This is a genomic window from Luteimonas sp. MC1750 (assembly GCF_016615955.1).
Lineage (GTDB): Bacteria > Pseudomonadota > Gammaproteobacteria > Xanthomonadales > Xanthomonadaceae > Luteimonas.
In genome coordinates this window covers 2,095,369-2,149,929 of the sequence record NZ_CP067113.1, presented here as the reverse complement: position 1 = coordinate 2,149,929, position 54,561 = coordinate 2,095,369, and the positions used below count along the sequence as shown (strand labels likewise).

The following is a 54,561-nucleotide window of genomic DNA, read 5'->3' as shown; positions in this document are numbered from 1 at the left end:
GCAGGCGCTCGCGTTCGCCGCCCTGGTTGGTGCGCGACATCGCCTGCATGCGTTCGAACATCCGCGCCATGGCCGCGGTGTCGTAGCCGCTGCGCGACAGCGTGCGCATGCCGAGGCGGTCGGCTTCGGATTCGTTCGAGCGGGTGTAGTCGATCTGCCGCTGGACGGCCAGGCCCTGCACGCTGGCGATCGCCGCCATGCCGGCATCACCCGCCGAGCTGCTGCCCGACTGGGATGCCACGGCCACCGCGCCCAGCATGGCCAGCAGCAGCGGGACGCTGTCGCGCTGCGCCCGCTCCACGCCGCGCAGCACATGGGCCTGGGTCACGTGCGCGACCTCGTGCGCCAGCACGCCGGCGACCTCGTCCTCGCTCTCCGCCGCCAGCACCAGGCCGGCATTGGTGCCGATATAGCCGCCCAGGGTGGCGAAGGCGTTGATCGAGCGGTCCTTCATCATGAAGAAGGTGAAGGGCTGGGCAGGCTGGTCGCTGGCCGCCGCCAGACGGTTGCCCAGTCCGCGCAGCCAGCTGTCGACCAGCGGATCGTCCAGCACGTAGTCGTAGTGGCGAAGCTGCGCCAGCAGCATCTGCCCGTATTCCTCCTGCTGGGCAGGGGCCAGCAGCGTATGGGCCGAGGAGCCGATGTCGGGCAGGCGCTGCTGCGCGACCGACGGCGCGGACGCGAGGACGAGGACCAGGGCGATGGCGGCGGGAAGCAGGCGCATGCGGAGGCGGAAGGTCCTGTCGAGGGTGGAGGACAGCATGGGGGCGGGCCCGTCCGGCGGAGTGAATAGCCCGTTAATCCATGCGGCCGCGACGCTGCGGGCCAGCAGCCTGCGCTGGATTTCACGCCCGGGGGCCGCACAATCAGACCATCGCAGCCCCCGCAAGTTTCCGGAGACCGACTTGAACGACCCAGCTTCCCCCCAGATCACCCTGTACACCAGCGCCGTGTGCGGCTACTGCGTCGCGGCCAAGAACTTCCTGCGCAGCAAGGGCCTGGAATGGTCGGAGGTGCGCGTGGACCTCGACCCCGCCGAGCGCCAGCGCATGGTCAGCCTGGCTGGCCGTACGTCGGTCCCGCAGATTTTCGTCGGCGACCACCACGTCGGCGGCTACGACGACATGATGGCCCTGCACCGCGCGGGCGGCTTCGAGCCGCTGCTGGGCAAGGGCGCATGAGCGGCGGCGACGCGGACCGGGTCCGCGCCTTCGGTGAATTCCGCGAGCGCATGAACGAGCGCATCCTGGCCGAGCCCAACCAGGTGGTGCGGCGGTTCTTCGCGCTCGACACCCAGGCCTACCAGGCCGGCGTGCTCGACGTGGCGACCAAGGAACTGCTGGGGCTGGTGGCCTCGCTGGTCCTGCGCTGCGACGACTGCATCAGCTACCACGTGGCCAAGTGCCGCGATGCCGGGATCGGCCGCGACGCGATGTTCGAAGCGTTCTCGATCGGCCTGGTGGTGGGCGGCAGCATCGTGATCCCGCATCTGCGCCGCGCGGTCGATTTCCTCGACCAGCTGGAGGCCGGAGCCGATGCGCCGGCGGAGCATTCGCACGACTGATCGCCGGGGCGGACGCCGTCGAGGCGCCCGCCACGGTGGCGCTGCCGGTTGGTCCGATGGGGGTGCTCCGGCCGGAAGACGACGACGTGCGCCGCGCCCGCGTGCCGCCGCAGCCGGCAGGACGGGCCTGCGTTTGGCATAATCGGGCGATGCATTCCGTCCCAGACGCCCCGCCTCGTGCCCGGCGTCCCCCCAGCATGGACCTCTACACAATGACCCAGACAATCACGGTCATCCGCGGCGATGGCATCGGCCCGGAGATCATGGACGCCACCCTGCACGTGCTCGATGCGATGAAGCTCGGGCTCGCGTACGAGGAGGCCGACGCGGGCCTGGTGGCGCTCGAGAAGCACGGCGAGCTGCTGCCGCAGGCGACCCTGGACTCCATCGCCCGCAACCGCGTCGCGCTCAAGAGCCCGCTGACCACGCCCGTGGGCGGTGGCTTCTCGTCGATCAACGTGCAGCTGCGCCGGCACTTCGACCTGTACGCCAACGTGCGGCCGGCGACCTCGTTCCCGAACACCCGCTCGCGCTTCCCCGAGGGCGTGGACATCATCACCGTGCGCGAGAACACCGAGGGCGCCTACACCGCCGAAGGCCAGGAAACCGCGCCGGACGGCAGCTGGGCGGTCTCGATCACCCGCAACACCCGCAAGGGCTCCGAGCGCATCGTGCGCTACGCCTTCGAGCTGGCGCGCCGCGTCGGCCGCAAGAAGGTGACGGTGGTGCACAAGGCCAACATCCTGAAGTCGACCTCGGGCATCTTCCTCAACGCCGCGCGCGACGTGGCCAAGGAATACCCCGACATCGAGTGCAACGAGATGATCGTCGACAACTGCTGCATGCAGCTGGTGATGCGTCCCGAGCAGTTCGACGTCATCGTGACCACCAACCTGTTCGGCGACATCATCTCCGACCTCTGCGCCGGCCTGATCGGCGGCTTGGGCCTGATCCCCGGCGCCAACATCGGTCACGACGCGGCGATCTTCGAGGCGGTGCACGGCTCGGCACCTGACATCGCCGGAAAGGGCATCGCCAACCCCTGCGCGCTGCTGCTGGGTGCGGCGCAGATGCTCGACCACATCGGCATGGCCGACCGCGCGGCGCAGCTGCGCGCGGCGATCGTGGCGACGCTGGAAGCCAAGGATTCGCTGACCCCGGACCTGGGTGGCAGCGGCACGACCATGTCCTTCGCGCAGGCGATTGCGAGCCGCGTGGCGGTCTGAGCAACGCGCCAGCCAGCTGGTTCTCGCAGCCGCACTTGGGCGGAGACAGCCGGGAGTCGTTATGGCATCGCGGCTGTAGCCACTCCTGCAGGGAGAGGGCACGGGACTTGATGAAACGGGCGCTTCGGCGCCCGTTTCGTTTCTGGAACACCATCGTCCCGGGCGGCGCCTCGACACGGCCCGGCCGAGGCCCCCACAATCGCCAATCCTTTCATGCGGATAGAGCGATGGAAACCCGCCCCAGCGCGCTCGCGCTGACGCCGCTGCTGCTGTTCCTCGCACTGTTCTTCGGCAGTGGGCTCTATTTCACGTTGCAGGGCGAAGAGATGGGCTTTTACCAGCTGCGTGCACCGGTCGCGATCCTGCCGGCGCTGGCGCTGGCCGCCTGGATCGCCCACCGCCGCGGAGTGAAGCCGGGCGAAACCCTGCTCCGCGGCATGGGCGACCCGAACATCATGACGATGTGCCTGATCTTCCTGCTGGCCGGCGCCTTCGCCTATGTCTCGCAGGCGATCGGCGCGGTGGATGCGGTGGTGTCGCTCGGCATCGGCGCCGTGCCGGCGGGCCTGCTGCTGCCTGGGCTGTTCGTGGTGGCGGCGCTGATCTCGCTGGCCATCGGCACCTCGATGGGCACGATCGCGGCCGTGGTGCCGATCGCGCTGGGCGTGGCCGACGCGTCCGGCCTCGACCGCGCGCTGGTGCTCGGCGCGGTGATCGGTGGGGCGATGTTCGGCGACAACCTGTCGGTGATCTCGGATACCACGATCGCCGCCACCCGCAGCCAGGGCGCCGAGATGCGCGACAAGTTCCGCGAGAACTTCCGCATCGCCCTGCCTGCTGCGCTGCTGACCATCGCGTTGCTGGCCTTCCTGGGCGACCCGGCGCCGGTGACGACCGACGAACCGGTCTCCGCCTGGCTGGTCCTGCCCTACGTGCTGGTGCTGGTCCTGGCCCTGAGCGGGCTGGACGTCATCCTGGTGCTGGGTATCGGGCTGGCGCTCGCGGGGATCTTCGGCCTCCTGCTGGCGCCCGGCTATGACCTGGCGCATCTCGCCGGTGACATCTGGACCGGCTTCGAGGGCATGACCGAAATCCTGCTGCTGTCGCTGCTGATCGGCGGGGTGGGCGCGCTCATGAAGGCCGCGGGTGGGCTGGAGTGGCTGGCACGCGTGATCGCGCGCTTTGCACGCGGACACGCCGGCCGCCGGACCGGCGAGTTCAGCATCGCTGCGCTTTCGGCGACGGCGGACGTGTTCACGGCCAACAACACGGTGGCCATCCTGGTCAGCGGCGACGTCGCGCGCGACATCGCCCGGCGCCACGGCATCAGCCCCCGCCGGGCCGCCAGCGTCCTCGACATCTTCGCCTGCGTGCCCCAGGGGATCCTGCCCTACGGCGCGCAGATCCTGCTTGCCGCCGGCCTGGCCTCGGTCTCTCCGCTGGCCCTGTCCGGCACGGTGTTCTATTGCTGGATCCTGGCCGTGGTGGCCATGGCGTTCATGGCCTGGCCCCGCCGGCAACTTTCGGCCCGGGCGAACATGGAGGACCGGGGGCCGGCGTAGCTGCCAACAGCAGAAGCCTTGCCACGGATTTGCGCGGATCAGAGCGGATTCACGCGGATAAGGCAGGAGCAGGAGTCGGCCTGTCGCGGCATCACGCGCCCGCCTTTTCCCAAAGCTTTGCTCTATCCGCGTGAATCCGCTTTGATCCGCGCAGATCCGTGGCAAACGCTGTTCCACCATGGCTCCAAGGCGCCCAGGAAGAAGGGCGCCCATCGGGCGCCCTTCGGGAATCAAGCTTCGGCGAAGAGGGCTCAGTTGCGCGACTGGAGCTTGGCCAGCAGGCGCAGGAACTCGATGTACAGCCACACCAGGGTGACCATCAGGCCGAACGCGCCGTACCACTCCATGTACTTCGGCGCGCCCTGCTCGGCACCGGTCTCGATGAAGTCGAAGTCCAGCACCAGGTTCAGCGCCGCGATCACGATGACGAACAGGCTGAAGCCGATGCCGACGATGCCGTTGTCGTGGATCATCGGGATGTTGATCCCGAACAGCCCCAGCACGATGGTCGCGAGATAGACCAGCGCGATGCCGCCGGTGGCCGCGACCACGCCCAGCTTGAAGTTCTCGGTGGCCTTGATCCAGCCCGAGCGGTAGGCGAAGAGCAGCGCGAACAGGGTGCCGAACGTCAGCATCACCGCCTGCATGACGATGCCTTCGTACAGGTGGCTGTAGAGCGCCGAGATCGCGCCCAGGAAGAAGCCTTCCACCAGGGCGTACATCGGCGCGGTGACCGGCGCCCATTCCTTCTTGAACACCGTGACCAGGGCCAGGATGAAGCCGCCGATCGCGCCGCCCCACACATAGATGGAGAAGCCGGGTGCGAGCTCGCCGGCGGCGGTGAAGGCCTGGCTCCAGGCGAAGGCCGCGGTCAGCACGGTGAGCAACAGCAGGAAGGCGGTCTTGTTGACCGTGCCGTTGATCGTCATGGCCCCGGCGTCACGCGACACCACGGTGCCGCTGCCGAGGTCGAGAAACGTGGAGTCGGACAGGACCGGATTGCCGCTGCGCATGGATTCCCCCAGGGGTTCAGTGAACATTGCCAGGGGCGAGGATACACGGCGCCGCGCGGCGGACGCGTCGGGGTGGTGCGAAAGGGGGGACTCGAACCCCCACGCCTTGCGGCACTGGTACCTAAAACCAGGGCGTCTACCAATTCCGCCACTTTCGCGCTGGCCCGCAGCCGTCCCGCGGACAAAAAAACGCCCGGCAGGGCCGGGCGCTTCGGGTTTGGTGGGCCGTCAAGGATTCGAACCTTGGACCTATTGATTAAGAGTCAACTGCTCTACCAACTGAGCTAACGGCCCCGAGCGGGAAATCCTACCAAACCGATGGCCGGTCGATCAACACTTGACCGCCATGCGGGGGGAAACTGGGGTGGAAGACGGGATTTGAACCCGCGACCCCCGGAATCACAATCCGGTGCTCTAACCAACTGAGCTACATCCACCATTGGAACCTGCCGACATCGCCGGCTGGCCGGCCATTGTAGCGCGGTCACGCGGAAAAGTGCCACGTGTGCGGACCGGCATGGCGCGCCCGGCAGGACTCGAACCTGCAACCACCGGCTTAGAAGGCCGGTGCTCTATCCGGTTGAGCTACGGGCGCGGAGTGGTCGGGGTAGAGGGATTCGAACCCCCGACATCCTGCTCCCAAAGCAGGCGCGCTACCAGACTGCGCTATACCCCGACGGATGCGGCGCGGGCCCGCAGGCAGGCCGTCCGCAGGGCATTGTCGGGAGCGCCCCGGGAGGTGTCAACGCGCGGTGCTGGCGGCATCCGCCGGATTCCGCCAAAATATCCCGTTCCGTCGCCGGACGCGGGCACAGCCCGGCAGGCCGGCCAACCAGACAATCAATGCCCGCGGCCATCGCCGCGGCGGCAGGAGTGGGTATGCAAGTTTCAGTCGAGACCGTCGGCAACCTCGGGCGCAGGATGACCATCAACCTGCCGGCCGACCGCCTGCAGGACCAGGTGGGCGGCCGCCTGCGCGAAATCGCCCGCACCGCGCGCATCAAGGGCTTCCGCCCCGGCAAGGTGCCCGCGAAGGTGATCGAGCAGCGCTTCGGCCAGCAGGTGCGCAGCGAAGTGCGCGACGGCCTGCTGCGCGAGGGCTTCGATGGCGCCCTGCGCGACAACGCGCTGCGCATCGCCGGCCAGCCGAAGATCGAGCCGGCCGAGGGCGACGACCTGGCCTACGTGGCGACGTTCGAGGTGGTGCCGGACTTCGGCGACCTCGACGTCTCGGGCCTGAAGGTCGAGCGCGCGGTGGCCGAGGTCACCGAGGAAGACATCGACCGCATGATCGAGAACCTGCGCCAGCAGCGCCGCAGCTGGTCGGCGGTCAACCGCCCGGCCAAGGAAGGCGACGCGGTCGACATCGAAACCTGGTCCGAGGTCGAGGACGCGCGCCTGCCGGCCGAAGGCGTCGAGCGCGGCGTCTCGGTGATCGGCTCGGGCGCGATGCTTCCCGACATCGAACAGGCGCTGGTCGGCATGTCCACCGGCGACGAGAAGGACATCGAGGTGGCGTTCCCGGCCGAGTGGCGGGTGCCCGAGCTCGCCGGCAAGACCGCCCGGGTGCACCTGAAGGCCGAGCAGGTGTCCGAGGCGATGCTGCCCGAGGCCGACGCGGCGTTCATCCGCAGCTTCGGCGTCAAGAGCGGCGAGATGGAGCAGTTCCGCTCGGATATCCGCACCAACCTCGAGCGCGAACTGAAGGGCGCGCTGATGAACCGCCTGCGCCGCGCCGTCGGCGAGCAGCTGGTCGAGGCCTTCGCCTCGGTCGAGCTGCCGCCGAACCTGGTGGAGCAGGAGGCCCATGCGCTGGTCGCGCAGGTGGCCGAGCAGGCCCGCCGCCAGGGCCGCCCGTCGCAGCCCCCGGCCGACGCGCACCAGAACTTCATCGAGCCTGCGCGCAAGCGCGTGCTGGTCGGCCTGCTGGTCGGCGAGGTCGCGCGCAAGCACCAGCTGGTGCTCGACCGCAAGCGCCTGGACGAGACCCTGCGCCTGATCGCCTCGACCTACGAAGAGCCGCAGCAGGTCATTGACTTGTACCGGAACGATCCCCAGCTTATGGGTGGACTGCAGAACCGGGTGATGGAGGAGCAGGTGATCGACTGGATCGCCGAGCGCGCCGAACACACCGACCAGCAGCTGACCTTCCAGGAGGCGATCGCGCCGCAGGCGTGACGCGTCCGCTGACACAGGATTGACATGAGCATCCAGACCCGGGCCCTGAACCTCGTTCCGATGGTGGTCGAACAGACCAGCCGCGGCGAGCGCGCGTACGACATCTACTCGCGCCTGCTGAAGGAGCGGGTGATCTTCCTCGTGGGCCCGATCGACGACCACGTGGCCAACGTCATCGTGGCGCAGATGCTCTTCCTCGAGGCCGAGAACCCCGAGAAGGACATCAACCTGTACATCAACTCGCCGGGCGGAATCGTCACGGCGGGCATGGCGATCTACGACACCATGCAGTTCATCAAGCCCGACGTGAGCACGATCTGCGTCGGCCAGGCGGCCAGCATGGGCGCGCTGCTGCTCGCCTCCGGCGCGGCCGGCAAGCGCTACGCACTGCCGAACTCGCGGGTGATGATCCACCAGCCCCTGGGCGGCTTCCAGGGCCAGGCCACGGACATCGAGATCCACGCCCGTGAGATCCTGTCGATGAAGCAGAACCTGAACGCGATCCTGGCCCGCCACACCGGCCAGTCGATCGAAACCGTCGCGCACGACACCGAGCGCGACAACTTCAAGAGCGCCGAGGCCGCGCGTGAATACGGCCTGGTGGACCAGGTGCTCGAGCGCCGCCCGGAAGACTCGATCCAGCCCGCCTGACCGGCTGGCCGACCGGCCACACCACGCCGCGGTCCGTCCGCGGCGGCCCGGGCCCCGCCGCGCTTGCGGCAAGGGGCCCGGGTGCTATTCTCGACCCGACACTCCGATACACCGATTGGCGAAGGCATGACCGAAGACAGACAGGGCCGTTCCGGCGACAGCAGCAAGATCCTCTACTGCTCGTTCTGCGGGAAGAGCCAGCATGAGGTCCGCAAGCTGATCGCGGGCCCGAGCGTGTTCATCTGCGATGAATGCGTCGAGCTGTGCAACGACATCATCCGCGAGGAACTCGAGGAGAAGGCGCAGAGTGCGCGCAGCTCGCTGCCCAAGCCGAAGGAGATCCTCGAGGTCCTCGACCAGTACGTGATCGGGCAGCAGCGGGCGAAGAAGACGCTCGCGGTGGCGGTGTACAACCACTACAAGCGCATCGAGAGCCGGCAGAAGAACGACGAGGTCGAGCTGGCCAAGTCGAACATCCTGCTCGTGGGCCCGACCGGCTCCGGCAAGACGCTCCTGGCCGAGACCCTGGCGCGCATGTTGAACGTGCCGTTCACCATGGCCGATGCCACGACGCTGACCGAAGCCGGCTATGTCGGCGAGGACGTCGAAAACATCATCCAGAAGCTGCTGCAGAAGTGCGATTACGACGTCGAGAAGGCGCAGCAGGGCATCGTCTACATCGACGAGATCGACAAGATCTCGCGCAAGAGCGAGAACCCGTCGATCACCCGCGATGTCTCGGGCGAGGGCGTGCAGCAGGCGCTGCTGAAGCTCATCGAAGGCACGGTCGCCAGCGTCCCGCCGCAGGGCGGTCGCAAGCACCCGCAGCAGGAATTCCTGCAGGTTGATACGCGCAATATCCTGTTCATCGTCGGTGGCGCGTTCGCCGGCCTGGACAAGATCATCCAGGCCCGGTCCACCGAGGCCGGCGGCATCGGCTTCGGCGCCAAGCTCAAGAGCTCCGAGCGCAAGGCCGAAGTCGGCAAGGTGCTGGCCGAGGTCGAGCCCGAGGACCTGATCAAGTTCGGCCTGATCCCCGAGTTCGTCGGCCGCCTGCCGGTGGTCGCGACGCTCGAGGAGCTCGACGAGGCCGCGCTGGTCAAGATCCTGTCGGAGCCGAAGAACGCCATCACCAAGCAGTTCCGCAAGCTGTTCGAGATGGAGGGCGTGGAACTGGAGTTCCGGCCCGACGCGCTTGCCGCCATCGCGCGCAAGGCGCTCAAGCGCAAGACCGGCGCCCGTGGCCTGCGCACCATCGTCGAATCGGTGCTGCTGGACACGATGTACGACCTGCCGTCGCAGGAAAACGTGAGCAAGGTCGTGGTCGACGAGTCGGTGATCGAGCACAAGTCCGATCCCTATCTCATCTACGAGACGCCTGCCGCTCCGCCGGCCAAGGCCGCATCCGGAGACTGATCCGTCCCGGGCCTGCACCCGCTCGATCCTGTAGGAGCGGCTACAGCCGCGATCGCGGAAAGTCGCGCTCGCGGACGAGTGGTAGATCCCCGACGAGCCGTGGATCCCGGATCGCGATCGCGGCTGTAGCCGCTCCTGCAGGGATTCCCGCGGGCGAATTCCGCCTGCCTCCAGACTGAACGCCAGCTTCCCCGCGACCTGTCCGGGCGACACTCGGCAGTGCTTGCAAGGACCACCGTCGGGCCCCATAACGGGACGCATGCGGCAACCAGCCGCCCGCCATCCCAGGAGTCCCGATGAGCACCTCCCAGCCCACCACCATCGACCTGCCGGTCCTGCCGTTGCGCGACGTCGTGGTGTTCCCGCACATGGTCATCCCGCTGTTCGTGGGTCGCGACAAGTCGATCCGCGCGCTCGACCTGGCGATGGAGGGTGACAAGCGGGTCCTGCTGGTGGCACAGAAATCCGCCGAGACCGACGATCCGGGTGCCGACGACCTGCACCCGGTGGGCACGCTCGCCCAGGTGCTGCAGCTGCTGAAGCTTCCCGACGGCACGATCAAGGTGCTGGTGGAGGGCGTCGCGCGCGCGACCGTCGACACCGTGCGCGAGGTCGACGGCACGCTCTCGGGCACGGGCACGGTGGTGGAGCCGGTCGACGACCGCGAGGCGCGCGAGATCGAGGCGATCGCCCGCTCGCTGATGGGCCTGTTCGAGCAGTACGTGAAGACCAACCGCAAGCTGCCGCCCGAGCTGCTGCAGACGCTCGCCGGCATCGACGAACCCTCGCGCCTGGCCGACACCGTCGCCGCGCACCTGGGCGTGCGCCTGGGCGAGAAGCAGAAGCTGCTGGAGACCTTCGGCACCGCCGAGCGCCTCGAGATGCTGGTCGGCCTGGTCGACGGCGAGATCGACGTGCAGCAGATGGAAAAGCGCATCCGCGGCCGCGTGAAGTCGCAGATGGAGAAGTCGCAGCGCGAGTACTACCTCAACGAGCAGATGAAGGCGATCCAGAAGGAACTGGGCGACATGGACGACGCGCCCAACGACCTGGAGGAGCTGGCGCGCAGGATCGCCGCGGCCGGCATGCCCAAGCCTGTCGAGACCAAGGCGAAGTCCGAGCTCAACAAGCTCAAGCAGATGTCGCCGATGGCGGCCGAGGCCGCGGTGGTGCGCAACTACCTGGACTGGCTGCTCGGCGTGCCGTGGAAGAAGCGCAGCAAGGTGCGCAAGGACCTGAAGGTCGCGCAGGACGTGCTCGACGCCGACCACTACGGACTGGAGAAGGTGAAGGACCGCATCCTCGAATACCTCGCGGTGCAGTCGCGCGTGTCCAAGATGAAGGGGCCGATCCTGTGTCTGGTGGGGCCGCCCGGCGTGGGCAAGACCTCGCTCGGCCAGTCGATCGCCAAGGCGACCAACCGCAAGTTCGTGCGCATGTCGCTGGGCGGCGTGCGCGACGAGGCCGAGATCCGCGGGCATCGCCGTACCTACGTCGGCTCGATGCCCGGGCGCATCGTGCAGAACCTCAACAAGGCCGGCGCGAAGAACCCGCTGTTCGTGCTCGACGAGATCGACAAGATGTCGATGGACTTCCGCGGCGACCCGTCCTCGGCGCTGCTCGAAGTGCTCGATCCCGAGCAGAACAACGCGTTCAACGACCACTACCTCGAGGTCGACCTCGACCTGTCGGAAGTGATGTTCGTGGCGACCTCGAACTCGCTCAACATCCCCGGTCCGCTGCTCGACCGCATGGAAGTGATCCGCATCCCCGGTTACACCGAGGAGGAGAAGATCAAGATCGCCATGCGCTACCTGCTGCCGAAGCAGATCAAGGCCAACGGCCTGCGCGAGGGCGAGCTCAAGGTGGCCGAGGAGGCGATCCAGGACATCGTGCGCTACTACACGCGCGAATCCGGCGTGCGCAGCCTCGAACGCGAAATCGCCAAGATCTGCCGCAAGGTGGTGAAGGAGGTCGCGCTGGCCGGCCCGCAGAAGAAGAAGCCGCGCGCGCTCAGCGTGAACTCCAAGAACCTGGACAAGTACCTGGGCGTGCAGCGCTACGACTTCGGCCGCGCCGAGCAGGACAACGAGATCGGCCTGGTGACCGGCCTGGCCTGGACCGAGGTCGGCGGCGACCTGCTGCAGATCGAATCGACGCTGGTCCCGGGCAAGGGCCAGCTGACGCTGACCGGCCAACTGGGCAACGTCATGAAGGAGTCGGCGTCCGCGGCGTTGTCGGTGGTGCGCGCGCGCGCCGAGCGCTTCGGCCTGGAGCTCGACTTCCTGCAGAAGCATGACGTGCACGTCCATGTACCCGACGGCGCGACGCCCAAGGACGGTCCGAGCGCGGGCATCGCCATGGCGACCTCGCTGGTGTCGACGCTGACCAAGGTGCCGGTGCGCGCGGACGTGGCGATGACCGGCGAGATCACTCTGCGTGGCAAGGTGACCGCCATCGGCGGGCTGAAGGAGAAGCTGCTCGCGGCGCTCCGTGGCGGCATCACCACCGTCATCATCCCGGAGGAAAACCGCAAGGATCTTGCCGATATCCCGAAGAACGTCACCGATGGCATGAAGATCGTGCCGGTCAAGTGGATCGACGAAGTGCTCGATCTCGCGCTGGAACGCCCGCTGCCGCCGGTCAAGCAACCCGGCGCGGTGGTCGCGCAGACCACGCGCGCAACCCGCAAGCCGTCGTCGCGCGCGGCGGTCAAGCACTGACGGAGCGCACGTTTTTCTTGCGTGGGTGCGGGCGCGCTGGTATAAAGTCGCGCTCGCATCGACGGCCGCTGGCCGCACGCGAACCCGGAGCCGCCGGCGGTCAACACCGCCCGCACGCCCGCCACCACACGAGCGGCCTTGTGCTGCGCAGGAGCACCGAATAGATGAACAAGAATGATCTGGTCCAGGCCGTTGCCGACGAGGCCAACCTGTCCAAGGCCGATGCCGCGCGCGCTGTCGACGCGGTGCTGTCGTCGGTGGGCACGGCGCTGAAGCAGGGCGACACCGTGGCCCTGGTGGGCTTCGGTACCTTCCAGGTCAAGGAGCGCGCCGCGCGCACGGGCCGCAATCCGCGTACCGGTGAAGAGATTGCGATCGCCGCTTCGAAAAATCCTGTCTTCAAGGCTGGCAAAGCGCTGAAGGATGCAGTAAACTAAGCGGCCCGCATGGGTGCTTAGCTCAGCGGTAGAGCGTCTCCCTTACACGGAGAGGGTCGGGGGTTCGATCCCCTCAGCACCCACCAGGGTCTGACGTTCGCAACAGGTTCGACGACGCGGAGTGGTAGTTCAGTTGGTTAGAATGCTGGCCTGTCACGCCGGAGGTCGCGGGTTCGAGTCCCGTCCACTCCGCCAGTCACACCAGGAAGGCGCCCGAAAGGGCGCCTTTCTTCTTTTCCGCGCCGCGGGGCCGTAGCGCCCGGCCATGCGCTAGACTGCGCGGCTACGTCCAACGCGCGCCCTGACATGCTGCAAGCACTTCGAGACAAGACCTCCGGCTGGATCGCCATCGCGATCGTCATCATGCTGGCGATCCCGTTCGCCTTCTTCGGCATGGAGCAGTACCTGTTCCAGAACTCCGCGAACTACGCGGCGAAGGTCGAATCCCCGCCGTCGTGGTGGCGTTCGGCGCCGGACGTCTGGCCGGTGCGCAAGGCGGTGTGGGTGTCGCGCGAAGTGACGCCGGAGGAGTTCCGCCAGGAATTCGAGATGGCGCGCCAGCAGGCGCGCGCGACCCAGGGCGAGGCATTCGACGCGCGCGCGTTCGAGCAGGTGGACAGCAAGCTGGCCGTGCTCGACCAGCTGATCGACCGCGCCGTGCTCGGCCTCGCCGCCGAGCGCGCGGGCGTCGCCGTGGGCGACGACCAGGTGCGGGACGTGCTGCAGGCGATGCCCGAATTCCAGGTCGAGGGCCGCTTCGATCCGCAGCGCTACCAGATGCTGCTGCAGTCGCGGGTGCCGGCGCAGACGCCGCGCCAGCACCAGGACGAGCTCCGCGCGCGCCTGCAGATGGTGCTGCTGCCGAGCCGCGTCGCCGCGACCGCATTCGCCAGCGAGGGCCAGGTCACCCGCATCATGGAGCTGCTTGGCCAGCAGCGCGATGCTTCGGTCGCGCTGCTCCCGGCGCCCGCAGCCGACACCGCCGCGGTCTCCGCGACCGAGCTGCAGGCCTGGTACGACGCACACCGCGGCGAATACCGCGCGCCCGAGCAGGTCTCGATCGAGTACGTCGAGATCAGCCCCGGGGACGTGCCCGCGGCCCAGCCGGCCGACGAGGCGACCCTGCGCACCCGCTACGAGCAGGAGAAGGCGCGCTTCGTCGAGCCCGAGCAGCGCCTGGTCTCGCACATCCTGGTGCGCGTGCCCGAGGGCGCCGACGCCGCCGCGCGCGACGCGGCCAAGGCGCGCGCGGATGCGATCGCCGCCAAGGCGCGCGCCGAGGGCGCCGACTTCGCCGCGATCGCCGAGCAGGAATCCGACGACGAAGGCTCGAAGGCCGCCGGTGGCGACCTCGGCTGGCTGGAGCGCGGCATCATGGGCGAGAGCTTCGATGCCGCGGTGGCGGCCGTCGAGCCCGGCGTGCCGAGCGCGCCCGTGCTGACCGATTTCGGCTGGCACGTGCTGCTGGTGCGCGAGGTGCGCGAAGGCCAGGAAGTGTCGTTCGAGGACGCCCGCGAGCAGCTCGCCGCCACCCAGGCGGTCAGCGACGGCGAGCGCGCCTTCAACGAGCTGATCGGCCGCCTGGTGGACCAGGTCTACCGCAATCCCAGCTCGCTGGGTCCGGCCGCGCGCGAGGCGGGCCTTCCGGTGCAGAAGGCCGGACCGTTCATCCGTGGCGGCGGGGAAGGCATCGCCGCGAACCCGCTGGTGCAGCGCGCCGCGTTCTCCGACGCGCTGGTGCAGGACGGCACGGTCAGCGACCCCATCGAGCTGGGCACCAACCACAGCGTGCTGATCCGGGTCACCGCGCACGATCCGGAGCGCGAGCGCCCGTTGGCCGACGTCCGCGACGAGGTGGTGGCCGCGGTGCGCGCCGACCGCGCACGCAAGGCCGTGCTGGCCCAGGCGGATGCCGCGGTGGCGGAGGTGTCGGCTGGCAAGCCGCTGTCCGAGGTGGCCGCTGCGCAGGGCTGGATGCACATGCCGATGCCGGGTACGCCGCGCGGCATGCCGATGCCGTCGGCCGAAGCCAACGAGGCCATCTTCGCCGCGCCGATCCCGGCGGACGGCAAGGTCTCGGCCGGCCGGGTCCTGCAGGAGGACGGCAGCGTGGTCGTCTATGCGGTGGAAAAGGTCACGCCGGGCGACGTCGCCTCGGCCAGCGCCGAAGAACGCACGATGCTGCAGGCCCAGCTCGCGCGCATGGCGGGCGACGAGGATGCCATGGCGCTGATGCGGGCGCTGCGCCAGCGCATGCGCGTCACCACCGTGGAAGCGCGCCTCTAAGGCCCGCGGCGCCGCGCTGCCGCTCCCTGCGCGCGGCTTCCCACACCGCACAAACGAAGAAGCCCGGCACTGCCGGGCTTCTTCGTTCCAGGCCATCCGCAACGCCGCAGGGCGCGGCGGCGCGGTGGCCGGGTTCACTCCGCGGCGGCGTCGCCCGCAGGCTCTTCCAGGCCGGTCATGCTGACGATGTTGTAGCCCGCATCGACGTAGGTGACCTCGCCGGTGATGCCCGACGCCAGGTCCGAGCACAGGAAGGCGGCCACGTTGCCGACGTCCTCGATGCTGACCGTGCGGCGCAGGGGCGCATGCGATTCGACGTGGCCGAGGATCTTGCGGAAGCCGCCGATGCCCGCTGCGGCCAGGGTCTTGATCGGGCCTGCGGAGATCGCGTTGACGCGGGTGCCTTCGGGGCCGAGGTTGTAGGCCAGGTAGCGCATCGTCGCCTCGAGGCTGGCCTTGGCCACGCCCATGACGTTGTAGCTGGGGAGGGTGCGCACGGCGCCGAGGTAGCTCAGGGTCAGCACGGCGCCGTTGCGGCCCTGCATCGCCGGGCGCGCGCCCTTGGCCAGCGCGGCCAGCGAGTAGGCGGAAATGTCCTGCGCGATCGAGAAGGCGTCGCGCGTCAGGCCGTCCAGGAACTGCCCGGCGATCGCCTCGCGCGGGGCGAAGGCGATGGCGTGGATCAGGATGTCGAAGCCGTCCGGCCAGTGCTTGCCGAGGTCGGCGAACAGGGCATCGATCTGCGCGTCGTCGGTGACGTCCAGCGGGAAGACCGGGCCGCCGCCCAGGCGCGCCGCAACGTCCTCGACGCGCGACTTGAGCTTCTCGTTCTGGTAGGTGAAGGCCAGCTCCGCACCTTCGCGGTGCATGGCCTCGGCAATGCCGTTGGCGATGGAGCGCTGGCTGGCGATGCCGGTGATGAGTGCGCGCTTGCCCTGCAGGAATCCCATGGTGTGTTCGACCCGGTGGAGTGGGCCGGCTAGTTTGCCACGCCGGCTGCCGCCGGGGTCGCGGCGGCGGCGCGGGGCACCAGGATCTTCCGGCCGGGCGGCGCGCCGGTCGACAGCGCCGGATTGAGCCGGCGCAGGCGGGCCGGATCCAGGCCGTTGCGCCTGGCATAGCCGTCGAGGCCCGCGGGCTCATTGTCCAGGTCGACCGCCACCAGGCGCGCCACCGGGCGATCGAGCGACTCCGTCCACGCCGCGTCGCGACCGGCTTCGACCATCAGGCAGGACAGCGCATGCAGCTTGCGGACATAGGAGCGCGTGATGCCGGCGAGGCTTTCGAGGCCTTCGGGATCGGCGTCGGCCGCGCGCTGGCCGTGGCGGCGCAGGGCGCCGAGCACGCGGTACTCGCCGGCGTTGAACGCCATCACCGCCAGTCGCCAGTCGCCGGCGAACATGCCATGCAGGGTCTTCAGGTAGCGCACGGCCGCGCGCGTGGCGTCGACCGGCGACAGGCGGCCGTCGTAGCCGCTGCGCACCGGGATGTCGTGGTTGCGCGCGGTCACCGCGATGAACTGCCACAGGCCGGCCGGACCACTGCCGCTGCGCGCGCCGGGCCGGTAGCCGCTTTCGACGAAGGGAATGAGCGCGTACTCGGTCGGCAAGTGCGCCGCGCGCAGCGCCTCGACCACGTAACCGAAGAGCGGCAGCACTTCGCCCTCGGTGGACACCAGCTGGTCGGGGACGTGGGCGAAATGCTGGCGCCAGCGGGGACTCGCGTCCTCGCAGGCCGGCTGGGCCAGGCCCTCGACGAAGCGCTGGTAGATCGCGACTCCGCTGGTCGCCGGCAGCGCCGCGGGCACGGCCGCCGCGTTGCCGGTGGGCGGAGGGGCGACAGGCGTGCCTTCAGAAGCTTCCGGGCCCGGAGGCGGCGGGTCCAGGGCCGCCCTGGCCTCCGCCACCACCTTGCCGGCCGCTGCATCGCCAGCCGCGGCATCGCCCGCGACCGCATCGCCAGCCGCGACCGGTCCCGCGGTCAGCGCCAGCAACAGCGCCGCCGCGGCGAGGGCGCCCCCCCTCATGCGCGGAATCCGTCCTTCCAGCGCCGCAGCGCGGCGAACGCATCGACGCGGCCCAGCGCGTCATGGCCGGCCCAGGCGGCGATCGACGCGCGCACGGCGGGTGCGTCCACGCGCAGGAACGGGTTGCAGGCGCGCTCGTCGGCGAGCGTGACGGGAAGCGTGGGCAGGGAGTTCTGGCGCAAGGCAGCCACCTCTTCGCTGCGGCGCTCGAGCGCCGGATTGTCGGGGTCGGCCGCCCGCGCAAAGGCGGCGTTCGACTGCGTGTACTCGTGCCCGCAGCACACCAGGGTGTCTCCGGGAAGCGCCGCCAGCCGGTCGAGCGAGGCCAGCATCTGCGCCGGCGTACCCTCGAACAGCCGGCCGCAACCGAGACTGAACAGCGTGTCGCCGCAAAACAAGAGCCCATGGCCCTGGAATGCGATGTGGCTCACGGTATGGCCGGGGACCGGCAGCACTTCGAAGTCATGCCCGGCCACGTCGATGCGGTCGCCGCCAGACACCCGGCGCGAGGCGAACGGGATGCGCGGGTCTTCCGGCGCGATCACCTCGAGCCCGGGCCAGCGCGCCCGCAGCGCGGCCACGCCGCCGATGTGGTCGTCGTGGTGATGGGTGAGCAGCACGGCGTCGGGCTGCCAGTCACCGGCTTCCGCCGCCTCGAGCACCGGCGCGGCGTCGCCTGGATCCACCAGCACGCAGCCCCGGCCGGGGACGGCGGGCAGCAGCCAGATGTAGTTGTCGGCGAAGGCCGGGATCGGAACCGGAGTCATGTGCAGGGCGCGTGGGCCGGAGCTGGCGTCTAGAATGGCGACCATGCCCCTCCGTTCCCGACCCGGTCAACCCGACGCCGCCCAGGCCTGGTTCGCCTCCAGCGAAGGCGCGGCGCTGCTCGACAGCGAACGCTCCGCCATCGTCGGCGCGCTGGCCGAGCGCCCGGCGCAGCACTGGCTGTGGCTGGCGCCGCTGCCGCCCGAGCGCCCCGAAGGGGGGCGCGGACTCGCGCTGTACCCGCGCGGCGAGCGCTTCGGGGGCGACGTGGCCTGCAGCCTGCCGCTGCCCTTGCCCAGCGGGACCTTCGGGACCGTCGTGCTGCAGCACGTGGCGGCGCCCGGCGCGCCCGGCAGCGCGCTGCTGGAAGAGGTCGAGCGCCTGCTCCTGCCCGGCGGCCGGGTCCTGCTGTTCGCGCTGAACCCGCTGTCGCCCTACCGCTGGCGCTGGCGCGGTCACGGCCTTCGCGCCGCCGAGCCCCTGTCCTGGCGGCGCCTGCTGCGCCGTGCCGGCCTTGAACCCGGTGCGGTGTCCGAGGGCATGGGGCCGCTCTGGGAGCCGGTGGTCGAGGCGCGCCGCCGCGAGGGTGCTGGCCTGCGCGCGGCCTACCTGCTGCGCGCGGACAAGCGCAGCCTGCCGCTGACCCCGATCCGTCCGCGCCGGCTGCTGCCGGTGGCCCGGGGGGCCGCCACGGCATGAAGGCGATCGAGGTGCACACCGACGGGGCCTGCCTGGGCAATCCCGGCCCCGGCGGCTGGGCCGCGCTGCTGCGCTACGGCGCCCGCGAGCGGGAGCTGGTCGGCGGCGAGGCCGAGACCACCAACAACCGCATGGAGCTCATGGCGGCGATCGTCGCCCTGGAAACCCTGACCGAGGACTGCGAAGTCACCCTGCACACCGACTCGCAGTACGTCCGCAAGGGCATCACCGAATGGATGCGCAACTGGGTCCGCCGCGGCTGGAAGACCGCCGGCGGCGACCCGGTGAAGAACCGTGACCTCTGGGAGCGCCTGCACGCCGCCACCGCCCGCCATGCCATCGACTGGCGCTGGGTGAAGGGGCACTCGGGCGATCCGGACAACGAGCGCGTCGATGTCCTGGCGCGCAATGAGGCCATCCGCTTCCGCGCCGTCGCGCGTTGAACCGACCCGACAACCAGAGGCAAGCCGACCCACCGATGCGCCAGATCGTCCTCGACACCGAAACCACCGGCCTGGAATGGCGCAAGGGCAACCGCGTCGTGGAGATCGGCTGCGTCGAGCTGGTGGAACGCCGTCCCACCGGCCGCACCTGGCACCACTACGTCTACCCGGATCGCGAGTTCGAACCTGGCGCACAGGAGGTGACCGGGCTGACCCTCGACTTCCTGGCCGACAAGCCGCGGTTCGCGGCCATCGCCGACGAGTTCCTGGCCTTCATCGCCGGTGCCGAACTGGTCATCCACAACGCGGCGTTCGACGTCGGCTTCCTCGACCACGAGCTGTCGCTGCTGGACGGCGGCCGCACCATCGGCGGGTGCGCCTCGGTGCTCGACTCGCTCGAGCTGGCGCGCCAGCGCTTCCCGGGGCAGCGCAACTCGCTGGACGCCCTTTGCCGGCGGCTGGGCGTGGACAACGCCCATCGCCAGCTGCACGGCGCGCTGCTCGACGCCCAGCTGCTGGCCGAGGTCTACCTCGCGCTGACCGCGGGCCAGACCGAGCTCGGCCTGGCCGGGCCGTCGCCGGCGGACCAGGCGGTGGTGCGCCTCGACCTGCCGCGCGCGGGAGCGCTGGCTCCCCGCCCGCGGGTCGCGGTGCTGGAGGACGAAGTGGCGGCGCATCTTGCACGCGTCGCGGCGATCCGCGGCCGCGCCGGGCTGGCGCTGTGGGATGAACCCGAAGAGGCGACGCGGGCGGCCGAGATCGCCTGAGGCGGATGTCGCGCAGGCGCGGGCCGGTGTGCGTCCCCGGCCGTTCGCCGCAGTCGGCGCCGACAGCCGTCAGTGGCGCCGGACCAGTACCACGGTCACGTTGTCGGAGCCGCCGCCATCGAGGGCCGCGGCCACCAGCCCGTCCACGCATTCCTGTGCGCTGCATTCGCCGTGCGCCAGCACGCGTGCGATCGCGCGGTCGTCCACTTCCTCGGTGAGGCCGTCGCTGCACAGCAGCAGCTGCATGCCGGGGGCAAGCTCGCCGGACATGGTCTCGACGTTGAGCGCCTGCGGTTCCGTCACGCCCAAGGCCTGGGTGACCACGTTGCGCTGCGGATGGCTGCGCGCCTGGTCGATGCTGATCGCGCCCTGGGTGATCAACTCCTGCACGTAGCTGTGGTCCTGGGACAGCTGGGCCAGCTTGCCGTCGCGCCAGAGGTAGACGCGGCTGTCGCCGACCCAGGCGACCTCGAAGCGGCTTCCGTTCACCCGCGCGGCCACCACCGTGGTGCCCATCGGCAGCGCGTCCTGGCGGCGACGCGAGGCCGTGATGATCTCCTCGTCGGCGATGCGGATGGCCTGCGACAGCGGCGTGCCCTGCCGGGTCTCGCGCACGATCGCCTCGCGCGCGAGCGCGCTGGCCACTTCGCCATATTCATGGCCCCCCATGCCGTCGGCGACCAGCCACAGCCCCAGTTCGCTGTCACCGTAGTAGGTGTCTTCGTTGAGCTCGCGGCGCAGGCCGACGTGCGTGAGATGGCCGAATTCGATCATGCGCAGGCCGCGTCGGTTCCCGGGAGGGCTGGATGGGAGAACGGCGGCGGCAGTCGATGGAGGTCAGCTGGCATGCAGTACGAGGGCGCGGCGGCGTCGGGGATGATGATGGTATACGCGGAGTGGAGGTGGTGTGGGAGTGGACGATGGTGCAGGGCTGTCGCTGGGCAGGGAAACCGCAGCCCGGAATGTCCAGGGGGGATTGCGCCGGGGGGGATGGCCCGGCCTGCGGCCGGGCGCCCTACGGCGCTTCGCGCCTTCGGGTCGAACCGGATGGTTGAATCAAACTCCCCCCTCTCCGCCAGATACGCAAAAACCCCCTTTCGGGGGCTTTTGCGTATCTGGCGGAGAGGGGGGGATTCGAACCCCCGAGGCGCTATAAACGCCTGCCTGATTTCGAGTCAGGTACATTCAACCGCTCTGCCACCTCTCCGGGGTGTCCCGACCACGAGGGCCGGGGGCGCAATGATACGGGCGGCGGGCGGCCGCGACAAGGCGAGGCGCTACACTGGCCGGCCCTCCGACGCCCCGGCGGTCCCCGATGTCCGAAATCACCGTCCCCGTCTCCTTCGGCGAGCTGCTGGACAAGATCTCGATCCTGCAGATCAAGTCCGAACGGATGAGCGACGAGGCCAAGCTGGCCAATGTCCGCCGCGAGCTGTCGGCGCTGGAGAAGGCCTGGATGGCGCATCCGGCCGCCGGCGGCGACATCGTGCGCCTGCGCGCGGAGCTCAAGGCGGTCAACGAGCGGTTGTGGGACATCGAGGACGAGGTGCGGCTGAAGGAGCGCGCGCAGGCCTTCGACCAGGCCTTCGTCGAGCTGGCGCGCAGCGTCTACCTGCAGAACGACGAGCGGGCGCGGATCAAGAAGGCGATCAACCTCGCCCTGGGCTCAGGCTACGTCGAGGAAAAGTCCTACCAGGACTACGCGGGCGGACCCGCGGGCTGACCTGGCGTCGCTCGGCGCGGGTGGTCGGCCCGGTAGCGTTCGAACGCGCCGATCGCATCGTCCACGCTGATCAGGTCCATCACGCCTTCGCGCTCGATCTTCGTGCCCCAACGCAGCGCCGCGGCCGGCTGGCGCAGGTAGAGGCGCGCGGCCTCGTCGTAGCGGTCGACGCAGTAGCGGCGGTCGGAGTAGGGACCGCTGCGGGCCGGATCGGTGGCCGCATACAGGCCGAGCACCTTGGTGCCCATGGCATTGGCGATGTGCGTCGGACCGGAATCCGGCGTCATCACCAGGTCGGCGCGTGCCAGCAGCGCCGGCAGCTGTTTCAGCGTGTCCTTGCCCACCAGGTCGAGCAGCGGGACGCCCGCCTGCGCGAGGATGGCGTCGGCGGTGTCCCGCTCCAGCCCGCTGCGCCCACCGCACAGCACCACGCGCCAGCCCTGCGCGGCGGCGTGCGCGGCGACGGCGGCGTTGCGCTCGGCGCTCCAGTTGCGCAGCGGATGGCTGGAGCAGGGCGATACCACCAGCGTCGGGCGGCCGTCGTCTGGCCACTGGGCGCGCGCCCACGCGTGGGCGTCGTCGGGCACGGGGAGGTTCCACTCGATCTGCTCCTGGCGCAGCCCCAGCGGGCGGGCGAAGGCGCCCAGCACGTCCAGCACGTGCCCGCCGGTGTCGGCCGGGATCCGCTCGTTGACGAACAGTCCGTGCAGTTCCTTCGAGCGTGCGCGGTCGTAGCCGATGCGGCGCGGCGCCCGCACCGCGCGCGATAGCACGTTGGCGCGCAGCGCGAGCTGCATCAGCAGGAGCGCGTCGAACCTGCGGCCGGCGAGCTCGCGACGCAGGCCGCGCATGCCCTCGCGGCCGGTCTTCTTGTCGTAGACCACGAAGTCGACGCCGGGCAGTCCGTCGAGCAGGCGCTGCTCGCCCTTGCCGATGATCCAGGTCAGCGCGACCTCCGGCCATGCGCGCTGGAGCGTGCGCACCAGTGGCAGCACATGGGTCACGTCCCCCAGCGCGGACAGGCGCAGCAGGCAGATCGAGCGCGGGGGAGCGGAATGGGGCTGCGGCAAGCTTGCTAGACTCCGGGGGATGGCAGTGTTCGACGCCACCGAGACCCTGACGCCGTTCCGCGCCGGACCCGAGGGGCGCGGCTCGGGCTCGATTCTGTTCGACCAGACGCAGCTGCGGCAAGCGGATCCGCGCTGGTTCGATCCCGCGGCCTGGGGCCCGCGTGCCGTGGCCGTGTCGGGCAGCGGGCGCGGCGGCGCCTGGTTCATCGACGACACCAGCAACGGCCCCACCGTGCTGCGCCAGTACCTGCGCGGTGGCGCGGTGGCGTCGCTCAGCCGCGACCGGCACCTGTGGCGCGGCGCGCACCGCGTGCGCAGCTTCGTCGAGTTCCGGCTGCTGCGCGAGCTGCTCCGGCGCGGGCTGCCCGTGCCGCAGCCGATCGCCGCGTCGTACGTGCGCGAAGGCATGACCTATCGCGCCGCGATCCTGATGGAGCGGCTGGTGGGCGTGCGCTCGCTGGCCTACCTTGCGGCAGGTGATCCCGCCACCGTGCCCTGGGCGGAGACCGGGACGCTGATCGCACGCTTCCATCGCGAAGGGCTGGACCATGCCGACCTCAACGCGCACAACATCCTCTACGACGATGCCGGCAAGGGCTGGCTGATCGACTTCGACCGCGGCCGCCTGCACATCCCCGAAACCGCCTGGCGCGAAGGCAACCTCGCCCGGCTGCAGCGCTCGCTGCTCAAGCTGCGCGGCGCGCGCAGCGAGGCCGACGTGCGCGCGGACTTCGCGCGGCTGCGCGCCGGCTACGACGCGCGTTGGGAAAAGGGCTTCTGAGCATGGGATGGACGCTGCGCTTCCAGGGCGTGGGCAGCGCGTCGGCGGTGGCGCTGGGCTCGCCGATGGCGACCATCGAGCGCAACGGTGCGCCGTGGCTCGCGATCGACTGCGGCGCCGAGGGCCTCACGGCCTATCTCGCCCACTACGGCGCGCCGCCACCGGCGATGTTCGTCACCCACGTGCACCTGGACCATGTCGCCGGGTTCGAGCGGCTGTTCGTCGCCAACTATTTCGACCCCGGGCGTCGCGGGAGGATGCCGCTGTACGTCCCGGTCGACGTGCTGCCGCTGCTGCATCGCCGCGTGGCGGCCTACCCCAACGCGCTGGCCGAGGGCGGCGCGAACTTCTGGGATGCCTTCCGCGTGGTGCCGGTGGGCGATGCGTTCTGGCATGACGGCCTGCGCCTGGAGGTCTTCGAATCGCGCCACCACTGGCCGCGCACCGCGTTCGGCCTGCGCCTGCGCGGCAGCCTGGCCTGGACCGGCGACACGCGGCCGATCCCCGAAGTGCTGGCCGGGGCGGCGGGCGAGGGCGAACTGGTGGCGCACGACTGCGGGCTTGCGGGCAATCCCTCGCACACCGGCATCGACGACCTCGAGCGCGAGTACCCGCCCGAGCTGCTGTCGCGCTGCGTGCTCTACCACTACGCCAGCGAGGCCGACGGCGACGCGCTGCGCGCACGCGGCCACCGCGTGGCCCGGCCGGGCGAGGCGTTCACGCTGGCCCAACCCCGTCCGCACCCCGCGCTTGCACCCTGAGCGCGATGCGCTGGGCTGTCGCCAGACAGGCGGTGGCCCCGCCGACTGACCTCGGCACCCGCGTCGATCGATACCGTTGCTGCCTTCCGGCCCTGGCGGAGTTTTCGACCTAGCGTCGCGAGGGGCCGACGGGGCCACCATGGACTTGGAACATGCTGCGCGCCGCAAGCGGTGGCAGGCGCAGGATTGTAGCCGCTGCACTGGCGCGCCGCCATCGCGGTGCGCCGTTCAGTCGAGGCCGTCCCAGGCGGCCGGGGTGATTCCTTCGAGCGCCTCGAGTGCCGGCCGGCCGAACAGGTAGCCCTGGAACAGCGGCACGCCAAGCGCGCGCAGGGCGCGGTATTGGCCGGCGGTTTCCACGCCCTCGGCGATGACCGTCGAGCCCACCGCAGCGGCCATCTGCATCACCCCGCCGATGATCGCCTGGCGTGCCGGACTGGTCTCGACGCCGCGCACCAGCCCGATGTCGAGCTTCAGCACGTCCGGCTGGAAATCCGCCAGCAGATTCAGGCCGGCGTAACCCGCGCCGAAGTCGTCGATCGCCGTCAGGAAGCCGCGATCGCGATAGTCGCGGAAGATCCGGGTCAGGTGCCGGTGGTCGCGGACCTGCTCGGACTCGGCGGTCTCGAACAGCAGGCGCTCGGTGGGAAACCCGCAGCGCTGCGCCGCGGCCAGCGTCAGGCGGATGCAGGTGGCGGGCTCGTACACGGCATTGGGAAAGAAGTTGATCGACAGCCGCTGGCCGAGGCCGAGGCGCGCGGCGGTCTCGATCGCCTTGACCCGGCAGGTCTGGTCGAAGCGGTACAGCTGTTCCGGCAGCACCCGCGCGATCACCTGGGCTGCACTGGCGCCATCCGCGCCACGCACCAGCGCCTCGTAGCCGAACACGGAGCGGTCGCGGGCATCGACGATCGGCTGGAAGGCCATGCGGACTTCGAAGTCCAGGCGCTGGTCGCCGGTGCAACTGGCACAGGGGTGGGGCGATGAGACGTCGCCGAAGAAGCGTTCGAGGTACATGCGGGCGAGCCGTTCGTGACAAGGGGAGCGGAGGCGACGATGGCACATGGGCCGGTGGCGGGCGCGCGAATGCGTGCCATCGCGCGACAGGTTCCGGCGAGGGCAGGTTGTTCGCGGGGAGGTGCAGGGGGATGGCCCGGCCTGCGGCCGGGCGCCCTACGGCGCTGCGCGCCTCCGGGTCGAACCGGATGGTTGAATCAAAGTCCCCTCTCTCCGCCAGATACAAAAAACGCCCCGTGCGGGGCGCTTTTTGTATCTGGCGGAGAGAGGGGGATTCGAACCCCCGAAGCGCGGTTTAGACGCTTACACACTTTCCAGGCGTGCTCCTTCAACCACTCGGACACCTCTCCGCACCTGACCCGGGCGTCACGCCTGCCTTGGCATGGCCGCACGGGGTCGGCAATTCTAGCCCTGCGGGGGCCGGGTCGACAAGGAATGCGTGCGGGCCCGCGGCGCGGGTCCGGCCGGCGTGGCACGCGTGGCAGAATGGCCCCATGTCCTACCTCGTCCTCGCCCGCAAGTGGCGCCCGAAGCGGTTCGCCGAGCTGGTGGGCCAGGAACACGTGGTCCGCGCGCTGGTCAATGCGCTCGATTCCGGCCGTGTGCATCACGCCTTCCTGTTCACCGGCACCCGCGGCGTGGGCAAGACCACGATCGCGCGGATCTTCGCCAAGAGCCTCAACTGCGAGCGCGGCGCGTCCAGCGATCCCTGCGGCGAGTGCGAGACCTGCCAGGCGATCGACGCCGGCCGCTACATCGACCTGCTGGAGATCGACGCCGCGTCCAACACCGGCGTCGACAACGTCCGCGACCTGATCGACAACGCCCAGTACATGCCCTCGCGCGGCCGCTACAAGGTCTACCTGATCGACGAAGTGCACATGCTGTCGAAGGCGGCGTTCAACGCGCTGCTGAAGACGCTCGAGGAGCCGCCGGAGCACGTCAAGTTCCTGTTCGCGACCACCGATCCGCAGAAGCTGCTGGTGACGGTGCTGTCGCGCTGCCTGCAGTTCAACCTGAAGCGGCTCGAGGAAGAGCAGATCCGCGGCCAGATCGCCAGGATCCTTGTCGCCGAGGGCATCGAGGCCGAGCCCGGCGCGGTGCGCCAGCTGGCCAGGGCCGCCGACGGCAGCATGCGCGACGGCCTGTCGCTCCTCGACCAGGCGATCGCCTACAGCGGCGCCGACGCCGGAGCCGCGCTGACCGATGATGCGGTCGCCACGATGCTCGGATCGGTGGACCGCACCCAGGTGGCCGGGCTGCTGTCCGCGCTGTCGCAGGACGACGGCGCAGGGCTCATGGCGACCATCGAGGTGCTGGCCGGGTTTTCGCCCGACTGGGGCGGGGTGCTCGACGCGCTGGCCGAAGCCCTGCACCGCATCCAGGTGCGGCAGCTGGTTCCCGGCAGCGAGGTCGAGGCCGACGGTGTCGACCTCGACGCGCTGGCATCCTTGCTGCGTCCCGAGCTGGTGCAGCTCTGGTACCAGATGGCGGTGTCGGGCCGTCGCGACATCGGTCTCGCGCCGAGCGCGCGGGTGGGTTTCGAAATGAGCCTGCTGCGGATGCTGGCCTTCCGTCCCGGCGAGGGCGGTGGCAGCGCGGCCCCGGCTGGCGGCGGCTCGGCGACGGGAACTGCCGGCACCGGTGGAGGCACGGGTGCGGGTCGGTCCGCGGCGGCGGCTGCGCGTGCCGCGCTGGAAGGCGGGGCACCGGCTCGCGCTGGCACGCCGGTGCGCGCTGCCGCGTCCCCCGCGTCGCCGCTGCCGCCCGAGCCGCAGACCGAGCCGCCGATGCATCAACCCGAGCCGGCGCCGAACCCGGGCCCGCGGCGCACGCCGCCGGTTTCGCCGCCCGCAACGCACGCAGCGCCGTTCGACGACCCGCCGCCCTGGCCGGAGGAAGCTCCGGAGCGGGCCGAGCCGCCCCGGGCGCCGCCGCCGCGTGCCACATCCGGCAGCCCGGCGGCGGTTCCGGCGCGGGCGCCCGCGCCGCCTGTGCCGGCGACGCCTGCGCCTGTGATCCCGCCCGCACCGCCCGCACCGCCCGCATCTCCGGCCAGCGCCTCCACGCAACACGCGCCCGCGTCCCCGGCCAGCACGGCGTCAATATCGATGCAGGTCGATGCGGACACCTGGCCCGACCTGGTCGCCGGACTCGACCTCCGCGGCCCCGTGCGCGAGCTGGCGGCGAACTCGGCCTTCGTCGCCCTCGACGGCGACGCGCTGCGCCTGTCACTGCCGGAATCCGACGACCACCTGCGCGCGCCGTTCCTGGTGCAGCAGCTGGCCTCGGCGCTCGGCACGCGCTGGGGCGCGCCGCCGCAGATCCGCTTCGAAGCCGGCGCGCCGGTCGGTGACACCCTGCATGCGCGCACCGGGCGCGAGCGCGACCAGCGCCAGGGCGCCGCCGAGGCCGCCTTCCACAACGATCCGCACGTGCGCCGCCTGATGGAGCAGGGCGCGCGCGTGGTGCCGGATTCGATACGACCGATCCAGGAACAGGAGCACTGACATGCGTGGAAACATCGCCCAGTTGATGCAGCAGGCGCAGAAGATGCAGGAAAACCTGCAGAAGGCGCAGGCCGAACTGGCCAACCTCGAAGTCACCGGCAGCTCCGGCGGCGGCATGGTCAGCATCACCCTCAGCGGGACCAAGGAATGCCGCAAGGTGCGCATCGACCCGAGCGTGCTGACGGATCCGGAGATGGCCGAGGACCTGATCGCGGCCGCCTTCAACGACGCCAGCAACAAGGTCGACGCCGAGTCGCAGGCGCGGATGGGCGCGGCCACCGCCGGCATGCCGATCCCGCCCGGCATGAAGATGCCGTTCTGACCCTGAATCGCCCGGACAGCCGCGCCGCATGAGCGTTCCCCTCCTCGAACAGCTGGTCGAGGCCTTCCGGGTGCTGCCCGGCGTCGGCCAGAAGACCGCGCAGCGCATGGCCTACCACGTGCTCGAACGCGGGCGCGAGGGCGGCCGCCGACTGGCCGACGTGCTGGGCGAGGCGATGGAGAAGATCGGCCACTGCGAGCGCTGCCGCGACTTCAGCGAGACGCCGCTGTGCCCGACCTGCGCCAGCGCCTCGCGCGACGGACAGTTGCTGTGCGCGGTGGAATCGCCGGCCGACCGCCTGGCGATCGAGCAGGCGACCGGCTACCGCGGCCTGTACTTCGTGCTGCAGGGGCGGCTGAGCCCGCTCGATGGCATCGGCCCGCGCGAGCTGGGACTCAACCTGCTGGCCGAGCGCCTGGCCCAGGGCGAGGTGCAGGAACTGATCATCGCCACCAACCCGACGGTCGAGGGCGAGGCCACCGCGCACTACCTCGCGCAGCTGGCCCGCCAGCACGGCGTGCGACCGAGCCGGCCCGCGCACGGCCTGCCGCTGGGCGGCGAGCTGGAATACGTCGACCGCGGCACGCTGTCGCACGCCTTCGGCAGCCGCGGCGAGATGGCCTGAGGCACTCCGCGTCGCGCCGCATCGCGCGGTGCGTCGCGCTAGCATTGGCCGCACCTCCACTGCGGGTGCGACAGCGATGACGACCATCTTCCACCGGATCATCCGGCGCGAAATCCCTGCCGACATCGTCTACGAGGACGAGCACCTGATCGCCTTCCGCGACATCGCGCCGCAGGCGCCGGTGCACGTGCTGTTCGTGCCCAAGGTCGACGTCGCCACGCTCAACGACCTGCAGGCTGGGCAGGCGGACGTCGTCGGCCGCCTGGCGCTGGCGGCGGCCGCGTATGCGAAGCGGGAAGGCTTCGCCGAGGACGGCTACCGCATCGTCATGAACTGCAACGACGACGGCGGGCAGACGGTGTTCCAGATCCACCTGCACCTGTTGGCGGGAGCGCCGCTCGGGCGCTTCGGTACCGCTGCAGAGGGCGGTTGACGCCTACCAGTAGCCCCACCACGGCCAGGGTGCCGGACGCGTGATCAGGTTGCGCTCGCGCTTGGGCCACAGGTAGACGATGTCGGCGGCGACCAGCGGGAAGCGGTAGCTGTAGCCGCCGATGCTCCGGCTTTCGTGTCCCGCCAGGCGCCCGGTGAAGGTGACTTCGCGGTTGACCTCGAAGATCGCCGGGTCGTAGAAGCCGGCGCGGCAGGCGATGAAGCGCCCGCCGGTGTCATCGCTGGCCCAGTAGGGCCGGCCGTAGTGGTCCAGGCGCGTGGACACCATCTCGAAGCAGGTGCTGTCGGCGCGCGGTTCGACCTGCACGATGCGGCCGCCCCAGCGCACTGGACTGCCGGTGGCCTCGTTTCGGCCGCCTCACGCGGGGTCAGCGTGGTGTATTCGCCCTGCAGCGGCTTCGGCTGCGAGGCGCAGGCGCCGAGCAGTGCGACGGCCGCGAGGGCGAGGAGGGGAATGCGCATGGGGATCTCCGATCGGGTCCGGGCCTGGGCCGGCATCAGGGGCGGTGGGCGCGCAGGTCGCGCAGCAGCCCGCGCGCCTCGTCCTGCGCGGGAGCGTAGCGCCAATCGCTGAAGCGCGCGCTGAGGGCGAGCAGTGGCGCCGAAGCCGGTCGCAGTGCCACGACGCGTGCCGCCCAGTCGGTCGCGGTCTCGTGGCGTTGCCTGGCCAGTCCCAGGCGCGTATAGCGCGCGCCCAGCCGGTGCCAGGCGCGCAGCACGGGATCGCGCTCGCGCTCGCCGCGGGCGACCATCCAGAGCATCCCCGCCAGGGCGAGCCCTGCGACCAGCGCGAACAGCAGGACCAGCTGGCGGCTGCCCAGGTCGCCGCCGCCCAGCGCCTGCAGCATGCGCTGCTGGCGTTCGGCGTCGAAGCCAAGGACGAGGTCGTTCCAGCCGCGCCGCATCCAGTCGCCCATGTCGAACATCGGCGCGAGCGCCTGCAGCCCGCCGGGGCTGCGCGATGCGCGGTCGGCGACGGTGTCGTAGATCCGTTCCGGCGCAACGGCCGCGGTGGGATCCACGCGCACCCACCCGCGTCCCGGCAGCCACACCTCGGCCCAGGCGTGTGCGTCCGAGTTGCGCACGATCCAGTAGTCGCCGAAGGGATTGCGATAGCCGCCGACATAGCCGGTCACCACCCGCGAGGGAATGCCCGCGCCGCGCATCAGCACCACGAAGGCCGAGCTGAAGTGCTCGCAGAAGCCCTGCTGCTGCTCGAACAGGAACTCGTCGACGGCGTGGCGCCCGAGCAGCGGGGTGGACAAGGTGTAGCCGAACTCCGCGCGGATCCACTCCAGCGCGCGATTGGCGATCGCCGCATCGGCCTGCGCACCCTCGCCGGCTTCGGCCCGCCATTGCCGGGCCAGGGCCACGGTGCGCGGGTTGAAGCCATCGGGCAGGCGCAGCGCGGCCTGGCGCAGCATCGGCCGCAGCCCGACATCGAAGGCCGTGGGCGCGGCGGAGCTCATCCGCCAGCGCGTGACCGAGGTCAGCGGGCGGCGGGTGGACAGGGTGTGGTCGTAGCCCTGGCGCACGCCGTCGGGCACGTCCAGCGGCAGCTCGAGGGCGACCAGCATGCGCCGCTCGGTGGGTTCCACCTCGAGCTCGTAGCTGTAGCGCCGCGGACCATGTTCGACCGTCGCCGCGGGCAGCGCGCTGAACCAGCGTGAGCCGCTCCATTCCCGGCCGTCGTAGTCCCAGAGCACCGGCCCGCGCCAGTACATCTCCGAGGTCGGCGGCGCGGCGCCGTCGAAGGTGACGCGCAGCGCCGGACGGTCGTCGACCAGCATGTCGACCCAGTCCCCCGGACGCATCGTGTCGGACAGGCCGGTGCGGGTGATGGTGCGCTCCGGCACGCCCCACAGCGGCGTGGCCATGCGCGGGAACAGCCAGAAGGCGGCCAAGGCGAGCGGCAGGCCGATCGCAAGCATCGCGCCGACGCGGCGCAGCCGTTCGCGCGGGCGCAGCGCGACGGTCTCGCCGCTCTCCAGCTCGGCCAGGCGCAGCATCGCCGCCAGCGCGAGCACGGCCGCGCCCAGGCCCAGCACCAGGCTGACCGGCCCCTGGTCGAGCAGGAAGGTGGCGAACGGCGCGAACAGCGCGAAGCCCAGCAGGCTGCGGGCATCGCGCAGGGTGGCCAGCTCCATGGGCTTGAGCGCGAGCATCGCCGCCAGCAGGGCGCAGCCGGTGTCGCGCCCGAGCGAGAATCGCGCATTGACCAGCACCACGGCGATCAGCGCCAGCGACAGCACCAGGCGCAGCGGCGCGGGCAGGCGCCGCCACCAGGACAGGGCGCCCACGGCCGCCGACACCACGGCCAGCCCGACCGCCAGCGGCCCCGGCAGCTGCAGCAGCAGCGGCAGCAGGCAGGCGGCCGCCGCAGCCAGGGTCCAGGCGCGGGCCTGCGGATCGAGCGCAGGGCCGGGGCGGCGCGGCTCAGCCATGGGTCGTCCGCGCGTCGGAGCCGTCGCCCGGCAGCAGCGCCAGCGCGCGCAGGCAGGCATGGCGATGCGCCGGGCCGCTGCCGGGACCGATCGCCTGCCCGGGCAGGCGCAGCAGCGAGCGCCGTCCCTCGCGTTCCGCCTCGTCCACCCAGCGCGCAATGCGCCGGATGCGGTCCTCGTATGCGAGCGCCAGCGTCGACCAGTCCAGCACCACGTCCGCGCCCTGCGGCTGTTCGTACTCGCGGACCAGCAGCGCGCCGTGGCGCGCCGACGGCTTCCATGCGATTGCGCGGCGCGAATCCCCGCGGCGATAGGCGCGCAGGTGGTGCAGGTCGTCACCGGCCGGGTGCAGCCGCGCCTGCGCGGCGTCGCCGGCACCCAGCGGCAGCGGCGGGCCATCGGTCTCGGGGCGCGGATAGACCAGCAGCGGCTCGGACGGCCAGGCATAGGCCCAGGCCCGCGCGATGCCCAGGGGGCGCGTGGTCGAGACGGTGATGCGTCCCGGATGCAGCCAGCCGCGGCGCCGGGTGGGCAGCGCCAGCCGGGCCTCGCCGGCACCGTCGGCCAGCGAGGCCACGGTGCTGGACTCGCCCAGCTGCAGGCGCAGTCCGCGCCGCGTGCGCCCCGAGTCCGCGCGCAGGTGCACGCGCAGCGACATCGGCGCGCCGGCGGGCACCGGCTCGGCGTCGACCACCGTGACCGCCAGGCCCGACAGCTGCAGGTGCGCGGCGAACAGGCTGGTGTTGCCGGCGCCGGCCAGCAGCAGGGCCAGCAGCAGGGCCGGGTTGTTGTTGTAGTTCAGCGCGCCAACCAGCATCACCGCCAGCAGCGCGACGAAGAAGGCGCCGAAGGCGGTCGGCAGGACGTAGATCCGGCGGCGGTGGAAGACCACCGGCAGCGCCTCCGGTCCGCGCGGACGCGCCAGCGCCTGAAGGCCTGCACGGACGCCGGACAGCCGCAGCCCGGATAGCCGCAGGCCGGACAGCCGCGCTCCCGCCACGCTCAGTCGACCGCGACGGCGTGCAGGATCGCCTTCGCCAGGCCCGCTGCGTCGCCGGCGTCGGCATCGCCCACCAGCCGGTGCGCGGCCACGGCGGCGAACAGCGCCTGGATGTCGTCCGGGAGCACGTGGCCCCGGCCCAGCAGCAGCGCATGCGCGCGCGCCGCGCGCAGCAGGGCGATGCCGGCGCGCGGCGACAGGCCCACGCGCACGCCGGCGTGATGGCGGCTGCGTTCGAGCAGCGCCTGCACGTAGCGCACCAGCGCATCGCTGGCATGCACCGCCAGCACCGCCTCGCGCAGACGCAGCACCTGGTCGGCACCCAGCACCGGCAGGGCCTGCGCGATCAGGTCGCGGCGGTCCGCGCCCGCCAGCAGCGCGCGCTCGGCCTCGGGGTCGGGGTAGCCGAGCTGCAGCCGCAGCAGGAAGCGGTCCAGCTGGGAGTCGGGCAGGGGATAGGTGCCGGCGAGGTCGACCGGGTTCTGCGTGGCGATAACGAAGAACGGCCGCGGCAGGGCATGCGTGGTGCCGTCGACGGTGACCTGGTGCTCGGCCATGGCCTCGAGCAGGGCGCTCTGGGTGCGCGGCGGCGCGCGGTTGATCTCGTCGGCCAGCAGCACGTGGGCGAACACGGGGCCCGGGTGGAAGCTGAAGCCGCCACCCTGCGCGTCGTACACCGACACGCCGACGATGTCCGAGGGCAGGAGGTCGGAGGTGAACTGCACGCGCTGGAAGCCCAGCCCCAGCGTCGCGGCCAGCGCATGCGCCAGCGTGGTCTTGCCCAGTCCGGGCAGGTCCTCGATCAGCAGGTGGCCGTCGGAAAGCAGGGCGGTGAAGGCGAAGCGGACCGCGTGCGCCTTGCCCAGTACCAGTGAATTCACCTGCGCCTGCGCATCATGCAGGGCGCCGCGCAGGGTGTCGGGTAGCATGTCCGGATTTGCGGACTGGGCTGTCATGCCGGGCTCCGTGTGGCTCTTTCGAAGTGTAGCGAGGTCGTTGCAGGATGCGGGAAAAGATCGACGCGCGTGCGGCATTCGTCGCACTGTGGTGTGCACTGCTGCTGTTGAAGGCGGTGGTCGCCGCGCGCCTGCCGCTGTTCGTCGACGAAGCCTTCTACTGGCAGGAAAGCCGCCACCTGGCGTGGGCCTACTCCGATCTTCCGGGGCTGACCGCCTGGCTGATCCGGCTCGGCACCACGGTCTTCGGCGAAGGCACGCTCGCGCTGCGCATGCCCTTCCTGCTGCTGGCGTCGCTGGCGCCGTGGCTGGTGGTGCGGATCACCGCGCGCGAGTTCGGCGAGCGTCTGGGCTGGCTCGCGGGCATCGCCACGCTGCTGCTGCCGCTGTCGGGGACGCTGGGGCTGATGGCGCTTCCGGACACCGCGATGGTGCTGGCGACCCTGCTGTGCCTCGATGCCGGCGCGCGGCTGCTGCGGGGCGTGGGCTACGGCGCGGCGCTGCAGCTCGCGCTTGGCCTGGCCATCGGCGCGCTCAGCCACTACCGCTTCGCCGCGGTGATCGGCGTGGGTGCGCTGGCGCTGCTGGCGCTGCCGCAGGGACGCCAGGCGCTGCGCGACCCGCGGCTGTGGATCGCGGTCGCCTTCGGCCTCGCGGCCTGGACGCCGCTGCTGGCCTGGAACTTCGAGAACGCCGAGGCCGGCCTGCGGTTCCAGCTGGTCGACCGTCATCCCTGGGCCTGGCAGGCCGACGGCTTCTGGTTCATCGCCATCCAGGCGCTGCTGGCTACGCCGCTGCTGTTCGTGGCCCTGCTGTGGTCGGGCTGGCGGGGCGCCCGCGACGCGCGCGATCCCGTGCGCTACATCGCCCTGTGCGGCGGCCTCGTGGTGCTGGGCTTCTTCGTGCTGGGCTTCTTCGCCGACACCGAGCGGGTGAGCTTCCACTGGCCGCTGCCGGGGATGGTGGCGCTGCTGCCGCTGCTGCCGGCCCTGCTGCTGCGCTGGCCGCGCTGGCTGCGCGTGCTCACCTGGGCGAGCGCCGGCGTCGGCCTGGCGGCGGTACTCGGCTATTACGCCCTGGTCTCGGTGCCCGAGCTGCGCGCGCGCACCGCTGCGCTGAAGTGGTATCCGTCGAACTTCGCCGGCTGGGACGTGCTCGCCGACGGCGTGCGCGAGGTGCGCGCCGGCATGCCCGAAGGCACGCGGCTCGTGGCCGACAACTTCAAGGTCGGCGCGGAGCTCGGCTTTGCGCTGGACGACGCCGGGATCGAAGTACTCGAGCATCCGGTCAACCGCCAGCACGGCCGCGCGCCGCAGCTGCGCCTGTGGGACCTGGAAGCGACCGGCGCCGTCGATCGCGGGGGTCCCGTGCTGCTGGTGATCGCCGCCAGCGAGATCGAATACAAGCATCTGCTGCTGCGCTACCACGCGCTGTGCCGCCGCTTCGGACCCTTGCCGCCGCCGCGGGTGTTGAACGTCGACCACGGGCGCACGCGCTTCCTGCTGTTCGCCATCGAGGGCGCGGCCCGGGACCCCGGCGCGGCGTGCACCCTGCCGGCCCTGGCCTGGATCGACCGTCCGGCGTCGGGCGAGGGCGTCGGGCCGGTGTTCGGCGTCAGGGGCTGGGCCTTCAAGGACGGCGTGGGCGTGGAGCGCGTCGAGGTCCTGCTCGATGGCGAGGTGGTCGCCGAGGCCGACTACGGCATCCCGAGCCCGGGGGTCGCGCATTTCTGGAAGATCTCGACCGATCCGGGGCATCCACGGGTCGGTTTCTCGGCGGAGGTGGAGCTGCCGGCGGACAGCGGCGGCACGCACTGGCTGGGCCTGCGCCTGCATGGGCGCGACGGCAGCGTCGAGGACTGGTCGGAGCAGCGGATCGAAGTGGCCGCGCCTGCGCGCTGAGGCCTCAGGGCAGGGCGAGGCCCGACCGGCGCAGCAGGCCTGCGGTCGCGATCAGTGGCAGGCCGACCAGGGCCGTCGGATCGGTGGTCTCGATCGCCTCGAACAGCGCGATGCCCAAGCCCTCGCACTTGAAGCTGCCGGCGCAGTCGAAGGGCCGTTCGAGGTCGACGTAACGCTCGATCTCCCCACGCTCCAGGCGGCGGAAGCGCACCAGGGTGGTGTCGGCCGCGCTGAAGACGTCCCCGCCCACGGCCACCGCCACCGCGGTGCGGAAGGCCACGCTGCGCCCGGACATCGCCAGCAGCTGCGCGATCGCCGCCTCGTGCCCCCCCGGCTTGCCGAGCGGCGTGCCATCAAGGTCCGCGACCTGGTCGGACCCGATCACGCGCGCGGCCGGGTGCAGGCGGGCCACGGCGGCGGCCTTGGCTTCGGCCAGCCGGAGGGCCAGGGCCAGCGGCGGCTCGCCGGGGCGCGGGCTTTCGTCGACCTCGGGACGGACGGTCTCGAAGGGCAGGCGCAGCCGCGCCAGCAGCTCGCGACGGTAGGGCGAGGTCGAGGCCAGGACCAGGCCGGGCGCGGGGTTCACGACAGCGGTGCCCGCGCGCGCTCGATCCGGCCGAGCTGCTGCTCGATCCGCCCGCGCGCCTGGTCGATCGAGGCGCGCACCGCCTCCAGCTGGATGGCGGAGGCCGCGGCGCCATGCTGCTGCAGCCACAGGCGCTGGCGGAGCATTTCCTGCATGGCGTCGCGCACCGGATCGGCGCCTTCGCCGGCCACGGCCTCGATCTCGCTGCGCGCGGTGCGCAGGCGGGCCTCCAGCGCGTCGGCCGCGTCGAGCACGCCGGCCATCGCCTGGCGGTGCCGCGCGTGTCCGCCGCGACGGCGTAGAATCAGCCAGGCCACCAGGGCCGCGGCGGTTGCGATCAGCAGCAGGATCGGGGTCAAGCGGGACGCCTCGTGAACGGGCCCGCAGTCTGCCGCCGAAGCGCCGCGGGTGGCAAATTGCCCGCCGCGGCAAGGGTTTGGCCGGCGGGGCCGGGTTTGACACCGGGCGGTCCGAGGCATAACATTCCGCGGCTTATGTCCGCAGACGTGCCCGAAGTACTCGACGCCTGGCGCATGGTTTCAGCCCGTCGCGAGTTCGCCGGCCGGCTGCCGCTGTCCGCCCTGTCGCGCCTGCGCGACGTGCTGGTCGACGGGGAGGGCGACGTGGCGTTCACGCTGTCCTTCGACCGCGACGCGCTGCGGGTGCCCTATGTGGAACTGGGGATCGAGGCGCAGCTGCCGCTGCTCTGCCAGCGCACGCTGCAGCGCTTCGTGTTTCCGGTCAGCGTGGTGCAGCGGCTGGGATTGCTGCGTGCCGGGGAAGAGGAGGCCGAGGTTGCCGAGGCCGCGCTGCCGGAGGGCTATGAAGCCCTCGAGGTGGGCGAGGACGGTGCCATCCGCCCCCTGGACCTGGTGGAAGATGAGCTGATCCTGGCGGTGCCGGTGGTTCCGGTGTCGCCGGGCTCGGAAAGCGTCGAGCGCGACTGGCCGGTCACCGCCGACGAGGAGGCGCAGGCCAACCCGTTCGCGGCACTGGCGGCGCTGAAGAAGAAAACCGATTGACCTGATCGTCCCGATCACCCGAATTCGTTGCTGGAGCAATCCCATGGCTGTTCAGAAGTCCCGCGTCTCCCCCTCCCGCCGCGGCATGCGTCGCGCCCACGATGCGCTGTGCGCCAAGCAGCTGTCGACCGACCCGACCTCGGGCGAGACCCACATCCGCCACCACATGACCGCCGACGGCTTCTACCGTGGCCGCCAGGTCATCGTGCCGAAGACCCGCGTCGTCGAAGAAGACTGATCCGCGCGCCCGCCCTTCGGCGGGCGATGTCCTGGCCGCCGCGCCCGTGCGCGGTACGGCCACTGGCGCCATGATGGGCGCCCTGCACACGCGAGGTCCGTCAGCGAAATGAGCGAGTCTTCCGCACCGCGCGTCTATGCGCGCATTGCCGGAACCGGCAGCTACCTGCCGGCCAAGGTCCTGACCAACGCCGACCTGGCCGAGTTCGTCGACACCTCCGACGAGTGGATCGCGTCGCGCACCGGCATCCGCCAGCGCCACGTGGCCGCCGAAGGCGAGACCACCGGTGACCTCGGCCTGCGCGCCGCGCTGCGTGCGCTCGAAGCCGCTGGCACCGATGCCTCCGAGATCGAGCTCATCGTGGTCGGCACGACCACGCCCGACCTGGTGTTCCCGTCCACCGCCTGCCTGATCCAGGCGCGGCTGGGCATCGCCGGCTGCCCGGCGTTCGACGTCAACGCCGCGTGCTCGGGCTTCATCTACGCGCTCAGCGTGGCCGAGAAGTTCATCGCCTCGGGTTCGGTGAAGACGGCGCTGGTGATCGGCTCCGAGACCCTTACGCGCATGGTCGACTGGAGCGAGCGCACCACCTGCGTGCTGTTCGGCGACGGCGCCGGCGCGGTGGTCCTCAAGGCCGATACCGAAACCGGCATCCTCAGCACCCACCTGCACGCCGACGGCGCGAAGAAGGAACTGCTGTGGAACCCGGTCGGCGTGTCGGTCGGCTTCAAGGAAGGCGAGAAGAACGCTGGCGTGCGCATCAACATGGCCGGCAGCGACGTCTTCAAGCACGCGGTCAAGGCGCTGGATTCGATCGTCGAGGAGACGCTCGAGGCCAACGGCATCGACCGCCACGAGATCGACTGGCTGATCCCGCACCAGGCCAACCTGCGCATCATCGAAGCCACGGCCAAGCGCCTGGACATGCCGATGGACCGCGTCATCGTCACCGTCGACCGCCACGGCAACACCTCGTCGGGCTCGGTGCCGCTGGCGCTGGACGAAGCGGTGCGCTCGGGCAAGGTCGAGCGCGGCCAGCTGCTGCTGCTGGAAGCCTTCGGCGGCGGCTTCACCTGGGGCTCGGCGCTGCTGCGCTACTGAGTCACCCCCACCGCACCACGCAAGGGCCGCGCACGTCGCGGCCCTTTGCGTTCATTCGTGGCAAACGCGTTGTCCTGCTGCCTGGTCCAGCGCGTCATCCCTGGCGAAGCGCCTCAATACGGGCGGGTACAGACGAAGCCGCGGGTTCGCGCTTATCATCGCCCGGCTTTTTTCGATTGGACGTGCGCGTGACCGTTCCCAACCTCGCATTCGTGTTCCCCGGACAGGGCTCGCAGTCGCAGGGCATGCTGGCCGACCTGGCCGATGCGCATGCCGTGGTCCGCGAGACCTTCGCTGAGGCGTCGGACGGCGCCGGCGTCGATCTCTGGGCGCTGTCGCAGGACGCGGCCGACGGACGCCTCGACCGCACCGAATTCACCCAGCCGGCACTGCTCGCCGCGGGCGTGGCGACGTGGAGGGCGTGGCAGGCCGCCGGCGGTGCGATGCCGGCGCTGCTGGCCGGGCACAGCCTGGGCGAGTATTCCGCGCTGGTCGCGGCCGGTGCGTTGCCGCTGGTCGATGGCGCGCGACTGGTGCGCCTGCGCGGACAGCTGATGCAGGACGCCGCACCCGCGGGCACCGGTGCGATGGCCGCGGTCATCGGTGCCGAGGATGCACTGGTGCGCGAGACCTGCACCGAAGCCTCCGCCGAAGACGTGGTGGTTCCGGCCAACTTCAATTCGCCCGGCCAGATCGTGATCGGCGGCCACGCCGCGGCGGTCGATCGCGCACTCGAGCTGCTGGCGGGTAAGGGCGTGCGCAAGGTGGTCAAGCTGGCAGTGAGCGTGCCCTCGCATACGCCGCTGATGCGCGAAGCCGCCAATCGCCTGTCGGAAGCGATGTCCGGCCTGGCCTGGAGCAGGCCGTCGCTGCCGGTGGTGCAGAACGTCGATGCCGAAGTGCACGACGGCGTGCACGCGATCCGCGACGCGCTGGTGCGCCAGCTCTACCTGCCGGTGCAGTGGACCGGCTGCATGCAGGCGCTCGCCGCGCGCGGCGCCTCGCGCATCGCCGAATGCGGCCCCGGCAAGGTCCTCACCGGCCTGGCGAAGCGCATCGACAAAACCCTCGACGCCCGCGCCCTCGGCACCGCCGCCGACTTCGACGCCACCTTGGCGGAATGGAAGAGCTGATTTTTTGCCGCGTAGATCCGTGGCAAAGCTTTTGAACTGACACAGGCAAAAACGAAATGACCCACGAACTGAAAGGCGAGATCGCGCTGGTGACCGGCGCCAGCCGTGGCATCGGTGCCGCCATTGCCGACGAACTGGCCGCGCGCGGCGCGACGGTCGTCGGCACCGCGACCAGCGAGGCCGGCGCGAAGGCGGTCGGTGACCGGCTTGCCGCGCAGGGCGGCCATGGACGCGTGCTCGATGTCTCCGAACCCGGCGCGATCGAGGCGCTGATCGAGGCGATCGGCACCGACATCGGCGCGATCTCGATCCTGGTCAACAACGCCGGCATCACCCGCGACAACCTGCTGATGCGGATGAAGGACGCGGACTGGCAGGCGATCCTCGACACCAACCTGACCAGCGTCTATCGCAGCAGCAAGGCGGTGATGCGCGGGATGATGAAGGCCCGCCGCGGCCGCATCATCAACATCGCATCGGTCGTCGGCGTGACCGGCAACGCCGGCCAGGCGAACTACGCGGCGGCCAAGGCCGGCGTCATCGCCTTCTCCAAGTCGCTGGCGAAGGAGATCGGCAGCCGCGGCGTGACCGTCAACGTGGTCGCGCCGGGCTTCATCGCCACCGACATGACCCGTGACCTCCCCGAAGACGCCAAGGCGGCGATGGCGCAGCAGATCGCGCTCGGCCGCCTGGGCGAGTCCACCGACATCGCCCGCGCCGTCGCCTTCCTGGCCGGCCCGGACGCCGGCTACATCACCGGCGAGACCCTGCACGTCAACGGCGGCATGTACATGCCGTGATGCACCCGGGCGCCAAGCCCTTGAATCGAAAGGGGGCGGGCGGGCCATACCAGCCCCGGCCGAATCCCTTACACTACCCACCGCAACAGCCTCCACCGGAGCCAACAACCAATGAGCAGCATCGAAGAGCGCGTCAAGAAGATCGTCGTCGAACAACTGGGCGTCAAGGAAGACGAGGTCAGCGCAAGCGCCTCCTTCGTCGACGACCTGGGTGCGGATTCCCTCGACACCGTCGAGCTGGTGATGGCCCTCGAAGAAGAGTTCGAGTGCGAGATCCCCGACGAGGAAGCCGAGAAGATCACTTCGGTGCAGCAGGCGATCGACTACATCAAGGCCCACGTCAAGGCCTGATCGCAGCCGGCGCGGAAGCGCCGCATCGAATGTACAACCCGGGGCCGCTGATGCGGCCTCGGGCGTTTCCGGCGCGCCACATCGGCGCGCACCGCACAGCACGCACAACCGTCCGGAGTTCCCATGTCCAAGCGTCGCGTCGTCATCACCGGCCTCGGCATCCTGTCGCCTCTCGGCAATGACCTGGCCTCGTCCTGGCAGGGCATCGTGGACGGCCGTTCGGGCATCGGCCCGATCACCAATTTCGACGCGTCGGCGTTCGCCACCCGCATCGCCGGCGAGGTCAAGGGCTTCGATCCCGCGCAGTGGATCCCGGCCAAGGACGTCAAGAAGATGGACCCCTTCGTCCATTACGGCGTCGCCGCCTCGATGATGGCGCTGCAGGACGCGGGGCTCGACGTCGCCGCCGACCCCGAGCGCATCGGCGTGGCCATCGGCGCCGGCATCGGCGGCCTGAAGGGCATCGAGGAAACCTCGATCAAGTACCACGAGAGCGGCCCGCGCAAGATCTCGCCGTTCTACGTGCCGAGCACCATCATCAACATGATCGCCGGACAGGTCTCGATGATGACCGGCGCCAAGGGCCCGAACATCGCCGCGGTCACCGCCTGCACCACGGCCACCCACAACATCGGCCTGGCGATGCGCATGATCCAGTACGGCGACGCCGACGCGATGATCGCCGGCGGCGCCGAGTTCGCGACCACCCCGACGTCGCTGGGCGGCTTCTGCGCGATGAAGGCACTGTCGACCCGCAACGACGACCCGCAGCGCGCCTCGCGCCCCTGGGACGAGGGCCGCGACGGCTTCGTCATGGGCGATGGCGCCGGCATCCTCGTCGTCGAGGAGTACGAGCGCGCGAAGGCGCGTGGTGCGCGTATCTACGCCGAGCTCGCCGGCTTCGGCATGAGCGGCGACGCCTACCACATGACTGCGCCGAGCGAAAACGGCGAGGGCGGCGCGCGCTGCATGGTGGCCGCGATCCGCGACGCCGGCATGGACCCGTCCGAGATCGGCTACATCAACGCGCACGGCACTTCGACCCCGGCCGGCGACCTCGCCGAAACCATGGGCATCAAGAGCGTGCTCGGCGCGCATGCGCGCAAGGTGATGGTCAGCTCGACCAAGTCGATGACCGGCCACCTGCTGGGCGCGGCGGGCGGCGTCGAGGCGGTGTTCTCGGCGATGGCGCTGCACACCGGCGTCATCCCGCCGACGATCAACCTCGACAATCCGTCCGAGGGCTGCGACCTCGACTACGTGCCGCACAGCGCGCGCGAAGCGCAGGTCGATGTCGCGATGTCGAACTCGTTCGGCTTCGGCGGCACCAACGGCAGCCTGGTCTTCCGCCGCGTCTGATCCACGGCGCCGCCCCGCGGGGCGGCGAGGCCCGCACATGACCCACGTCCGCGCGCTCGCGCCCGGCTTCGACCTGCTCGCGCTGCAGCAGCGGGCGCCCGCGCGCTATCCGCTGCTGCTCGAATCGGTGGCTTCGGGCACGGCGCACGGGCGCTGGGACATGCTGCTGGCCGCCGATGGCCGCCGGCTGGTGCTGGGCCGCGACGGGCGCACGCGACGTGAGGGCGCGAGTGCCGGCGTGGATGCCCCCGCGCCGCACGATGCCACCGCGATCGACGACGACTTCCTGCGCGCGCTCGACGCGGAATGGCAGGCTGTCCGCCGGCCGGCCGCGGTGTCGCCGTGGCCCTTCCGCGGCGGCTGGGCACTGCTGCTGGGCTACGAGCTGGTCGCGCAGGTGGAGCCCGTGCTGCGGCTGCCCATGCCGCCCGGCGCGCTGCCGGTCGCCGTGGCGTGCCGCTGTCCGGCCGCGGTCCTGCGCGACCGCGCGAGCGGCGGGATGGTCGCGGTGGCCGAGGCGGGCGCGGAGGCGCTGCTCGAAGCGCTGCTCGCCGACATCGCCGACATCGAGGACATCGCCGACAGCGCCGACACCGGCGGCATGGCGGATATCGCGGTCAGCGATGACAGCGCCGCCAGCGCCATGTCCTGGCCGAACCTGCGCGAATGCGCCGAAGCCCCAGGCGACGCCTATCTCGCCGCCGCCGCCCGCGCGCTGGACTACATCCGCGCCGGCGACGTCTTCCAGGTGAACCTGTCGCGCGGCTGGGAAGTCCGCTTCGACGCGCCGCTGCCGCCCGCCGCTCTGTACGCACGCCTGCGCCGCGCCAACCCGGCGCCGTTCGCCGGACTCTTCGACCTCGGCGACGCCGGCGCGGTGGTCAGCGCCTCGCCTGAGCGGCTGGTCTCGGTGCGTGGCGACCTGGTCGAGACGCGCCCCATCGCCGGCACCCGTCCGCGACTGCCGGGCGAAGACGACGCCGGGCGCATCCGCGAACTGATCGGCCATGCCAAGGAGCGCGCCGAGCACGTGATGCTGGTCGACCTCGAGCGCAACGACCTCGGACGGGTCTGCCGCGGGGGGAGCGTCGAGGTCGACGAGCTGATGGTGGTCGAGAGCTATGCGCACGTGCACCACATCGTCAGCAACGTGCGCGGCCGCCTGCGCGAGGACGCGACGCCGGGCGCGGTGCTGCGCGCGGTATTCCCCGGCGGCACGATCACCGGCGCGCCCAAGGTGCGCTGCATGGAGATCATCGCCGAGCTGGAAGGGGTCGGGCGCGGCGCCTACACCGGTGCGATGGGTTGGCTCGACCGCAGCGGCGACCTCGACCTCAACATCCTCATCCGCAGCGCGGAGGTGGCCGGCGACACGCTGCGCTTCCGCACCGGCGCGGGGATCGTGGCCGATTCCGACCCGGCGGCCGAACTCGACGAGACGCGCGCCAAGGCCCGCGGCATGCTGCAGGCGATCGGAGCCTGACCGGCGCCGCGGCGGGCACGGTATCCTTCGGCGCATGCACCTGATTCCCGGTTCCAACCGCGCGCGGCGCGCGCCATGAGGGCGCTCAAGCGGATCGTCCTCGCCCTGTTCCTGCTCTCGGCGCTGGCCGCCGGCGCCGCCGGCTGGTGGGCCTGGAGCGGGTACCAGCGCTTCGCCAATGCGCCGCTGCCGGGCGTGGAGGCCGGTGACAGCCTGGTGGTGGAGCGCGGCGACACGCTGCGCAGCGTGGTGACCCGCCTGCGCGCCCAGGGCATCGACGCCGGCCGTGACCTCGAGTGGCGGCTGCTGGCGCGCCAGCTCGGCACCGGGGGCCGCATCCAGGTCGGCGAGTACGCGCTCGAGCCCGGCCTCACGGCGAGCCAGCTGCTGCAGCACATGCGCGACGGCAAGGTCGTGCGCCACCACTTCACCATCGTCGAAGGCTGGAACATCCGCGAGCTGCGCGCCGCGCTCGCACGCGCGACGCCGCTGGTCCAGACCCTGCACGAGGTCGACGACGCTGCGCTGATGGCGATGCTCGGCCGCGAGGGCCTGCATCCGGAGGGCCGCTTCCTGCCCGAGACCTACGCCTACGACCGCGGCGACACCGACGTCGACCTGCTGCGCCGCGCCGCCGGCGATCTCGACCGCGCGCTGGCCGCCGCCTGGGAGGCGCGCGCGGACGACCTGCCGATCGACACCGCGGAGGAGGCCCTGGTGCTGGCCTCGATCGTGGAGAAGGAGACCGGCATCGCCGAGGAGCGGCCGCTGATCGCCGGCGTCTTCACCCGCCGCCTGCGCATCGGCATGCGCCTGCAGACCGACCCGACGGTGATCTACGGCATGGGCAGCGCCTACGCCGGCAACATCCGCCGCAGCGACCTCACCACCGATACGCCCTACAACACCTATACCCGCGATGGTCTGCCGCCGACGCCGATCGCGATGGCCGGCGTCGACGCGCTGCGCGCCGCGACCCGCCCCGACGAGGGCGAGGCGCTGTACTTCGTGGCGGTCGGCGACGGCAGCGGACGGCACGTCTTCTCGCCCTCGCTGGACGCGCACAACGCCGCCGTGCGCCAGTACGTGCAGCGCTATCGCGAACGGCACGGGCCGCGATGAGCGCACTGCCCCTGCATCCGCGCTTCGTGTCGCTGGAAGGCGGCGAGGGCGCCGGGAAGACCACGGTGCTGGCTGCGCTGCGCGCGGCGCTCGAGGCGGCCGGCGACGAAGCGGCCGGCAGCGAGATCGTCGTCACCCGCGAGCCCGGCGGCACGCCGCTGGCCGAGAAGATCCGCGCGCTGCTGCTGCATCCGGGCGAGGAGGCGCTGGCGGCCGAGACCGAGCTGATGCTGATGTTCGCCGCGCGCGCCCAGCATGTGCGGGCGACGATCCTGCCCGCGCTCGAGCGCGGCGCGTGGGTGCTGTGCGACCGCTTCACCGATTCCAGCTACGCCTACCAGGGCGGCGGGCGCGGGCTCGACGCGGCCTTCATCGACGTCCTGGAGCAGCGCGTGGTCGGCCTGCGACCTGGCCTCACCCTCCTGCTCGACCTCGACGTCGCCCAGGGACGCGCGCGCATCGAAAGCCGCGATCCGCATCCCGACCGCATCGAGCGCGAGCGCGGGGCGTTCTTCGAACGCGTGCGCCAGGCCTTCCTCGCCCGCGCGGCCGCCGAGCCGCGGCGTTTCCGCGTCATCGACGCGTCGCGCACCGTCGACGAAGTGGTCGCCGAGGCGGTCGCCCGGCTCCGGGCCTTCGCGGGGGCGGCATGAGCCTCGACATCACCCTGGCGCCCTGGCAGCAGCGCATGCACGACCACGCGGCCGCCGCGATCGACGGCGGCCGCATGGGCCACGCGCTGCTGTTCTGCGGCCCGCCGATGCTGGGCAAGCGCCTGGTCGCCGAACGCCTGGCGCAGCGCGTGCTGTGCCTGTCGACGGATCCCGCCGCGCGCCCCTGCGGCCAGTGCCGCGCCTGCGTGCTGTACCACTCGCGATCGCAGAAGGATCCCGTCGAGCAGCGTCCCGATGGTTCGCCCTCGCATCCCTGGGGCCACCCCGGGCACCCCGACGCGATCTTCGTCGGCCATGCCTGGCGCATGACGCCGTCGCCGCCGCGCCAGCTCACCGTCGTGCCGGTCGACCAGGTACGCGAACTGTCGACGCGCCTGTCGACCACGCCGCAGTACGGCAGCGCCAAGGTGGCGATCATCGATCCGGCCGACGACATGAACGACGCCGCCGCCAACGCGCTGCTGAAGACGCTGGAGGAGCCGGTGCCGGGCCGCTACCTGTGGCTGCTGAGCGCCAACCCCGCGCGGCTGCCGGCGACGATCCGCAGCCGCTGCCAGCGCCTCGAGTTCCGGCTGCCGCCCGCGGACGAGGCGGTCGCCTGGCTGCGCGGGCAGGGCCACGCCGATGCGCCTGCCGCCGAGGCGCTGGCCGCCGCGCGCGGCCACCCCGGCCTCGCCGATGCCTGGCTGCGCGACGGTGGCATGGCGCTGCGCCGCGAGGTGGCCGGCGACATGGCGCGGCTGGCCGCGCACACGGCCTCGCCGCTGGAGGTCGCCAAGGCCTGGAGCGGCGACGAACAGGCCTTGCAGCGCCTGCGGCATGCCGCCGACGTGGCCCGCGACGCGGCCGCCGGCTTGACCGATCCGATGCGAATCCGGAAGCTGGCGACCTGGTTCGACAGCGCCAACCGCACGCGAGAGCTGCTCCGCAGCACGATCCGCGCCGACCTCGCGCTGGTGGACCTGCTGCTCGCATGGCGCGACGCGGCGGGCGACACGACACGGGGAGTCACGCGATGAGTGCAACAGGCGGCGGCGCACGGCAGGGCATCCTGTCGCTGGCGGTCAAGGACAAGGCCCAGCTGTATGCGGCCTACATGCCCTACCTGAAGCACGGCGGCATCTTCGTGCCGACCACCCGGCGCTACTTCATCGGCGACGAGGTCTTCGTCCTGCTCACGCTGCCCGAGTCGAGCGAGCGCCTGCCGGCCGCCGGCAAGGTGGTCTGGGTGACCCCGCCCGGTGCCCAGGGCAACCGCACCGCCGGCATCGGCGTGCAGTTCGCTGACACGGCCGAGGGCGAAAACGTGAAGGGAAAGATCGAGACCCTGCTCGCCGGCTCGCTGAACGCGGACAAGGCCACGCACACGATGTAGCCCGGGCGGTGCTTCGCCTGTCCGGAGTGCCGCCGGTGGCGCGTTGACGCGGATACCCCCCGTCACCGGAGACCGCCATGGCCTCTCCGCGCAGCTTCGCCCCGTCCTCACTCGCCTTCCTGCTCGCCCTGGCCTGTGCCGGCTGCCGGCAGGCGCCTCCCGCCACCGTCGAGCCGGTGGTCTCCCCGCCTGAAATGGCCCTCGTCGGCGCGGTGCTGCTGGACGGCCTGGGCGACTACAGCTTCCCCGTCACCAGCCGGCACCCGGCGGTGCAGCGCTGGTTCGACCAGGGACTCGCGCTCACCTACGGCTTCAACCACGACGCCGCCGAGCGCGCCTTCCTCAGGGCCACCGAGCTCGATCCCGACTGCGCGATGTGCTGGTGGGGCGCGGCGCTGGTGCTGGGGCCGCACGTGAACGCCGCCATGGATCCTGCCGACAACACCGATGCCTGGCTGCGCCTGCAGCGGGCCATCGCGCTGGCCCCGAAAGCGGGTGCGCGCGAGCAGGCCTTCATCACCGCGCTGTCGGCCCGCTATGCGGCCCAGCCGCCGGAGGATCGCCGTCCGCTGGACGAAGCCTATGCCGCGGCCACCCGGGTGATGGCGGAGCGGCGGCCGGACGATCCGGACGCCGCGGTGCTCCACGCCGAAGCGCTGATGGACCTGCAGCCCTGGGACTACTACGACGCGAACCTGCAGCCCAAGGGCCATACCGCCGAAGTGGTGAAGCGGCTGGAAGGCGTGATGGCGCGCCAGCCGGAGCACGCCGGCGCGCTGCACCTGTACGTGCACGCGGTGGAGGCGTCGGCCCATCCAGAGCGCGGTGCCGCGGCCGCCGACCGGCTGCGCACGCTGGTGCCCGGCTCGGGACACCTGGTGCACATGCCGGCGCATATCTATGCGCGCGTCGGGCGCTGGCACGACGCGGTGCTCGCCAACCAGCGCGCGATCGAGGCCGACGACGCCTATCTCGCGCTCTGCCGCGGCAACGTCCAGGGCGTCTATCCGCTGGGCTACGTCCCGCACAACCACCACTTCCTCTGGTTCGCGGCGAGCATGGAGGGCAACAGCGCGCTGGCCGCCGAAGCGGCCCGGCACACCGCCGAGCGCACCGCGCTGCCGGAGCTCATGCGCCAGCCGGGTTTCGCCGGCCTGCAGCACTACTGGATGACGCCGTGGTTCGCGCGCGTGCGCTTCGGTCGCTGGGACGAGATCGCGGCCGGGCCGAACCCGGCGCCGGACCTGCCCTATGTGACCGCGATCTGGACCTGGGCCCAGGGCGTGGCCGCGGTCCGGCAGTCACGCATGGACGACGCCGGCCGCTACCTGGCGGCGCTGCGCCCGCTGGCCGCCGATCCGGCAATGGATGCGCTCACCGTCTGGGACCGCTATCCGCTCACCCACGCGGTGCGCATCGCCGAGCGCTCGCTGACCGCGGAGATCGCATCCGCGCGCGGCGACCACGCCGCGGCCATTGGCGCGCTGCGCGAGGCCGCGGCCATCGAGGACGCGATTCCCTACGACGAACCCCCGGGCTGGCACGCACCGGTGCGCCACTCGCTGGGCGCCGTGCTGCTCGCGGCGGGACGGCCGGCCGAGGCCGAGGCGGTGTACCGCGAAGAGCTGCGGCGCAATCCCGACAACGGCTGGTCACTGTTCGGGCTGGCGCAGAGCCTGCGCGCGCAGCGCCGGCAGGACGGCGTGGCGGACGTCGAACGCCAGCTCGCGCAGGCGTGGCGGCACGCGGACGTCCGCCTGACGGCGTCGCGATTCTAGCGGCCGCTCAGCGCCGGAGCGCCGGGGAGTCCCAGCCCGGGCGCGGCGCGAAGCGGTCGCCGTGCACGGCCTGCAGCGCCTTGAGCCGCAGCAGCACCGCTTCCACGCCGGTCTCGCGCACGTACTGGATCGGGCCGCCGCGGAAGGGCGCGAAGCCGGTGCCGAAGATCACGCCGGCGTCCAGCAGGTCGCCATCGGCCACCACGCCCTCGTGAAGCGCCGCCACCGCTTCGTTGACCAGCGGCAGGATCAGGCGGTCCTCGAGGTCGGCCGGCGCCGTGTAGTCCTTGGGCACCTCGGGCTTCTTCGGCTTGCCGTCTTCCCACGTGTAGAGGCCCTGGCCGTCCTTCTTGCCGCGACGCCCCGCTTCGGGCGGCGTCGACAGCGATGCCGGGATCGGCAGGCCGAGGAAGGGCGCGAGCTCCGCGCCGACGCCGGCCGCGACGTCCAGGCCGACGGTGTCGATCAGCTCGATCGGCCCCATCGGCATGCCGAACTTCACCGCGGCGCGATCGATCACCGCGCCCGGGATGCCCTCCGAGTACGCGGTGGAGGCCTCGAGCATGTAGGGGAACAGCAGGCGGTTGACGAGGAAGCCGGGCGTGCCCGCGACCGGCACCGGCAGCTTGTCGATCGCCTTGCAGAACGCCGCCAGGCGGTGCTCGGTGTCCGGGTCCATGCCGTCATGGCGCACGATCTCGACCAGCGGCATCAGCGCCACCGGATTGAAGTAGTGCAGGCCGGCGAACTGCGCGGGGCGCGCCAGGCCGGTGCGCAGGTCGTCGAGCGGGATCGAGGAGGTGTTGGTGGTGAGGAGCGCGCCGGCCTTGAGCTGCGGCTCCACGCCCGCGTACAGCGAACGCTTGGCCTGTGGCTGCTCGATGATCGCCTCGATCACCAGGTCGGCCTCGGCCACGCCCGCGCCGGCGAGGTCGGACTTCAGCCGCGCGACCACTTCGGGACGCTTCGCATCGACCTTGACCTTCTTCGCGAACAGCTCCTGCGCGCGCGCCATGGCCGTGTCGATATAGGCCTGCTCGCGGTCCTGCAGGGTGACCTCGAAGCCCTTCAGCGCCGACCAGGCGGCGATGTCCCCGCCCATGACGCCTGCGCCGACCACGTGCACGCGCTGGATGCCGCCCGCCGCCGGCTTGCCGCCGGCGCTCCCGGGTGCGGCCGCGCCGAGCCCCTTCAGGCGCTCCTGCAGGAAGAACACGCGCGTCAGGTTGCGCGCGGTCGGGGTGCCGGCCAGCTTCACCACCGACTTGCGCTCGGCGGCCAGGCGGGCCTGGATGCCACCGCCGGTGCGGCGCCAGGTCTCGATCAGCGCGTAGGGCGCCGGATAGTGTTCCCGCCGGGCCTTGCGCGCGACCTGCTTGACCAGCATCGGTGCCAGCAGCTGGCGCGCAAGCCAGGTGTTCGTCGCCCAGCCCATGAAGCGCTGCCGGACGGGCCGCTCGACGCCCTTGAGGGCGACATCCACCGCCGCGTCGAGCAGGCCCGCCGGCTCGGCCACGCGGTCGACCAGGCCGATCGCCTTCGCGGCCGACGCCGACAGGGTGCGGCCAGTCAGCATCATGTCCATGGCCGCGGGCGTGCCGACCAGGCGAGGCAGGCGCACGCTGCCGCCCCAGCCCGGATAGATGCCCAGCTTCACCTCGGGCAGGCCGATGCGCGTGGAGGGATCGGAGCTGGCGACGCGGTAGCGGCAGGCCAGCGCGATCTCGGTGCCGCCGCCCATGCAGAAGCCGTGGATGGCCGCGACGGTCGGGCAGGGCAGCTCGGCCAGCCGCTGGAACACCTGCTGGCCGCGGCGGATGGAATCGCCGATCGTGCCGCGGGCGTCGAACTCGGCGAACTCGCGGATGTCGGCCCCGGCGATGAAGCCCTTGGCCTTGCCCGAGCGCAGCACCAGCGCCCTGGGCGGGTCGAGGGCCAGGCGCTCGAGCAGGGTGTCGAGTTCGACCAGGACGTCCTGGGCAAAGGTGTTGACCGACTCCCCGCCGCGGTCGAACGTCAGCAGGACGACGCCGTCAGGGCGCTGCTCGGCGTGCCAGTGGCTGAAGCGCAGACCATCGAGTCCAGCAATCATGCGGAACCATCCGTAAGGGTATGGGAACTGCCTATGATCCAGAGTCCCTTTCACCGGCGTCAAATCGCGACGCGGAGGGGGCGGCGGCTTGCGGGCGGCTGAACCCGGCCCCAGATCATCGTGCAGGGTGGAACTTTCCGCCTGCGTGAAGGTCATATCCGGTCCCAGGGCCGGTTCCCAGGAGAGTGCCGGCCCATGGCCGAGATCGACAGCAGTCCGCCAGATCAGGAACTCGTGCGCCGCGTGCAGGCGGGCGACATGGCCGCCTTCGACCTACTGGTGCGCAAGTACCAGCACCGCGTGGCGGCGCTGGTCGGCCGCTACGTCCGGGACTGGAGCGAATGCCAGGACGTCGCGCAGGAGACCTTCATCCGTGCCTACCGCGCGATCGGCAGCTTCCGCGGCGACGCCCAGTTCTACACCTGGCTGCACCGGATCGCGGTCAACACCGCGAAGAACCACCTGGTGGCGGGCAACCGCCGTCCGCCGACCGACGATATCGATCCGGACGATGCCGAGCACTTCGACGTCGCCACCGGCCTGCGCGACCACGACACGCCCGAGCGCGAGCTGATGCGCCAGCAGATGGAACAAACGGTGCTGCGCGCGGTCCAAGCCCTGCCCGAGGAGCTGCGCACGGCCATCACCCTGCGCGAGGTCGAAGGGCTGAGCTACGAGGACATCGCCACGCGCATGGACTGTCCGATCGGGACCGTCCGCTCCCGGATCTTCCGGGCCCGCGAGGCGATCGACCTGGAACTCAAGCCGCTGATGGAACCCGAGTCCGCGCCCGAACGCGCGGCGCGATGAGGACGAGATGAGCCACCACAACGACGACATCGACATCGAATTCCCGCAGGTCGCGCCCGACCGGCTGTACGCCCACAACCGCCGGCAGCTGTCGGCGATGCTGGACGGCGAACTGTCCCCCGACCAGGCGCGCTTCATGCTGCGCCGGCTGCAGCACGACACCGAGCTCGCCGCGTGCTGGGAGCGCTGGCAGGTCTGCGGCGACGTGCTGCGCGGGCGCGGCCACGCGCTGCTGCCGGCGGACTTCTCCAGGCGGGTGGCCGATGCGATCGCCACGCCGGCAGGCGACAGCGGCGCGGCGACCGCGGCCGCGGCGGCCCGGGTGCAGCGCCGCGGGCATCGGCTGCTGCGCTGGGGTGGTGGCGCGCTGGCCGCTTCGGTGGCCCTCGTGTCGCTGTTCATGGCGCGGCAGATCCCGGATCCGCAGGGGCCGGAGATCGTCGAAGCCGCCGCCGCGGCGCGTCCGGCCCCCGACCAGGTGGATGCGACCCGCCTTGCCGAGGTCGCGGAGACGGTGGTGACGCCGGCATCCCCGACCCGGGCGCCTGCGGAGGCCATTGACGCGGCCGCGCTGCTGGCGGCAACGGCGCCGGCGGTGGTGGCAGTCGCCGAGGTGCCGCGCCGTGCGACCGGACGCGCCAGCACGCGCAGCCAGGTCCAGCGCGCGGCACTGCGGCGCGGCCAGGGCGCCGATCCGCCGGCACGCACCGCGGTGGCCGCGGCTCCCCCGTTGGCACCGCCGATGTCCGCGAGCCAGGCCCCCGTCCTCTCGGCCAGCCTGCCCGTGCTGGCCGCAGGGTCGTCCGCGCATGTCACGCCGGAGGGCGAGGCGCTGTTCGGCGGACCGGCCGCGGAGGCGCGGCCCTGGCCGCGCGCGGTGCTGCCGGGCCTGTCGCGTGGCCAGCCGTTCGCCGCCGGCTACGGCCTGCCGCAGGCCGAGGCATTCGCCCCGTTCCAGCCGCGCCTGGGCGTCGACCGTGCGTCGCCCGCCCGCCCGGCGATGCCGCCGTCCGGAGCGGTAGGCACCGGGGCGGAAGAGGCGGATCCCGCCGCCGGCCCGCTGCCGGGCGGGACCGACTGACAGCTCCGCGGCTGGCCATGCCCTCCGCGCCTCGGCGTTCCAGCCGCGTGCGAGCCGCCTGCGAACGCCATCCCAGAAACCGAACATCGAGGTTACCGAGTTGATGAAATCCCCCGTCTTCGCCGTCGCCCTCGTGGCCCTCACCGCGGCCGGCACCGCCGCCGTGGTGCTGCCCGCCGCCACCGCCCAGTCCTCGCAGGGACAGGCCACCAGCGCCGCGCCCGCGGTCCCGCTGGTCACCGGACTTCCCGATTTCACCCGCCTGGTCGACCGCGTCGCCCCGGCCGTGGTGAACATCGAGGTCACCGTCGGTCCGCGCGGCAACCGCCAGGCGCAGCAGCAACTGCCCGACGACATGCCGGAGTTCTTCCGCCGCTTCTTCGGCCCGGGCTCACCGTTCCCGGGCACGCCGCAGGACCCGGGCGGCCGCGGCGGCCTGTCCATGGGCAGCGGGTTCCTGGTTTCGGCCGACGGCTACGTGATCACCAACCACCACGTGGTCGACGGTGCCACCGCGGTGCGGGTCACGCTGCCTGACCGCCGCGGCTTCGATGCGGACGTGGTGGGCAGCGACGAGCAGTCCGACGTCGCCGTGCTCAAGATCGACGCCAGCGGCCTGCCATTTCTGCGCGCCGGCCGGGCCAATGACGTGAAGCCGGGCCAGTGGGCGGTCGCGATCGGCTCGCCCTTCGGCCTCGACCAGTCGGTCACCGCCGGCATCGTCAGCGCCGTGGGTCGTGCCAACCAGTATGCGAACCAGCGCTACGTGCCTTTCATCCAGACCGACGTCGCGATCAACCGCGGCAACTCCGGTGGCCCGCTGCTCAACACCAGCGGCGAGGTGATCGGCATCAACTCGCAGATCTTCTCGAACTCCGGCGGCTACATGGGCGTGAGCTTCGCGATCCCGATCGACGTGGTGATGAACGTCGCCGACCAGCTCAAGGCCACCGGCCAGGTGCGCCGCGGGCAGATGGGCGTGCAGGTGCAGGAGATCCGTGCCGATGCCGCCCAGGGTCTCGGCCTGCCCGACACCCGCGGGGCCCTGGTGGCCGACGTGGTGGCGGGCGGCGCGGCGGCCAAGGCCGGCATCGAGCGCGGTGACGTGATCCGCGAGGTCGACGGCGTGGCCATCAGCCAGTCCAGCGACCTGCCGCCGATGATCGGCGCCAAGGCGCCGGGCAGCCGGGTCGCGGTGAAGATCTGGCGCGAGGGCCGGACCCGCGACGTCACGGTCACGCTGAGCGAGCTGGACGAGGGCCTGGCGGCCGGTCCGCGCGCCCCGTCCACCGGCGCGCCGGCGGCCAGGTCGAGCAATCCCCTGGGTGTGGTCGGCAGCGAGCTCAGCGCCGAGCAGCGCCGCCGCCTCGACCTCAAGCCGGATGAAGGGGTGGCGGTGGCCCGCGTCGAGGGCCTGGCGGCGCGCAGCGCCGGCATCCAGCCGGGTGACGTGATCCTGCAGGTCGGCCGCGCCAACGTGGCGACCCCCGCCGAGCTCGACCGCGAACTCGGCAAGGCCAAGGCCGGCGAGACCGTGATGTTGCTGGTGCGCAACCGCAGCGGCGGCACGCAGTTCATCGCGGTCACGCCGCGCGACGAGTCGAAGTAGGGGACGAGGGGCCGGGCAACCGGCCCCTATCCTTCCAGACTGCCCTGTAGGAGCGGCTACAGCCGCGATCGGTCATCGCCAGTGCCGCCTTTGCGAGGGAGAAGCTGCTCCGTTGTGATCCGCGCGGCCCGTCCCGCGCACAGGGGGTGTGCTCCCCCGTCCTGTCCGCGTCCTGCTCCCAAGGCCGGCCGCCGGCCATCCATGGCCGGCTGTCCGCACACCCCCTGTGCGCGGGACGGGCTGTGACGATTTCCGGCTTCGGGAGCGGAGGTCAAGGGCCGCGTCGACCGCAACAGCGACAGCAGCAGCGACAGCAGCAGCGACAGCCGGCGGTCGGAATTGGGAGCAGGAAGCGGACTTTCTGGCTGTCCGAACACCCCCTGCGTCCACGCCAGGCGGCGCGCGCGCCCGTTACGGCCGGACGCGTCCGCTTGGCAAGCCTGCCAACGAAGTCCGCCCGGACAGCACGACACTATTCCTGGCGAGCCGGGAGCTGGCGATCATTGAGGGCCCGGCCCCGCGCTGTGCGACAATGTTCCGTTCGACTCAACCCGGCCGGAATCCGGCCCACGACTGCCGCCCATGCCCCCCGAATCGATGCGGAACATCCGCAACTTCTCCATCATCG

The 54,561-nt window shown here is 71.3% G+C and carries 53 protein-coding genes, 9 tRNA genes and 1 other RNA gene (2 of these 63 cut by a window edge); 40 read left to right on the top strand and 23 right to left on the bottom strand.

All coding sequences use genetic code 11. The features are described from left to right. Window positions 1–724: the 5' end (the start) of a M48 family metalloprotease gene (locus JGR68_RS10065; RefSeq protein WP_199360800.1), read on the bottom strand. The gene continues 866 nt to the left of window position 1, outside the view; only the first 724 of its 1,590 coding nucleotides appear in the window; the start codon lies at window positions 722–724; its stop codon lies beyond the left edge, outside the window. 181 nt (window positions 725–905) lie between these two features. Between JGR68_RS10065 and grxC the strand changes: the two genes are divergently transcribed. The 4 genes from grxC to JGR68_RS10045 all read left to right on the top strand — a co-directional run bounded on the left by grxC (window position 906) and on the right by JGR68_RS10045 (window position 4,352). Next, complete coding sequence (grxC, locus tag JGR68_RS10060) at window positions 906–1,181, top strand: glutaredoxin 3 (protein WP_234446493.1); 276 nt, start codon at window positions 906–908, stop codon at window positions 1,179–1,181. Continuing rightward, complete coding sequence (locus JGR68_RS10055) at window positions 1,178–1,564, top strand: carboxymuconolactone decarboxylase family protein (protein ID WP_199359904.1); 387 nt, start codon at window positions 1,178–1,180, stop codon at window positions 1,562–1,564. Before grxC ends, JGR68_RS10055 begins: the two co-directional genes overlap by 4 nt. Window positions 1,565–1,776: 212 nt before the next feature. Further along, entirely contained in the window at window positions 1,777–2,790 is a 1,014-nt protein-coding gene (locus tag JGR68_RS10050; RefSeq protein WP_199359905.1) for an isocitrate dehydrogenase, read from the top strand. A gap of 227 nt (window positions 2,791–3,017) precedes the next feature. Further along, window positions 3,018–4,352: a Na+/H+ antiporter NhaC family protein gene (locus JGR68_RS10045; RefSeq protein ID WP_199359906.1), complete on the top strand. Its 1,335-nt coding sequence runs from the start codon at window positions 3,018–3,020 to the stop codon at window positions 4,350–4,352. A gap of 251 nt (window positions 4,353–4,603) precedes the next feature. Here the strand turns inward: JGR68_RS10045 and JGR68_RS10040 are convergent, their stop codons facing one another. The 6 genes from JGR68_RS10040 to JGR68_RS10015 all read right to left on the bottom strand — a co-directional run bounded on the left by JGR68_RS10040 (window position 4,604) and on the right by JGR68_RS10015 (window position 6,041). Next, window positions 4,604–5,365, bottom strand: coding sequence for a Bax inhibitor-1/YccA family protein (locus JGR68_RS10040; protein WP_199360802.1), 762 nt, complete (start codon window positions 5,363–5,365; stop codon window positions 4,604–4,606). A 73-nt stretch (window positions 5,366–5,438) separates the two neighbouring features. Then, window positions 5,439–5,523: transfer RNA gene (locus JGR68_RS10035), tRNA-Leu, on the bottom strand. Window positions 5,524–5,583: 60 nt separating this feature from the next. After that, a tRNA-Lys gene (locus JGR68_RS10030) sits at window positions 5,584–5,659 on the bottom strand. 66 nt (window positions 5,660–5,725) lie between these two features. After that, window positions 5,726–5,802: transfer RNA gene (locus JGR68_RS10025), tRNA-His, on the bottom strand. An 81-nt stretch (window positions 5,803–5,883) separates the two neighbouring features. After that, a tRNA-Arg gene (locus tag JGR68_RS10020) sits at window positions 5,884–5,960 on the bottom strand. A gap of 4 nt (window positions 5,961–5,964) precedes the next feature. After that, window positions 5,965–6,041 (bottom strand) — tRNA-Pro (locus JGR68_RS10015). A gap of 203 nt (window positions 6,042–6,244) precedes the next feature. Here JGR68_RS10015 and tig point away from each other — a divergent pair. From tig to JGR68_RS09975, 8 genes are all read left to right on the top strand, one after another. Beyond that, entirely contained in the window at window positions 6,245–7,543 is a 1,299-nt protein-coding gene (tig, locus tag JGR68_RS10010) for a trigger factor (RefSeq protein ID WP_199359907.1), read from the top strand. Between the two features lie 24 nt (window positions 7,544–7,567). After that, on the top strand, window positions 7,568–8,194 hold the full coding sequence (clpP, locus tag JGR68_RS10005) for an ATP-dependent Clp endopeptidase proteolytic subunit ClpP (protein ID WP_199359908.1): 627 nt from the start codon (window positions 7,568–7,570) through the stop codon (window positions 8,192–8,194). 126 nt (window positions 8,195–8,320) lie between these two features. Continuing rightward, entirely contained in the window at window positions 8,321–9,610 is a 1,290-nt protein-coding gene (clpX, locus tag JGR68_RS10000) for an ATP-dependent Clp protease ATP-binding subunit ClpX (RefSeq protein ID WP_199359909.1), read from the top strand. 296 nt (window positions 9,611–9,906) lie between these two features. Beyond that, on the top strand, window positions 9,907–12,333 hold the full coding sequence (gene lon / locus JGR68_RS09995; protein ID WP_199359910.1) for an endopeptidase La: 2,427 nt from the start codon (window positions 9,907–9,909) through the stop codon (window positions 12,331–12,333). A gap of 164 nt (window positions 12,334–12,497) precedes the next feature. Then, window positions 12,498–12,770, top strand: coding sequence for an HU family DNA-binding protein (locus JGR68_RS09990; RefSeq protein WP_191728308.1), 273 nt, complete (start codon window positions 12,498–12,500; stop codon window positions 12,768–12,770). Between the two features lie 11 nt (window positions 12,771–12,781). Then, window positions 12,782–12,856 (top strand) — tRNA-Val (locus JGR68_RS09985). 32 nt (window positions 12,857–12,888) lie between these two features. After that, window positions 12,889–12,965 (top strand) — tRNA-Asp (locus tag JGR68_RS09980). A 111-nt stretch (window positions 12,966–13,076) separates the two neighbouring features. Next, the gene (locus JGR68_RS09975; protein ID WP_199359911.1) at window positions 13,077–15,056 is read left to right on the top strand and encodes a SurA N-terminal domain-containing protein; all 1,980 of its coding nucleotides are present in this window, start codon (window positions 13,077–13,079) and stop codon (window positions 15,054–15,056) included. A 134-nt stretch (window positions 15,057–15,190) separates the two neighbouring features. Here JGR68_RS09975 and JGR68_RS09970 read toward each other — a convergent pair whose 3' ends face one another. From JGR68_RS09970 to gloB, 3 genes are read right to left on the bottom strand one after another with little or no spacing between them, the layout of a single operon-like run. Next, window positions 15,191–16,006 carry an enoyl-ACP reductase gene (locus JGR68_RS09970; RefSeq protein ID WP_199359912.1) on the bottom strand — a complete coding sequence of 272 codons (816 nt, stop codon included), beginning with the start codon at window positions 16,004–16,006 and terminating at the stop codon, window positions 15,191–15,193. 29 nt (window positions 16,007–16,035) lie between these two features. After that, window positions 16,036–17,082: a lytic transglycosylase domain-containing protein gene (locus JGR68_RS09965; protein ID WP_199359913.1), complete on the bottom strand. Its 1,047-nt coding sequence runs from the start codon at window positions 17,080–17,082 to the stop codon at window positions 16,036–16,038. After that, entirely contained in the window at window positions 17,079–17,849 is a 771-nt protein-coding gene (gene gloB / locus JGR68_RS09960) for a hydroxyacylglutathione hydrolase (RefSeq protein ID WP_199359914.1), read from the bottom strand. The genes JGR68_RS09965 and gloB overlap by 4 nt, the downstream gene beginning before the upstream one ends. 43 nt (window positions 17,850–17,892) lie before the next feature. Between gloB and JGR68_RS09955 the strand changes: the two genes are divergently transcribed. Genes JGR68_RS09955 through dnaQ form a run of 3 tightly spaced genes read left to right on the top strand, consistent with a single transcriptional unit; the run spans window position 17,893 to window position 19,756 of the window. Continuing rightward, complete coding sequence (locus tag JGR68_RS09955; protein ID WP_199359915.1) at window positions 17,893–18,546, top strand: hypothetical protein; 654 nt, start codon at window positions 17,893–17,895, stop codon at window positions 18,544–18,546. After that, window positions 18,543–18,989 (top strand): ribonuclease HI, encoded by a 447-nt coding sequence (rnhA, locus tag JGR68_RS09950; RefSeq protein WP_199359916.1) that lies wholly within the window; start codon window positions 18,543–18,545, stop codon window positions 18,987–18,989. Before JGR68_RS09955 ends, rnhA begins: the two co-directional genes overlap by 4 nt. A 35-nt stretch (window positions 18,990–19,024) precedes the next feature. Beyond that, on the top strand, window positions 19,025–19,756 hold the full coding sequence (gene dnaQ / locus JGR68_RS09945) for a DNA polymerase III subunit epsilon (protein ID WP_199359917.1): 732 nt from the start codon (window positions 19,025–19,027) through the stop codon (window positions 19,754–19,756). Between the two features lie 69 nt (window positions 19,757–19,825). On the opposite strand, the gene JGR68_RS09940 is transcribed toward dnaQ, so the two are convergent. After that, entirely contained in the window at window positions 19,826–20,530 is a 705-nt protein-coding gene (locus JGR68_RS09940) for a protein phosphatase 2C domain-containing protein (protein ID WP_199359918.1), read from the bottom strand. A 342-nt stretch (window positions 20,531–20,872) separates the two neighbouring features. After that, a tRNA-Ser gene (locus JGR68_RS09935) sits at window positions 20,873–20,963 on the bottom strand. 108 nt (window positions 20,964–21,071) lie between these two features. Here JGR68_RS09935 and JGR68_RS09930 point away from each other — a divergent pair. Then, complete coding sequence (locus JGR68_RS09930) at window positions 21,072–21,479, top strand: DUF6165 family protein (protein ID WP_199359919.1); 408 nt, start codon at window positions 21,072–21,074, stop codon at window positions 21,477–21,479. Here the strand turns inward: JGR68_RS09930 and JGR68_RS09925 are convergent. After that, window positions 21,455–22,549 (bottom strand): glycosyltransferase family 9 protein, encoded by a 1,095-nt coding sequence (locus JGR68_RS09925; RefSeq protein WP_207748986.1) that lies wholly within the window; start codon window positions 22,547–22,549, stop codon window positions 21,455–21,457. The genes JGR68_RS09930 and JGR68_RS09925 overlap by 25 nt on opposite strands. A 19-nt stretch (window positions 22,550–22,568) precedes the next feature. Here JGR68_RS09925 and JGR68_RS09920 point away from each other — a divergent pair, with 19 nt between their 5' ends. Beyond that, window positions 22,569–23,330: a 3-deoxy-D-manno-octulosonic acid kinase gene (locus JGR68_RS09920; RefSeq protein WP_199359920.1), complete on the top strand. Its 762-nt coding sequence runs from the start codon at window positions 22,569–22,571 to the stop codon at window positions 23,328–23,330. A gap of 2 nt (window positions 23,331–23,332) precedes the next feature. Further along, window positions 23,333–24,091, top strand: coding sequence for an MBL fold metallo-hydrolase (locus JGR68_RS09915; RefSeq protein ID WP_199359921.1), 759 nt, complete (start codon window positions 23,333–23,335; stop codon window positions 24,089–24,091). A 35-nt stretch (window positions 24,092–24,126) separates the two neighbouring features. On the opposite strand, the gene ffs is transcribed toward JGR68_RS09915, so the two are convergent. The 3 genes from ffs to JGR68_RS09900 form a co-directional block, all read right to left on the bottom strand. Beyond that, window positions 24,127–24,223, bottom strand: an RNA gene (gene ffs, locus JGR68_RS09910) — signal recognition particle sRNA small type. Between the two features lie 96 nt (window positions 24,224–24,319). Further along, a complete protein-coding gene (locus JGR68_RS09905; RefSeq protein ID WP_199360806.1) occupies window positions 24,320–25,018 on the bottom strand; it encodes an EAL domain-containing protein in 699 nt (232 codons plus the stop codon). A gap of 347 nt (window positions 25,019–25,365) precedes the next feature. Continuing rightward, window positions 25,366–25,458: transfer RNA gene (locus tag JGR68_RS09900), tRNA-Ser, on the bottom strand. A gap of 144 nt (window positions 25,459–25,602) precedes the next feature. On the opposite strand from JGR68_RS09900, the gene dnaX reads away from it, so the two are divergent. From dnaX to JGR68_RS09880, 4 genes are all read left to right on the top strand, one after another. Then, complete coding sequence (gene dnaX, locus JGR68_RS09895; protein ID WP_199359922.1) at window positions 25,603–27,618, top strand: DNA polymerase III subunit gamma/tau; 2,016 nt, start codon at window positions 25,603–25,605, stop codon at window positions 27,616–27,618. Between the two features lies 1 nt (window position 27,619). After that, complete coding sequence (locus tag JGR68_RS09890) at window positions 27,620–27,940, top strand: YbaB/EbfC family nucleoid-associated protein (protein WP_199359923.1); 321 nt, start codon at window positions 27,620–27,622, stop codon at window positions 27,938–27,940. A gap of 28 nt (window positions 27,941–27,968) precedes the next feature. Continuing rightward, window positions 27,969–28,565 (top strand): recombination mediator RecR, encoded by a 597-nt coding sequence (gene recR / locus JGR68_RS09885; protein WP_199359924.1) that lies wholly within the window; start codon window positions 27,969–27,971, stop codon window positions 28,563–28,565. 76 nt (window positions 28,566–28,641) lie between these two features. Then, on the top strand, window positions 28,642–28,998 hold the full coding sequence (locus JGR68_RS09880; protein WP_199359925.1) for a histidine triad nucleotide-binding protein: 357 nt from the start codon (window positions 28,642–28,644) through the stop codon (window positions 28,996–28,998). A 3-nt stretch (window positions 28,999–29,001) separates the two neighbouring features. On the opposite strand, the gene JGR68_RS09875 is transcribed toward JGR68_RS09880, so the two are convergent. The 4 genes from JGR68_RS09875 to JGR68_RS09860 all read right to left on the bottom strand — a co-directional run bounded on the left by JGR68_RS09875 (window position 29,002) and on the right by JGR68_RS09860 (window position 33,418). Continuing rightward, window positions 29,002–29,325, bottom strand: a complete 324-nt coding sequence (locus tag JGR68_RS09875; protein ID WP_234446491.1) for a Slp family lipoprotein — start codon at window positions 29,323–29,325, stop codon at window positions 29,002–29,004. A gap of 190 nt (window positions 29,326–29,515) precedes the next feature. Continuing rightward, entirely contained in the window at window positions 29,516–31,462 is a 1,947-nt protein-coding gene (locus JGR68_RS09870; protein WP_199359926.1) for a DUF3488 and transglutaminase-like domain-containing protein, read from the bottom strand. Further along, window positions 31,455–32,417, bottom strand: coding sequence for a DUF58 domain-containing protein (locus JGR68_RS09865; protein WP_199360808.1), 963 nt, complete (start codon window positions 32,415–32,417; stop codon window positions 31,455–31,457). The genes JGR68_RS09870 and JGR68_RS09865 overlap by 8 nt, the downstream gene beginning before the upstream one ends. Before the next feature lie 47 nt (window positions 32,418–32,464). Further along, window positions 32,465–33,418, bottom strand: coding sequence for an AAA family ATPase (locus JGR68_RS09860; protein WP_199359927.1), 954 nt, complete (start codon window positions 33,416–33,418; stop codon window positions 32,465–32,467). Between the two features lie 47 nt (window positions 33,419–33,465). On the opposite strand from JGR68_RS09860, the gene JGR68_RS09855 reads away from it, so the two are divergent. Further along, window positions 33,466–35,319 carry a glycosyltransferase family 39 protein gene (locus tag JGR68_RS09855; RefSeq protein WP_199359928.1) on the top strand — a complete coding sequence of 618 codons (1,854 nt, stop codon included), beginning with the start codon at window positions 33,466–33,468 and terminating at the stop codon, window positions 35,317–35,319. A gap of 4 nt (window positions 35,320–35,323) precedes the next feature. Here JGR68_RS09855 and JGR68_RS09850 read toward each other — a convergent pair whose 3' ends face one another. Both JGR68_RS09850 and JGR68_RS09845 read right to left on the bottom strand, forming a co-directional pair. Continuing rightward, window positions 35,324–35,905: a Maf family nucleotide pyrophosphatase gene (locus JGR68_RS09850; RefSeq protein WP_199359929.1), complete on the bottom strand. Its 582-nt coding sequence runs from the start codon at window positions 35,903–35,905 to the stop codon at window positions 35,324–35,326. Then, window positions 35,902–36,264, bottom strand: a complete 363-nt coding sequence (locus JGR68_RS09845; RefSeq protein ID WP_199359930.1) for a hypothetical protein — start codon at window positions 36,262–36,264, stop codon at window positions 35,902–35,904. The genes JGR68_RS09850 and JGR68_RS09845 overlap by 4 nt, the downstream gene beginning before the upstream one ends. A gap of 135 nt (window positions 36,265–36,399) precedes the next feature. On the opposite strand from JGR68_RS09845, the gene JGR68_RS09840 reads away from it, so the two are divergent. The 13 genes from JGR68_RS09840 (at window position 36,400) to JGR68_RS09780 (ending at window position 48,341) form a co-directional block, all read left to right on the top strand. Next, complete coding sequence (locus JGR68_RS09840; protein ID WP_199359931.1) at window positions 36,400–36,927, top strand: YceD family protein; 528 nt, start codon at window positions 36,400–36,402, stop codon at window positions 36,925–36,927. Between the two features lie 43 nt (window positions 36,928–36,970). Further along, window positions 36,971–37,165 (top strand): 50S ribosomal protein L32, encoded by a 195-nt coding sequence (gene rpmF / locus JGR68_RS09835; RefSeq protein WP_199359932.1) that lies wholly within the window; start codon window positions 36,971–36,973, stop codon window positions 37,163–37,165. 108 nt (window positions 37,166–37,273) lie between these two features. Next, a complete protein-coding gene (locus tag JGR68_RS09830) occupies window positions 37,274–38,266 on the top strand; it encodes a beta-ketoacyl-ACP synthase III (RefSeq protein ID WP_199359933.1) in 993 nt (330 codons plus the stop codon). Window positions 38,267–38,454: 188 nt separating this feature from the next. Beyond that, window positions 38,455–39,399, top strand: coding sequence for an ACP S-malonyltransferase (gene fabD / locus JGR68_RS09825; RefSeq protein WP_199359934.1), 945 nt, complete (start codon window positions 38,455–38,457; stop codon window positions 39,397–39,399). 56 nt (window positions 39,400–39,455) lie between these two features. Next, window positions 39,456–40,199, top strand: coding sequence for a 3-oxoacyl-ACP reductase FabG (fabG, locus tag JGR68_RS09820; protein WP_199359935.1), 744 nt, complete (start codon window positions 39,456–39,458; stop codon window positions 40,197–40,199). A gap of 111 nt (window positions 40,200–40,310) precedes the next feature. Further along, a complete protein-coding gene (gene acpP, locus JGR68_RS09815) occupies window positions 40,311–40,550 on the top strand; it encodes an acyl carrier protein (protein WP_133000863.1) in 240 nt (79 codons plus the stop codon). Between the two features lie 123 nt (window positions 40,551–40,673). After that, complete coding sequence (gene fabF / locus JGR68_RS09810) at window positions 40,674–41,909, top strand: beta-ketoacyl-ACP synthase II (RefSeq protein ID WP_199359936.1); 1,236 nt, start codon at window positions 40,674–40,676, stop codon at window positions 41,907–41,909. A 37-nt stretch (window positions 41,910–41,946) separates the two neighbouring features. Continuing rightward, entirely contained in the window at window positions 41,947–43,392 is a 1,446-nt protein-coding gene (locus JGR68_RS09805) for an aminodeoxychorismate synthase component I (protein ID WP_199359937.1), read from the top strand. Window positions 43,393–43,467: 75 nt separating this feature from the next. After that, on the top strand, window positions 43,468–44,514 hold the full coding sequence (mltG, locus tag JGR68_RS09800; protein ID WP_199359938.1) for an endolytic transglycosylase MltG: 1,047 nt from the start codon (window positions 43,468–43,470) through the stop codon (window positions 44,512–44,514). Next, window positions 44,511–45,167: a dTMP kinase gene (tmk, locus tag JGR68_RS09795; RefSeq protein WP_199359939.1), complete on the top strand. Its 657-nt coding sequence runs from the start codon at window positions 44,511–44,513 to the stop codon at window positions 45,165–45,167. The genes mltG and tmk overlap by 4 nt, the downstream gene beginning before the upstream one ends. Further along, window positions 45,164–46,207, top strand: coding sequence for a DNA polymerase III subunit delta' (locus JGR68_RS09790; protein WP_199359940.1), 1,044 nt, complete (start codon window positions 45,164–45,166; stop codon window positions 46,205–46,207). The genes tmk and JGR68_RS09790 overlap by 4 nt, the downstream gene beginning before the upstream one ends. Then, window positions 46,204–46,563 carry a PilZ domain-containing protein gene (locus JGR68_RS09785; RefSeq protein ID WP_199359941.1) on the top strand — a complete coding sequence of 120 codons (360 nt, stop codon included), beginning with the start codon at window positions 46,204–46,206 and terminating at the stop codon, window positions 46,561–46,563. Before JGR68_RS09790 ends, JGR68_RS09785 begins: the two co-directional genes overlap by 4 nt. Before the next feature lie 77 nt (window positions 46,564–46,640). Next, on the top strand, window positions 46,641–48,341 hold the full coding sequence (locus tag JGR68_RS09780; protein ID WP_199359942.1) for a tetratricopeptide repeat protein: 1,701 nt from the start codon (window positions 46,641–46,643) through the stop codon (window positions 48,339–48,341). 7 nt (window positions 48,342–48,348) lie between these two features. Here JGR68_RS09780 and JGR68_RS09775 read toward each other — a convergent pair whose 3' ends face one another. Further along, window positions 48,349–50,433 carry a 3-hydroxyacyl-CoA dehydrogenase NAD-binding domain-containing protein gene (locus JGR68_RS09775; RefSeq protein WP_199359943.1) on the bottom strand — a complete coding sequence of 695 codons (2,085 nt, stop codon included), beginning with the start codon at window positions 50,431–50,433 and terminating at the stop codon, window positions 48,349–48,351. A gap of 195 nt (window positions 50,434–50,628) precedes the next feature. Between JGR68_RS09775 and rpoE the strand changes: the two genes are divergently transcribed. From rpoE to lepA, 4 genes are all read left to right on the top strand, one after another. Further along, on the top strand, window positions 50,629–51,243 hold the full coding sequence (gene rpoE, locus JGR68_RS09770; protein WP_199359944.1) for an RNA polymerase sigma factor RpoE: 615 nt from the start codon (window positions 50,629–50,631) through the stop codon (window positions 51,241–51,243). 7 nt (window positions 51,244–51,250) lie between these two features. Then, on the top strand, window positions 51,251–52,324 hold the full coding sequence (locus tag JGR68_RS09765; protein ID WP_199359945.1) for a sigma-E factor negative regulatory protein: 1,074 nt from the start codon (window positions 51,251–51,253) through the stop codon (window positions 52,322–52,324). Window positions 52,325–52,427: 103 nt separating this feature from the next. Continuing rightward, a complete protein-coding gene (locus tag JGR68_RS09760; protein ID WP_199359946.1) occupies window positions 52,428–53,933 on the top strand; it encodes a Do family serine endopeptidase in 1,506 nt (501 codons plus the stop codon). 597 nt (window positions 53,934–54,530) lie between these two features. Next, window positions 54,531–54,561 carry the 5' end (the start) of a translation elongation factor 4 gene (gene lepA / locus JGR68_RS09755; RefSeq protein WP_199360810.1) on the top strand. Its footprint extends 1,763 nt past the window's final position, so only the first 31 of its 1,794 coding nucleotides appear in the window; it begins with the start codon at window positions 54,531–54,533; its stop codon lies off the right edge, out of view.

What these genes read in the sequence shown, in the direction of transcription:
- JGR68_RS09975 (WP_199359911.1), top strand. Translation starts at nt 13,077, where the DNA reads ATGCTGCAAGCACTTCGAGACAAGACCTCCGGCTGGATCGCCATCGCG.
- fabG (WP_199359935.1), top strand. Translation starts at nt 39,456, where the DNA reads ATGACCCACGAACTGAAAGGCGAGATCGCGCTGGTGACCGGCGCCAGC.
- JGR68_RS09940 (WP_199359918.1), bottom strand. Translation starts at nt 20,530, where the DNA reads ATGATCGAATTCGGCCATCTCACGCACGTCGGCCTGCGCCGCGAGCTC.
- JGR68_RS09780 (WP_199359942.1), top strand. Translation starts at nt 46,641, where the DNA reads ATGGCCTCTCCGCGCAGCTTCGCCCCGTCCTCACTCGCCTTCCTGCTC.
- JGR68_RS09855 (WP_199359928.1), top strand. Translation starts at nt 33,466, where the DNA reads ATGCGGGAAAAGATCGACGCGCGTGCGGCATTCGTCGCACTGTGGTGT.
- JGR68_RS09760 (WP_199359946.1), top strand. Translation starts at nt 52,428, where the DNA reads ATGAAATCCCCCGTCTTCGCCGTCGCCCTCGTGGCCCTCACCGCGGCC.
- clpX (WP_199359909.1), top strand. Translation starts at nt 8,321, where the DNA reads ATGACCGAAGACAGACAGGGCCGTTCCGGCGACAGCAGCAAGATCCTC.
- gloB (WP_199359914.1), bottom strand. Translation starts at nt 17,849, where the DNA reads ATGACTCCGGTTCCGATCCCGGCCTTCGCCGACAACTACATCTGGCTG.
- JGR68_RS09830 (WP_199359933.1), top strand. Translation starts at nt 37,274, where the DNA reads ATGAGCGAGTCTTCCGCACCGCGCGTCTATGCGCGCATTGCCGGAACC.
- recR (WP_199359924.1), top strand. Translation starts at nt 27,969, where the DNA reads ATGAGCGTTCCCCTCCTCGAACAGCTGGTCGAGGCCTTCCGGGTGCTG.
- clpP (WP_199359908.1), top strand. Translation starts at nt 7,568, where the DNA reads ATGAGCATCCAGACCCGGGCCCTGAACCTCGTTCCGATGGTGGTCGAA.
- fabF (WP_199359936.1), top strand. Translation starts at nt 40,674, where the DNA reads ATGTCCAAGCGTCGCGTCGTCATCACCGGCCTCGGCATCCTGTCGCCT.
- JGR68_RS10040 (WP_199360802.1), bottom strand. Translation starts at nt 5,365, where the DNA reads ATGCGCAGCGGCAATCCGGTCCTGTCCGACTCCACGTTTCTCGACCTC.
- JGR68_RS09990 (WP_191728308.1), top strand. Translation starts at nt 12,498, where the DNA reads ATGAACAAGAATGATCTGGTCCAGGCCGTTGCCGACGAGGCCAACCTG.
- JGR68_RS09775 (WP_199359943.1), bottom strand. Translation starts at nt 50,433, where the DNA reads ATGATTGCTGGACTCGATGGTCTGCGCTTCAGCCACTGGCACGCCGAG.
- JGR68_RS10045 (WP_199359906.1), top strand. Translation starts at nt 3,018, where the DNA reads ATGGAAACCCGCCCCAGCGCGCTCGCGCTGACGCCGCTGCTGCTGTTC.
- JGR68_RS09965 (WP_199359913.1), bottom strand. Translation starts at nt 17,082, where the DNA reads ATGAGGGGGGGCGCCCTCGCCGCGGCGGCGCTGTTGCTGGCGCTGACC.
- JGR68_RS09890 (WP_199359923.1), top strand. Translation starts at nt 27,620, where the DNA reads ATGCGTGGAAACATCGCCCAGTTGATGCAGCAGGCGCAGAAGATGCAG.
- JGR68_RS09765 (WP_199359945.1), top strand. Translation starts at nt 51,251, where the DNA reads ATGAGCCACCACAACGACGACATCGACATCGAATTCCCGCAGGTCGCG.
- dnaX (WP_199359922.1), top strand. Translation starts at nt 25,603, where the DNA reads ATGTCCTACCTCGTCCTCGCCCGCAAGTGGCGCCCGAAGCGGTTCGCC.
- tmk (WP_199359939.1), top strand. Translation starts at nt 44,511, where the DNA reads ATGAGCGCACTGCCCCTGCATCCGCGCTTCGTGTCGCTGGAAGGCGGC.
- JGR68_RS10050 (WP_199359905.1), top strand. Translation starts at nt 1,777, where the DNA reads ATGACCCAGACAATCACGGTCATCCGCGGCGATGGCATCGGCCCGGAG.
- JGR68_RS09880 (WP_199359925.1), top strand. Translation starts at nt 28,642, where the DNA reads ATGACGACCATCTTCCACCGGATCATCCGGCGCGAAATCCCTGCCGAC.
- JGR68_RS09785 (WP_199359941.1), top strand. Translation starts at nt 46,204, where the DNA reads ATGAGTGCAACAGGCGGCGGCGCACGGCAGGGCATCCTGTCGCTGGCG.
- JGR68_RS09955 (WP_199359915.1), top strand. Translation starts at nt 17,893, where the DNA reads ATGCCCCTCCGTTCCCGACCCGGTCAACCCGACGCCGCCCAGGCCTGG.
- JGR68_RS09920 (WP_199359920.1), top strand. Translation starts at nt 22,569, where the DNA reads ATGGCAGTGTTCGACGCCACCGAGACCCTGACGCCGTTCCGCGCCGGA.
- JGR68_RS09915 (WP_199359921.1), top strand. Translation starts at nt 23,333, where the DNA reads ATGGGATGGACGCTGCGCTTCCAGGGCGTGGGCAGCGCGTCGGCGGTG.
- JGR68_RS09870 (WP_199359926.1), bottom strand. Translation starts at nt 31,462, where the DNA reads ATGGCTGAGCCGCGCCGCCCCGGCCCTGCGCTCGATCCGCAGGCCCGC.
- JGR68_RS09930 (WP_199359919.1), top strand. Translation starts at nt 21,072, where the DNA reads ATGTCCGAAATCACCGTCCCCGTCTCCTTCGGCGAGCTGCTGGACAAG.
- JGR68_RS09905 (WP_199360806.1), bottom strand. Translation starts at nt 25,018, where the DNA reads ATGGCCTTCCAGCCGATCGTCGATGCCCGCGACCGCTCCGTGTTCGGC.
- dnaQ (WP_199359917.1), top strand. Translation starts at nt 19,025, where the DNA reads ATGCGCCAGATCGTCCTCGACACCGAAACCACCGGCCTGGAATGGCGC.
- JGR68_RS09860 (WP_199359927.1), bottom strand. Translation starts at nt 33,418, where the DNA reads ATGACAGCCCAGTCCGCAAATCCGGACATGCTACCCGACACCCTGCGC.
- mltG (WP_199359938.1), top strand. Translation starts at nt 43,468, where the DNA reads ATGAGGGCGCTCAAGCGGATCGTCCTCGCCCTGTTCCTGCTCTCGGCG.
- JGR68_RS10055 (WP_199359904.1), top strand. Translation starts at nt 1,178, where the DNA reads ATGAGCGGCGGCGACGCGGACCGGGTCCGCGCCTTCGGTGAATTCCGC.
- JGR68_RS09805 (WP_199359937.1), top strand. Translation starts at nt 41,947, where the DNA reads ATGACCCACGTCCGCGCGCTCGCGCCCGGCTTCGACCTGCTCGCGCTG.
- rnhA (WP_199359916.1), top strand. Translation starts at nt 18,543, where the DNA reads ATGAAGGCGATCGAGGTGCACACCGACGGGGCCTGCCTGGGCAATCCC.
- JGR68_RS09790 (WP_199359940.1), top strand. Translation starts at nt 45,164, where the DNA reads ATGAGCCTCGACATCACCCTGGCGCCCTGGCAGCAGCGCATGCACGAC.
- rpmF (WP_199359932.1), top strand. Translation starts at nt 36,971, where the DNA reads ATGGCTGTTCAGAAGTCCCGCGTCTCCCCCTCCCGCCGCGGCATGCGT.
- JGR68_RS09970 (WP_199359912.1), bottom strand. Translation starts at nt 16,006, where the DNA reads ATGGGATTCCTGCAGGGCAAGCGCGCACTCATCACCGGCATCGCCAGC.
- tig (WP_199359907.1), top strand. Translation starts at nt 6,245, where the DNA reads ATGCAAGTTTCAGTCGAGACCGTCGGCAACCTCGGGCGCAGGATGACC.
- acpP (WP_133000863.1), top strand. Translation starts at nt 40,311, where the DNA reads ATGAGCAGCATCGAAGAGCGCGTCAAGAAGATCGTCGTCGAACAACTG.
- JGR68_RS09840 (WP_199359931.1), top strand. Translation starts at nt 36,400, where the DNA reads ATGTCCGCAGACGTGCCCGAAGTACTCGACGCCTGGCGCATGGTTTCA.
- rpoE (WP_199359944.1), top strand. Translation starts at nt 50,629, where the DNA reads ATGGCCGAGATCGACAGCAGTCCGCCAGATCAGGAACTCGTGCGCCGC.
- lon (WP_199359910.1), top strand. Translation starts at nt 9,907, where the DNA reads ATGAGCACCTCCCAGCCCACCACCATCGACCTGCCGGTCCTGCCGTTG.